Origin of the sequence: Klebsiella sp. K-3 (assembly GCF_051207495.1) — a bacterium.
GTDB lineage: Bacteria > Pseudomonadota > Gammaproteobacteria > Enterobacterales > Enterobacteriaceae > Klebsiella > Klebsiella aerogenes.
Genome location: NZ_JBPNXF010000007.1, coordinates 285,740 through 341,700, shown reverse-complemented (window position 1 = coordinate 341,700; position 55,961 = coordinate 285,740). Strand labels below are relative to the sequence as shown.

At 54.1% G+C, this 55,961-nt stretch carries 55 protein-coding genes, 3 tRNA genes and 1 pseudogene (2 of these 59 running past the window's edge); 39 read left to right on the top strand and 20 right to left on the bottom strand.

Translation table 11 applies throughout. The features are described 5' to 3' along the window. A protein-coding gene (locus ACSEMK_RS13950) for a CoA transferase (RefSeq protein WP_430914587.1) crosses the window boundary here: on the bottom strand, positions 1–1,226 show its 5' portion. 133 nt of this gene lie to the left of the window's left edge; only the first 1,226 of its 1,359 coding nucleotides appear in the window; the start codon lies at positions 1,224–1,226; the stop codon falls past the left edge of the window. Between the two features lie 145 nt (positions 1,227–1,371). On the opposite strand from ACSEMK_RS13950, the gene sdiA reads away from it, so the two are divergent. Then, positions 1,372–2,094 (top strand): transcriptional regulator SdiA, encoded by a 723-nt coding sequence (sdiA, locus tag ACSEMK_RS13945; protein ID WP_087860520.1) that lies wholly within the window; start codon positions 1,372–1,374, stop codon positions 2,092–2,094. A 68-nt stretch (positions 2,095–2,162) separates the two neighbouring features. Here sdiA and ACSEMK_RS13940 read toward each other — a convergent pair whose 3' ends face one another. After that, entirely contained in the window at positions 2,163–2,387 is a 225-nt protein-coding gene (locus ACSEMK_RS13940; RefSeq protein WP_015365908.1) for a DUF2594 family protein, read from the bottom strand. A 465-nt stretch (positions 2,388–2,852) separates the two neighbouring features. Between ACSEMK_RS13940 and uvrY the strand changes: the two genes are divergently transcribed. The 8 genes from uvrY to ACSEMK_RS13900 all read left to right on the top strand — a co-directional run bounded on the left by uvrY (position 2,853) and on the right by ACSEMK_RS13900 (position 8,038). Beyond that, positions 2,853–3,509 carry a UvrY/SirA/GacA family response regulator transcription factor gene (uvrY, locus tag ACSEMK_RS13935; RefSeq protein WP_087860521.1) on the top strand — a complete coding sequence of 219 codons (657 nt, stop codon included), beginning with the start codon at positions 2,853–2,855 and terminating at the stop codon, positions 3,507–3,509. Next, on the top strand, positions 3,506–5,338 hold the full coding sequence (uvrC, locus tag ACSEMK_RS13930; protein WP_087860522.1) for an excinuclease ABC subunit UvrC: 1,833 nt from the start codon (positions 3,506–3,508) through the stop codon (positions 5,336–5,338). The genes uvrY and uvrC overlap by 4 nt, the downstream gene beginning before the upstream one ends. A gap of 57 nt (positions 5,339–5,395) precedes the next feature. Continuing rightward, positions 5,396–5,944 (top strand): CDP-diacylglycerol--glycerol-3-phosphate 3-phosphatidyltransferase, encoded by a 549-nt coding sequence (gene pgsA / locus ACSEMK_RS13925; protein ID WP_045390257.1) that lies wholly within the window; start codon positions 5,396–5,398, stop codon positions 5,942–5,944. A gap of 151 nt (positions 5,945–6,095) precedes the next feature. Then, positions 6,096–6,171 (top strand) — tRNA-Gly (locus ACSEMK_RS13920). A 40-nt stretch (positions 6,172–6,211) separates the two neighbouring features. Then, positions 6,212–6,285 (top strand) — tRNA-Cys (locus tag ACSEMK_RS13915). A 13-nt stretch (positions 6,286–6,298) separates the two neighbouring features. Then, positions 6,299–6,385: transfer RNA gene (locus tag ACSEMK_RS13910), tRNA-Leu, on the top strand. Between the two features lie 298 nt (positions 6,386–6,683). Then, the gene (locus ACSEMK_RS13905) at positions 6,684–7,250 is read left to right on the top strand and encodes a DUF805 domain-containing protein (protein WP_087860523.1); all 567 of its coding nucleotides are present in this window, start codon (positions 6,684–6,686) and stop codon (positions 7,248–7,250) included. Between the two features lie 119 nt (positions 7,251–7,369). After that, positions 7,370–8,038, top strand: coding sequence for a YecA family protein (locus ACSEMK_RS13900; RefSeq protein WP_015705973.1), 669 nt, complete (start codon positions 7,370–7,372; stop codon positions 8,036–8,038). A gap of 25 nt (positions 8,039–8,063) precedes the next feature. Here the strand turns inward: ACSEMK_RS13900 and tyrP are convergent, their stop codons facing one another. Beyond that, positions 8,064–9,275 (bottom strand): tyrosine transporter TyrP, encoded by a 1,212-nt coding sequence (tyrP, locus tag ACSEMK_RS13895; RefSeq protein WP_113373557.1) that lies wholly within the window; start codon positions 9,273–9,275, stop codon positions 8,064–8,066. Positions 9,276–9,468: 193 nt separating this feature from the next. Between tyrP and ACSEMK_RS13890 the strand changes: the two genes are divergently transcribed. After that, a complete protein-coding gene (locus tag ACSEMK_RS13890; RefSeq protein WP_047037243.1) occupies positions 9,469–9,708 on the top strand; it encodes a YecH family metal-binding protein in 240 nt (79 codons plus the stop codon). A 35-nt stretch (positions 9,709–9,743) separates the two neighbouring features. Here the strand turns inward: ACSEMK_RS13890 and ftnA are convergent, their stop codons facing one another. Continuing rightward, complete coding sequence (gene ftnA, locus ACSEMK_RS13885) at positions 9,744–10,241, bottom strand: non-heme ferritin (protein WP_015365960.1); 498 nt, start codon at positions 10,239–10,241, stop codon at positions 9,744–9,746. Positions 10,242–10,625: 384 nt separating this feature from the next. On the opposite strand from ftnA, the gene ACSEMK_RS13880 reads away from it, so the two are divergent. Beyond that, positions 10,626–11,264, top strand: a complete 639-nt coding sequence (locus ACSEMK_RS13880) for an RpiB/LacA/LacB family sugar-phosphate isomerase (protein WP_113373558.1) — start codon at positions 10,626–10,628, stop codon at positions 11,262–11,264. A 44-nt stretch (positions 11,265–11,308) separates the two neighbouring features. Here ACSEMK_RS13880 and ACSEMK_RS13875 read toward each other — a convergent pair whose 3' ends face one another. Next, positions 11,309–12,733 (bottom strand): MFS transporter, encoded by a 1,425-nt coding sequence (locus ACSEMK_RS13875; protein WP_430914555.1) that lies wholly within the window; start codon positions 12,731–12,733, stop codon positions 11,309–11,311. A 127-nt stretch (positions 12,734–12,860) separates the two neighbouring features. Between ACSEMK_RS13875 and ACSEMK_RS13870 the strand changes: the two genes are divergently transcribed. Continuing rightward, a complete protein-coding gene (locus ACSEMK_RS13870) occupies positions 12,861–13,112 on the top strand; it encodes a DUF2766 family protein (RefSeq protein WP_015365964.1) in 252 nt (83 codons plus the stop codon). Positions 13,113–13,168: 56 nt separating this feature from the next. Here ACSEMK_RS13870 and ACSEMK_RS13865 read toward each other — a convergent pair whose 3' ends face one another. Beyond that, positions 13,169–13,672: a non-heme ferritin-like protein gene (locus ACSEMK_RS13865; RefSeq protein ID WP_032711938.1), complete on the bottom strand. Its 504-nt coding sequence runs from the start codon at positions 13,670–13,672 to the stop codon at positions 13,169–13,171. A gap of 777 nt (positions 13,673–14,449) precedes the next feature. Between ACSEMK_RS13865 and ACSEMK_RS13860 the strand changes: the two genes are divergently transcribed. The 5 genes from ACSEMK_RS13860 (at position 14,450) to otsA (ending at position 20,356) form a co-directional block, all read left to right on the top strand. Beyond that, positions 14,450–15,430: an arabinose ABC transporter substrate-binding protein gene (locus ACSEMK_RS13860; RefSeq protein WP_087860664.1), complete on the top strand. Its 981-nt coding sequence runs from the start codon at positions 14,450–14,452 to the stop codon at positions 15,428–15,430. 61 nt (positions 15,431–15,491) lie between these two features. After that, positions 15,492–17,006, top strand: a complete 1,515-nt coding sequence (gene araG / locus ACSEMK_RS13855; RefSeq protein WP_087860526.1) for an L-arabinose ABC transporter ATP-binding protein AraG — start codon at positions 15,492–15,494, stop codon at positions 17,004–17,006. A 14-nt stretch (positions 17,007–17,020) separates the two neighbouring features. Further along, the gene (gene araH / locus ACSEMK_RS13850; RefSeq protein WP_045390289.1) at positions 17,021–18,001 is read left to right on the top strand and encodes an L-arabinose ABC transporter permease AraH; all 981 of its coding nucleotides are present in this window, start codon (positions 17,021–17,023) and stop codon (positions 17,999–18,001) included. A 161-nt stretch (positions 18,002–18,162) separates the two neighbouring features. Further along, positions 18,163–18,966, top strand: a complete 804-nt coding sequence (gene otsB / locus ACSEMK_RS13845; RefSeq protein WP_113373560.1) for a trehalose-phosphatase — start codon at positions 18,163–18,165, stop codon at positions 18,964–18,966. Next, entirely contained in the window at positions 18,941–20,356 is a 1,416-nt protein-coding gene (gene otsA / locus ACSEMK_RS13840) for an alpha,alpha-trehalose-phosphate synthase (protein WP_430914554.1), read from the top strand. The genes otsB and otsA overlap by 26 nt, the downstream gene beginning before the upstream one ends. 28 nt (positions 20,357–20,384) lie before the next feature. Here the strand turns inward: otsA and uspC are convergent, their stop codons facing one another. Continuing rightward, complete coding sequence (uspC, locus tag ACSEMK_RS13835) at positions 20,385–20,807, bottom strand: universal stress protein UspC (RefSeq protein ID WP_113373562.1); 423 nt, start codon at positions 20,805–20,807, stop codon at positions 20,385–20,387. Positions 20,808–21,165: 358 nt separating this feature from the next. Between uspC and ACSEMK_RS13830 the strand changes: the two genes are divergently transcribed. Continuing rightward, positions 21,166–22,749, top strand: coding sequence for an MFS transporter (locus tag ACSEMK_RS13830; RefSeq protein WP_032714837.1), 1,584 nt, complete (start codon positions 21,166–21,168; stop codon positions 22,747–22,749). A 4-nt stretch (positions 22,750–22,753) separates the two neighbouring features. Further along, positions 22,754–23,893 (top strand): glycoside hydrolase family 88/105 protein, encoded by a 1,140-nt coding sequence (locus tag ACSEMK_RS13825; protein WP_213316867.1) that lies wholly within the window; start codon positions 22,754–22,756, stop codon positions 23,891–23,893. Between the two features lie 79 nt (positions 23,894–23,972). On the opposite strand, the gene argS is transcribed toward ACSEMK_RS13825, so the two are convergent. After that, a complete protein-coding gene (gene argS, locus ACSEMK_RS13820; RefSeq protein WP_435336580.1) occupies positions 23,973–25,706 on the bottom strand; it encodes an arginine--tRNA ligase in 1,734 nt (577 codons plus the stop codon). Between the two features lie 229 nt (positions 25,707–25,935). Here argS and ACSEMK_RS13815 point away from each other — a divergent pair, with 229 nt between their 5' ends. Together ACSEMK_RS13815 and cutC are read left to right on the top strand one after the other, a co-directional pair. Next, positions 25,936–26,505: a VOC family protein gene (locus tag ACSEMK_RS13815; RefSeq protein ID WP_430914553.1), complete on the top strand. Its 570-nt coding sequence runs from the start codon at positions 25,936–25,938 to the stop codon at positions 26,503–26,505. A gap of 79 nt (positions 26,506–26,584) precedes the next feature. Then, the gene (gene cutC, locus ACSEMK_RS13810; RefSeq protein WP_430914552.1) at positions 26,585–27,325 is read left to right on the top strand and encodes a copper homeostasis protein CutC; all 741 of its coding nucleotides are present in this window, start codon (positions 26,585–26,587) and stop codon (positions 27,323–27,325) included. A gap of 131 nt (positions 27,326–27,456) precedes the next feature. On the opposite strand, the gene cmoB is transcribed toward cutC, so the two are convergent. From cmoB to ACSEMK_RS13785, 5 genes are read right to left on the bottom strand one after another with little or no spacing between them, the layout of a single operon-like run. Then, on the bottom strand, positions 27,457–28,473 hold the full coding sequence (gene cmoB / locus ACSEMK_RS13805) for a tRNA 5-methoxyuridine(34)/uridine 5-oxyacetic acid(34) synthase CmoB (RefSeq protein ID WP_316424170.1): 1,017 nt from the start codon (positions 28,471–28,473) through the stop codon (positions 27,457–27,459). After that, positions 28,470–29,213 (bottom strand): carboxy-S-adenosyl-L-methionine synthase CmoA, encoded by a 744-nt coding sequence (cmoA, locus tag ACSEMK_RS13800; protein ID WP_015365981.1) that lies wholly within the window; start codon positions 29,211–29,213, stop codon positions 28,470–28,472. Before cmoA ends, cmoB begins: the two co-directional genes overlap by 4 nt. 39 nt (positions 29,214–29,252) lie before the next feature. Next, a complete protein-coding gene (locus ACSEMK_RS13795; RefSeq protein ID WP_015365982.1) occupies positions 29,253–29,648 on the bottom strand; it encodes an MAPEG family protein in 396 nt (131 codons plus the stop codon). Between the two features lie 53 nt (positions 29,649–29,701). Continuing rightward, entirely contained in the window at positions 29,702–30,520 is an 819-nt protein-coding gene (locus tag ACSEMK_RS13790; RefSeq protein WP_126033858.1) for a DUF72 domain-containing protein, read from the bottom strand. Continuing rightward, complete coding sequence (locus ACSEMK_RS13785) at positions 30,517–31,083, bottom strand: hydrolase (RefSeq protein ID WP_430914551.1); 567 nt, start codon at positions 31,081–31,083, stop codon at positions 30,517–30,519. The genes ACSEMK_RS13790 and ACSEMK_RS13785 overlap by 4 nt, the downstream gene beginning before the upstream one ends. 266 nt (positions 31,084–31,349) lie before the next feature. On the opposite strand from ACSEMK_RS13785, the gene aspS reads away from it, so the two are divergent. The 6 genes from aspS to ruvB all read left to right on the top strand — a co-directional run bounded on the left by aspS (position 31,350) and on the right by ruvB (position 36,651). Further along, positions 31,350–33,137: an aspartate--tRNA ligase gene (aspS, locus tag ACSEMK_RS13780; RefSeq protein ID WP_020078458.1), complete on the top strand. Its 1,788-nt coding sequence runs from the start codon at positions 31,350–31,352 to the stop codon at positions 33,135–33,137. Between the two features lies 1 nt (position 33,138). Next, positions 33,139–33,582: a dihydroneopterin triphosphate diphosphatase gene (nudB, locus tag ACSEMK_RS13775; protein WP_015365986.1), complete on the top strand. Its 444-nt coding sequence runs from the start codon at positions 33,139–33,141 to the stop codon at positions 33,580–33,582. A 49-nt stretch (positions 33,583–33,631) separates the two neighbouring features. Next, entirely contained in the window at positions 33,632–34,372 is a 741-nt protein-coding gene (locus tag ACSEMK_RS13770; protein ID WP_015365987.1) for a YebC/PmpR family DNA-binding transcriptional regulator, read from the top strand. Positions 34,373–34,417: 45 nt separating this feature from the next. Continuing rightward, positions 34,418–34,939, top strand: a complete 522-nt coding sequence (gene ruvC, locus ACSEMK_RS13765; RefSeq protein WP_015365988.1) for a crossover junction endodeoxyribonuclease RuvC — start codon at positions 34,418–34,420, stop codon at positions 34,937–34,939. 81 nt (positions 34,940–35,020) lie between these two features. After that, positions 35,021–35,632 carry a Holliday junction branch migration protein RuvA gene (gene ruvA / locus ACSEMK_RS13760; RefSeq protein WP_015365989.1) on the top strand — a complete coding sequence of 204 codons (612 nt, stop codon included), beginning with the start codon at positions 35,021–35,023 and terminating at the stop codon, positions 35,630–35,632. Between the two features lie 8 nt (positions 35,633–35,640). Continuing rightward, the gene (gene ruvB, locus ACSEMK_RS13755; RefSeq protein ID WP_015365990.1) at positions 35,641–36,651 is read left to right on the top strand and encodes a Holliday junction branch migration DNA helicase RuvB; all 1,011 of its coding nucleotides are present in this window, start codon (positions 35,641–35,643) and stop codon (positions 36,649–36,651) included. A gap of 39 nt (positions 36,652–36,690) precedes the next feature. Here the strand turns inward: ruvB and znuB are convergent, their stop codons facing one another. Continuing rightward, positions 36,691–37,476 carry a zinc ABC transporter permease subunit ZnuB gene (gene znuB, locus ACSEMK_RS13750; protein WP_047077751.1) on the bottom strand — a complete coding sequence of 262 codons (786 nt, stop codon included), beginning with the start codon at positions 37,474–37,476 and terminating at the stop codon, positions 36,691–36,693. After that, positions 37,476–38,228: a zinc ABC transporter ATP-binding protein ZnuC gene (gene znuC, locus ACSEMK_RS13745; RefSeq protein WP_430914550.1), complete on the bottom strand. Its 753-nt coding sequence runs from the start codon at positions 38,226–38,228 to the stop codon at positions 37,476–37,478. The genes znuB and znuC overlap by 1 nt, the downstream gene beginning before the upstream one ends. A 78-nt stretch (positions 38,229–38,306) precedes the next feature. Here znuC and znuA point away from each other — a divergent pair, with 78 nt between their 5' ends. The 3 genes from znuA to lpxM all read left to right on the top strand — a co-directional run bounded on the left by znuA (position 38,307) and on the right by lpxM (position 41,684). After that, on the top strand, positions 38,307–39,251 hold the full coding sequence (gene znuA, locus ACSEMK_RS13740; protein WP_087860665.1) for a zinc ABC transporter substrate-binding protein ZnuA: 945 nt from the start codon (positions 38,307–38,309) through the stop codon (positions 39,249–39,251). Positions 39,252–39,266: 15 nt separating this feature from the next. Further along, the gene (gene mepM / locus ACSEMK_RS13735) at positions 39,267–40,586 is read left to right on the top strand and encodes a murein DD-endopeptidase MepM (protein ID WP_045376156.1); all 1,320 of its coding nucleotides are present in this window, start codon (positions 39,267–39,269) and stop codon (positions 40,584–40,586) included. A gap of 126 nt (positions 40,587–40,712) precedes the next feature. Continuing rightward, a complete protein-coding gene (gene lpxM / locus ACSEMK_RS13730) occupies positions 40,713–41,684 on the top strand; it encodes a lauroyl-Kdo(2)-lipid IV(A) myristoyltransferase (RefSeq protein ID WP_045376153.1) in 972 nt (323 codons plus the stop codon). Between the two features lie 101 nt (positions 41,685–41,785). Here the strand turns inward: lpxM and pyk are convergent, their stop codons facing one another. Together pyk and ACSEMK_RS13720 are read right to left on the bottom strand one after the other, a co-directional pair. After that, complete coding sequence (gene pyk, locus ACSEMK_RS13725) at positions 41,786–43,228, bottom strand: pyruvate kinase (RefSeq protein ID WP_015365996.1); 1,443 nt, start codon at positions 43,226–43,228, stop codon at positions 41,786–41,788. 125 nt (positions 43,229–43,353) lie between these two features. Continuing rightward, a pseudogene (locus tag ACSEMK_RS13720) lies at positions 43,354–44,258 on the bottom strand (MurR/RpiR family transcriptional regulator). Between the two features lie 319 nt (positions 44,259–44,577). Between ACSEMK_RS13720 and zwf the strand changes: the two are divergent. The 3 genes from zwf (at position 44,578) to ACSEMK_RS13705 (ending at position 48,767) form a co-directional block, all read left to right on the top strand. Continuing rightward, on the top strand, positions 44,578–46,053 hold the full coding sequence (gene zwf / locus ACSEMK_RS13715) for a glucose-6-phosphate dehydrogenase (protein WP_045390321.1): 1,476 nt from the start codon (positions 44,578–44,580) through the stop codon (positions 46,051–46,053). A gap of 222 nt (positions 46,054–46,275) precedes the next feature. Then, complete coding sequence (edd, locus tag ACSEMK_RS13710) at positions 46,276–48,087, top strand: phosphogluconate dehydratase (protein ID WP_087860541.1); 1,812 nt, start codon at positions 46,276–46,278, stop codon at positions 48,085–48,087. Between the two features lie 38 nt (positions 48,088–48,125). Beyond that, positions 48,126–48,767, top strand: coding sequence for a bifunctional 4-hydroxy-2-oxoglutarate aldolase/2-dehydro-3-deoxy-phosphogluconate aldolase (locus tag ACSEMK_RS13705; RefSeq protein WP_015366001.1), 642 nt, complete (start codon positions 48,126–48,128; stop codon positions 48,765–48,767). Between the two features lie 53 nt (positions 48,768–48,820). Here ACSEMK_RS13705 and purT read toward each other — a convergent pair whose 3' ends face one another. Next, the gene (gene purT, locus ACSEMK_RS13700; protein ID WP_430914549.1) at positions 48,821–49,999 is read right to left on the bottom strand and encodes a formate-dependent phosphoribosylglycinamide formyltransferase; all 1,179 of its coding nucleotides are present in this window, start codon (positions 49,997–49,999) and stop codon (positions 48,821–48,823) included. A gap of 136 nt (positions 50,000–50,135) precedes the next feature. Between purT and ACSEMK_RS13695 the strand changes: the two genes are divergently transcribed. From ACSEMK_RS13695 to ptrB, 3 genes are all read left to right on the top strand, one after another. Continuing rightward, positions 50,136–50,489: a YebG family protein gene (locus ACSEMK_RS13695; RefSeq protein ID WP_113373571.1), complete on the top strand. Its 354-nt coding sequence runs from the start codon at positions 50,136–50,138 to the stop codon at positions 50,487–50,489. 105 nt (positions 50,490–50,594) lie between these two features. Then, positions 50,595–51,266, top strand: a complete 672-nt coding sequence (locus ACSEMK_RS13690; RefSeq protein ID WP_113373572.1) for a tellurite resistance TerB family protein — start codon at positions 50,595–50,597, stop codon at positions 51,264–51,266. Between the two features lie 122 nt (positions 51,267–51,388). Next, entirely contained in the window at positions 51,389–53,449 is a 2,061-nt protein-coding gene (gene ptrB / locus ACSEMK_RS13685) for an oligopeptidase B (RefSeq protein ID WP_430914548.1), read from the top strand. 2 nt (positions 53,450–53,451) lie between these two features. On the opposite strand, the gene exoX is transcribed toward ptrB, so the two are convergent. Together exoX and ACSEMK_RS13675 are read right to left on the bottom strand one after the other, a co-directional pair. Beyond that, positions 53,452–54,111, bottom strand: coding sequence for an exodeoxyribonuclease X (gene exoX, locus ACSEMK_RS13680; protein WP_087860546.1), 660 nt, complete (start codon positions 54,109–54,111; stop codon positions 53,452–53,454). A gap of 79 nt (positions 54,112–54,190) precedes the next feature. Beyond that, positions 54,191–54,421 (bottom strand): DNA polymerase III subunit theta, encoded by a 231-nt coding sequence (locus ACSEMK_RS13675; RefSeq protein WP_015366007.1) that lies wholly within the window; start codon positions 54,419–54,421, stop codon positions 54,191–54,193. A 134-nt stretch (positions 54,422–54,555) separates the two neighbouring features. On the opposite strand from ACSEMK_RS13675, the gene yobA reads away from it, so the two are divergent. The 3 genes in view from yobA to ACSEMK_RS13660 are tightly spaced (at most 13 nt apart) and all read left to right on the top strand, a layout consistent with a single transcriptional unit that may run on beyond the window. After that, a complete protein-coding gene (gene yobA / locus ACSEMK_RS13670) occupies positions 54,556–54,930 on the top strand; it encodes a CopC domain-containing protein YobA (protein WP_087860547.1) in 375 nt (124 codons plus the stop codon). Between the two features lie 3 nt (positions 54,931–54,933). After that, positions 54,934–55,803 carry a copper homeostasis membrane protein CopD gene (gene copD, locus ACSEMK_RS13665; protein WP_113373574.1) on the top strand — a complete coding sequence of 290 codons (870 nt, stop codon included), beginning with the start codon at positions 54,934–54,936 and terminating at the stop codon, positions 55,801–55,803. 13 nt (positions 55,804–55,816) lie between these two features. Then, positions 55,817–55,961, top strand: the 5' end (the start) of a protein-coding gene (locus tag ACSEMK_RS13660; protein ID WP_430914547.1) for a YebY family protein. 197 nt of this gene lie beyond the right edge of the window; the window shows 145 of its 342 coding nt (coding positions 1–145); it begins with the start codon at positions 55,817–55,819; its stop codon lies off the right edge, out of view.

Below are 55,961 nucleotides of genomic sequence, written 5' to 3'. Positions count from 1 at the left end.
TCACGACGTTGCAGCGGCGCGAAAGGCATCTCATGTCGTGCGCCTGGCCACTCCATCAGGCTGGCGGCGACGCGAGCCAATGACAGCCGCGCATGATAACCTTTGCCGCTCTCTATGCGTTGCTCTATCCCTTTTAGTACTGCTGCAGCCATCAGATAGCCCGTCGCGTGGTCTAACGCTTGTACCGGAAGCGGGATGGGTTTATCCGCGTCGCGCCAGCGTTGACCGGCATGAGCGATACCACAGGCCATTTGTACCAGGCTGTCGAAACCGCGTCGGTTTCTCCATGGCCCCTCCCATCCCCAGGCATTTAGTGAAACATCAACAATTCCCGGCGATAGTGCGGCTCGGGTATGACAATCAAGACCTAGCGCATCCAACGCATCAGCGCGGTAACCGTGAACAATGACGTCGGCTTGCGAGATTAACGTGATTAAACGTTGCTTATCGGTTTGTGTTTTTATATTCAATCGGGCGCAGCGCTTACCCAGCGTAATCTCTTCTTCGAGCGTTGATTCTTGCCAGTCGACAGGATCAATACGTAATACATCAGCGCCTAACCCTGCGAGAAAACGAGTTGCGACAGGGCCGGCAATAATCCGGGTTAAATCCAGTACCTTGATACCGAGCAAAGGACGTGAGGGGGGGAGGGACCAGGCAACCGACGGCCCCGGCGGTGAATCGGCTTCTATCAGCAGCGGTTGCCGACTGACGGCGATGCCCTGCGGGTGTGTTCGCCACTCTTCCGCGCTGCGCATCGCCGCCGCGCAACCGCCATTTTCCACCACCGCTTGTTCCAGCGCATGCGAGCGCCATTGAAGAACTTGTTGAGCAAGTGTTTGTCGCGTCGCATGTTGTCCCAGAATCTGCGCCACGGCGAGTCTGTGATAGGGGGCATTCGTATGCAGTCGGATCCATCCATCTTCGGTTTGATAATCTCCCGCTAATGGATCCCAAAGCTGCTGTGCTGGACGATTATGCGGCTTGGCGCTGGCTGAAAACCAATATGACGCCAGCCGGCGATCCACTATGGGCGTGGCGGATGTTGAACATAAGCGGGCAAGGTAAGCGGCGGCGATCCCCATAGAGGCGGCAGCAAAATCACTGACTGCAAAGCAAGAAGATAAAGCCCCTGGGCGGCGGAAATCGATTGGCGGGACAGCGCTTGCGCTAAAGTCTTGCCACATCCGGGAAAAGAGCTGCATAGACGAGGACGGCGAGAGCATATTTTCCTCCTGAGTTCGATAAATAATCGTCATCGAAAATCGAATAATGCGATGGCTACGTTATTTTATACATATAAATAAGATTTATGTGTTAGTTTTATGTATTTATAATAATGATTATCAATCAGGGGTTATTTGGTAGGTTATGAGGGACATTGATTTTTTCAGCTGGCGGCGGGAAATGCTGCAACAATTCCAGTCAACTCATGATGGGGATTCGGTTTATAACCTGCTCCAGCAGCAAACAGAGGCTCTGGAATACGACTACTACGCACTCTGTGTGCGCCATCCGGTGCCTTTTACGCGCCCGAGACTCACGCTGCAATCAACTTATCCTCAGGCCTGGATGTCTCATTATCAGGCAGAGAATTATTTTGCTGTTGATCCCGTATTGCGCAGAGAAAATTTTCTTCGTGGGCATTTACCGTGGAATGACCAGCTCTTTTGTGATACGCCGGAATTATGGAACGGCGCGCGCGATCATGGTTTAAATAAAGGTGTGACGCAGTGTCTTACCTTACCAAATCATGCGCTGGGATTCTTATCGGTTTCTGCAAAAAATACGCAACCGGGTCCTTATCAGGAGGACGAATTAGAATTACGCCTGAGAACGCTCACCGAACTTAGCCTGCTGGCGTTGCTGCGCCTGGAGGATGAGATGGTAATGCCGCCGGAGATGAAGTTTAGCCGGCGCGAGCTGGAGATTCTCAAATGGACCGCGGAAGGGAAAACTTCGGCCGAGGTGGCGATGATATTGTCTATTTCAGAAAATACGGTCAATTTTCATCAGAAGAATATGCAGCGCAAATTTAACGCGCCCAACAAAACGCAAATCGCCTGTTATGCCGTCGCAACAGGATTAATTTGAGCGAATCATTCGTTCTGCGTGTCAGACGTGAAACCGGCTGTCAGTGATAACTTTCAGCCGGTCCTTTCTTACTGACGGTAAGCTTGTTTAATTTGCTTAACGGTGCTGGAGAATACGGCAGCCTGAGCCTCATCTTCCATCTGCGCGATTTGTTTTTCCATTTTAATAATCACGCGGCCTGCGTCCGCCTGGCCCATAGCCTGAAGCATTAGCGTCAGTAGCGCTTTCAGGCAGGAGACTTCCTGCGCCAGTTGCTGATTATTTTCTGCAGTGGAAAAATCTGGTGTGCTCATCGATATCCTCGTTTGCTATCGGCGCTGTTGCGCAATACTAAATGTTAAGGCGGCGCAGTATACCACAAGCAGTAGAAAAAAAAGGAGCGTGTGATTTATGTTCCTGGCGTCGGGCGCTGAGCGGTTAAATTTACTGAATAATATCTGTTCATCTTAACGGTCGTCGTTAATTTTTGCCGCGGTTTTTGGGATAAGTTAATTATTGTTACATCCTTCGAAACGTATTTATCTGCGGGCTGTTCTGTTGCTTTTTTTGCTCCTTCTGTAGGGCGAATGTTAAAAAAGAAACATAATCCAACTATATGTTCTGTATAGGTTTCCACCTGGTGTGGAGACAAATTGCCATAAATGGGAGAGAAATCTTCTCCAGGACACTTTTTGGGCTTTTAAAGTTACGATAAAACCCGGTAATATATGTGAGATAAACTATCAGTAGCGTTATCCCTAATTCTGGAGATTATTCCTTTGATCAACGTACTTCTTGTTGATGACCACGAACTAGTGCGCGCAGGGATACGACGCATTCTGGAAGATATAAAAGGGATTAAAGTTGTCGGTGAGGCCTGCTGCGGCGAGGATGCCGTGAAGTGGTGCCGTGCGAATCCTGTGGACGTGGTCCTGATGGATATGAACATGCCGGGTATCGGGGGGCTTGAAGCAACGCGTAAAATTGCGCGCGCTATTGTCGATACCAAAGTGATCATGTTGACCGTACATACTGAGAATCCGCTGCCTGCTAAGGTCATGCAAGCTGGCGCCGCCGGTTACTTAAGTAAAGGCGCAGCCCCGCAGGAAGTGGTCAATGCGATTCGTTGCGTTGCTTCGGGTCAGCGTTACATCGCTTCCGACATCGCCCAACAGATGGCGCTCAGTCAAATTGAACCGGAAAAAACGGAATCGCCGTTTGCCAGTTTGTCTGAACGCGAATTGCAGATTATGCTGATGATCACCAAGGGCCAAAAGGTCAATGAGATCTCAGAACAGTTAAACCTGAGTCCCAAGACGGTGAATAGCTATCGTTACCGAATGTTCAGTAAACTAAACATTCATGGTGACGTGGAGCTAACTCACCTGGCAATTCGCCATGGCCTGTGCAATGCGGAGTCGTTAGCAAGTCAGTGAGTGATGTTTTTGACGCAAAAGCTTTCCTCAAGACGGTTACCAGCCAACCGGGCGTTTATCGTATGTATGATGCCGGCGGTACCGTCATTTATGTTGGTAAAGCTAAAGACCTGAAAAAGCGGCTTAGCAGCTATTTTCGCAGCAACCTGGCTTCGCGTAAAACCGAGGCTCTGGTGGCGCTGATCGCGCAAATTGACGTAACCGTTACCCATACCGAAACGGAAGCGTTATTGCTTGAGCATAACTACATCAAGCTATATCAACCACGTTACAACGTGCTGCTGCGCGACGATAAATCTTATCCTTTTATTTTTCTCAGCGGCGACACCCATCCGCGACTGGCGATGCACCGCGGTGCTAAACACGCCAAAGGCGAATATTTTGGTCCGTTCCCTAACGGTTACGCAGTTCGCGAAACGCTCGCGCTGTTGCAAAAAATCTTCCCCATTCGCCAGTGTGAAAACAGCGTCTATCGCAACCGTTCGCGTCCTTGTCTGCAATATCAAATCGGTCGTTGTTTAGGGCCGTGCGTCGCCGGGCTGGTGAGTGAAGAAGAGTATGAGCAGCAGGTAGAATACGTAAGGCTGTTTCTCGCGGGCAAAGACGACCAGGTATTGACGCAACTGATTTCCCGGATGGAAAAGGCCAGCCAGGCGCTGGAATTTGAAGAAGCCGCCCGTATTCGCGATCAGATCCAGGCGGTACGCCGGGTGACTGAGAAACAGTTCGTTTCCAATACCGGCGACGATCTGGATGTTATCGGCGTGGCTTTTGATGCCGGAATGGCCTGCGTGCATGTGCTGTTTATTCGCCAGGGCAAGGTGCTTGGTAGCCGCAGTTATTTCCCGAAAGTTCCGGGTGGTACCGAGTTGGGTGAGGTCGTGGAAACCTTCGTGGGGCAGTTCTACCTGCAGGGCAGCCAGATGCGAACCTTACCGGGGGAAATTTTACTCGATTTCAACCTGGGCGATAAAACCCTTCTTGCCGATTCGCTTTCCGAACTGGCCGGTCGTCGGGTGAATGTGCAGACCAAACCCCGCGGCGATCGCGCGCGCTATTTGAAACTGGCGCGCACCAACGCCGCCGTCGCGCTGACCACCAGGCTTTCACAGCAATCAACGGTCAGCCAGCGTTTGCAGGCCCTGGCGACGTTGCTGAAACTGCCAGCTGTAAAGCGGATGGAGTGTTTTGATATCAGCCACACCATGGGGGAGCAAACCGTCGCTTCCTGTGTGGTGTTCGATAGCAATGGTCCGCTGCGGGCAGAATACCGCCGCTATAACATTACTGGTATTACCCCTGGTGATGATTACGCGGCAATGAATCAGGTGTTACGCCGCCGCTACGGTAAAGCTATAGAAGAGAACAAAATCCCTGACGTTATCCTGATCGACGGTGGTAAAGGCCAGCTTGGCCAGGCCAAAGCCGTTTTTGCCGAACTGGACGTACCGTGGGATAAAAATCATCCTCTGCTACTGGGGGTGGCGAAGGGGAGCGATCGTAAAGCCGGGTTGGAGACCTTATTCTTTGAACCAGAAGGCGAGGGCTTTAGTCTGCCGCCGGATTCTCCTGCTTTACATGTTATCCAGCACATTCGCGATGAATCGCACGATCATGCTATCTCAGGGCACCGTAAAAAACGGGCGAAAGTGAAAAGTACCAGTACTCTTGAGACGATTGAAGGCGTTGGCCCGAAACGCCGACAGATGTTGTTGAAGTATATGGGCGGTCTGCAGGGTTTGCAGAAGGCCAGTGTAGAAGAAATTGCGCAAGTACCGGGTATATCTCACGGACTGGCAGAAAAGATCTTCTACTCGTTGAAACATTAGGGGCTCTGTAGCACCATAGGGCTAATTTACACTTACAACATATAGTTACCTGTTACCATGCAATTTAATATTCCGACGTTGCTCACTCTGTTTCGCGTTATTCTGATACCGTTTTTCGTGCTGGCGTTTTATCTGCCTTTCAGCTGGGCACCTTTCGTTTGCGCGTTAATTTTCTTTGTGGCTGCCGTTACCGACTGGTTCGATGGCTATCTGGCGCGTCGCTGGAACCAAAGCACGCGTTTTGGCGCTTTCCTTGATCCAGTGGCGGATAAAGTAATGGTGGCGATTGCCATGGTGCTGGTTGCCGAACACTACCACACCTGGTGGGTGACATTGCCGGCAGCGACGATGATCGCGCGTGAAATTATTATTTCTGCTCTGCGCGAGTGGATGGCAGAGCTGGGTAAACGCAGCAGCGTAGCCGTATCATGGATTGGTAAAGTGAAAACGACAGCTCAGATGGCGGCGCTGGTCTGGATGCTGTGGCGGCCGAATATGTGGGTGGAGTGGGCAGGTATCGTTCTGTTCATGGTTGCTGCGGTGTTGACGCTGTGGTCAATGCTGCAATATTTGAACGCTGCACGCGGCGATTTGCTTGAACAGTGATCGTTTCGACGCAAATTTCAGCAAACGAGACGAAGTTGCGAAAAATACCGTTGACTCACCGCGTGAGATAAGTAGAATGCAACGCATCGAACGGCGGCACAGTCTTCCAGACGATAACAAAATCAAGTGATTACCTAATCTACTTGATGATGCGGGAATAGCTCAGTTGGTAGAGCACGACCTTGCCAAGGTCGGGGTCGCGAGTTCGAGTCTCGTTTCCCGCTCCAAATTGAAAGCATCGGCAGTAGCGGGTGTTTAGGTATTAAAGGCGCGTTAGCAAAGCGGTTATGTAGCGGATTGCAAATCCGTCTAGTCCGGTTCGACTCCGGAACGCGCCTCCACTTTATATCCCGAGCCCGGATGGTGGAATCGGTAGACACAAGGGATTTAAAATCCCTCGGCGTTCGCGCTGTGTGGGTTCAAGTCCCACTCCGGGTACCATTGGGATAAAGTAGAATAATCAAAGCAATAAGCAGTGTCGTGAAACCACCTCCGGGTGGTTTTTTCATTTCTGAATTGTCCTTTTTTGACATCCTTCCCACCAGCCGAGTTAGGCTTTGAGCGCTATAAATCGGTCATGAATACGCTGAAATCTACCGCGTTTCCCTTACCTATTTTTATCAGGAAATTTGCAAACCATTTAAGGTAATATATCACTGACGTTAATGTTAACGCTGTATTGATATCCTTTGGGTATGTGACGCCTTAATGGCAATGATAATTATATATGAGGGATCTTATGGCCACGTTGCTTGAAAGCTACGGGAACTGTTTTCGAAAATACGCCACTTTCCGCGGCCGCTCCGCGCGCCAGGAATATGTGGTTTTTACCATTGCTAACTTTATATTGTCCGCGATCCTGGGATTGATCCCCGTCGTTGGCGGTATCTTCGGGTTAATTATTATCATTCCGGGGATCGCGGTTGCGGTGCGTCGTTTGCACGATCTCAACAAATCCGGCTGGTGGTTGCTGGCGCCCTACGGCATTATGCTGATCGGTCTGATTGGTATTGCCGCTACCGTCGAAGAGGGCAGAGCCGCAGTATGGGTATGGGTGATCGCGCTGGGCGGCCTGGCCGCGTTGATAATGTCGATTTGGATGATTTTCACCCGTGGCACCATTGGCAGTAATCGCTTTGGTGATGAACAGAACGATGACAACAGCGGCGGTAATACGATGGGCAAGAGTTCTGCCGCGGATGATGTCAGAGAGCGCCTGGCACAGGCTAAGAAAATGCTCGATGAGGGCGTTATAAGCGCAAGTGAATACGAAGTGATGCGTGCTAATATCATTAAAGATATGTAATTGATGCGCCGCCGGGTCTGCCGGCGTTAATAAATTCACCTGTGTGAGCGAGAGCGGGTGGTTTTCTCCTCCCATTTTCGCTACTGTAAGCGCCATTTTTCTACCATCATGAGCCTGTAATGAAAACCGGACCCCTGAACGAAAGTGAACTTGAGTGGCTGGATGAGATCCTGTCGAAATATGCCACCGAGGGCGCCATCCTTGATGTCTCCGAACTTGATGGTCTGTTAACGGCTATCTTATCCGGGCCGAGTGAAATCGAACCCGCGCAGTGGCTGCTGGCTATCTGGGGTGGAGCGGATAACGTACCGCGCTGGGCTAACGATCGTGAACGCGATCGTTTCGTCAACCTGACGCTGCAGCATATGAGCGACATCGCCGAACGTCTGGCCGACTATCCGGAGCAATTTGACCCCCTGTTCGGCACCCGCGAGTTTGAAGGCCAGGAGCTGACCATCGTTGAAGAGTGGTGCTTTGGCTATATGCGAGGCGTTGCGCTGTGCGACTGGTCGACGTTACCTGCAGAACTGCAGCCACAGCTCGATGCCATTGCGCTGCACGGAACGGAAGAACGTTTCGAAGCGCTCGATACGCTGACCGCGGATGAATTTGTCGAAAGCGTTGATAGCATCAAGCCCGCTGCGCTGGCTTTATATAATTACTGGATGGAAAATGCTCAGCCGACGGCCGTGCAGCAACCGGTAAGAAATGAGACCAAGGTGGGGCGTAACGATCCTTGCCCCTGCGGCAGCGGCAAAAAGTATAAGCAGTGTTGCTTAGCTAAATAAAAAAGGGGCCAAATGGCCCCTTTTGTTATCCCACCGCGGGGAGTAATCCCGCCACAATGCCGAATTGAATGGCCACAATCGCCACTCCACAGCCCAATACCAGCCATAGCGCAATCGAGCCGCCCGGTACACGCCATGTCGCCTGCGGGTGCAGTTTTCGGCTCTTCATTACCAACAATGATGGCAGCATCAGCGCCAGTACGGCGAGCGCCACGCCGGCGTACCCCAGCGCCATCACGAAACCTTGCGGATAAAACAGGGCGAACGCCAGCGGCGGCAGGAAAGTGATGACGCCGCTCTGAACACGCCCGGCAGGCGTATTTTTACGTTGGAACAAATCAGCAAGGTAATCAAACAAACCCAGTGCGACGCCGAGGAAAGACGTCGCCAGGGCGAAATCGGCAAACAGATGTACCGCCACCTCTACATGCGGCGAGGCGACAACATCGCGGATCGCTGCCAGTAGGCCGTTCAGGCCGGAGTTCTTCGCCAGCACGGCGGTAAAGGCCGGAGAGTCAATGCTGCCAAGCGTGGCGAGTTGCCAGAAAATATAGGCGACCAGCGGAATAAAGCTACCGATGATAAACACGCGGCGCAGTTTGCGAATATCGCCATTCAGGTAGCTAACGATGCTGGGAATACTACCGTGAAAACCAAACGAGGTGAAAATCACTGGAATAGCGGATAGCGCCAGGCCCTGCTGTAGCGGCAGCGTCAGAAGATTTATCTGGTGAATATGGGGCAGCAGCAGCACCAGCATCACCGCGAGGAAGATAATTTTGGCGCTAAATAAAAAGCGGTTAAACAGATCGACCAGAGAAGTACCGATGCACACCACCGCGCCGCCAATGCCGGTAAAGAGCAATACGCCAGCAGAAGGCGGTAGGCTCCAGTTCAGCCACTGATTAAGACTGGAGGCCAGCAGCTCTCCAGCGCCGCTGATGTAGGCCGCCGTTAGCGCATACATCAGAAACAGCATACAGAAACCGGTAATCCATTGACCGTAACGGCCGAGATAGCGTGCCGCCAGTGAGCCTAATCCCATATCCGCAGGGACATGTTGATAAACTTCCAGCAGCAGCAGGGCGGTGTAGCACATCAGCGCCCACAGCGAGATCAGTAATACCAGGGTGACGCCAAAACCGACTCCCGCTGAAGCGAGCGGCATCGCCAACATACCGGCGCCAATGGTGGTACCGGCAACGATTAAAATACTACCCAGAGTGCGGTTCTTCACGCTTTTCTCTATCTATGAAGGAATGAACGAATAATTATGTCGCGCAGAGTATGTGAAATGAGTGATTTCGTCAAATGATGGTTACAAGTGGTGTAATTATATCTTTACATTTATGGGAGAGCAGAAAAGGCTGCGTTGGCGCAAAGCCGCCAGGCGCATGCTGATATATGCTGCACGCTTTACAGGAGGAGTTATGTCATCTATTCATGGTCATGAAGTACTGCAGATGATGATCGCATCGGGCGAGTCGTACAGCGTTGCCAGTCTCGAAGCGGCCATTAAGAGACAATTTGGCGAAGATGCCCGCTTTCACACCTGTTCGGCGCAGGATTTGGACGCGGCGCAACTGGTGACGTTTTTGCAGCGGAAAGGAAAATTCATCGCAGTTGAAGAGGGTTTCAATACCAGCGAGAGTAAAATTTGCCGTCATTGAGCGCGCGGCGGCCGGGGAGGCCGCCGCTGTGGGAATTAGTTTTGCGTATCGAGGGTTGCCAGTTCTTTATCGATAAAGTACAAGCCTTCACCGCTTTTACCGGCAAGGGTCAGTTTATCAATAACAGATTTGAATAATTTCTCTTCTTCATGCTGTTCTGCTACGTACCATTGCAGGAAATTAAAGGTCGGGTAATCCTGGTTGGTCATTGCCGCATGCGCCAGTTCATTAATTTTTTGCGTAATTAACTGTTCATGTTCATAGGTCTGGCGGAACAGTTCATCCAGCGAAGCATATTCGGCAAACGGCGAACTAATGGCATTAATGCGCGGCAGGCTGCCGGTATCGGTCAAATAGTCGAACAGGCGCTGCATGTGCGTCATTTCTTCCTGCGCGTGGCGGCGGAGAAAGGCGGCTGCACCTTCAAAGCTATGGTAGCTGCACCATGCGCTCATCTGCTGATAAAGCAAAGAAGAATAAAGCTCAAGATTCATTTGCTCATTAAGTTTTTCGATCATTTCTGCTTTCAGCATGGCGTCCACTCCGGAAATAAAGATTAAATCATATTGTGCCATCACTATAATTTGTTAGTAATTTATTTGCAAAAAGTAAATTAAAAAAATCAATTAGTAAAAATGCAAATGGGAATAAAACGCATTGGCAATATAATAATAAATGAGAATGGTTTTAATTTGATATTTATTTCGTAAATTATCGCGCAAAGAGAAACTACAAATATTAAGTGGTGTGAACATGGAACGGTAGGGTCGGGCCGAGCGAGGCTGGAAGTGTGAAGCGTCATGCTTTTTATAAAACACCTTTTCATAAAGTTTGAAAAAGCATTTATGAAGTAGTAGAGTCCTGATAACGCTAACACATATCGGGCAGCGCCCGGACAGTATTCAGGAGAGTTCAGCATGAAAATCGCACTGATGATGGAAAACAGCCAGGCCAGCAAAAATGCTATCATTCTCAACGAGCTTAATGCCGTTGCCGATGAAAAAGGCTTCCCGGTTTACAACGTAGGAATGAGCGATGAACAGGATCATCATCTCACCTATATCCATCTGGGTATCATGGCCAGCATCCTGCTGAATTCCAAAGCGGTCGATTTTGTGGTGACCGGTTGTGGAACCGGGCAGGGGGCGCTGATGTCGTTGAACATCCATCCCGGAGTAGTCTGTGGTTATTGTATTGACCCGGCGGATGCCTTCCTGTTTGCCCAAATCAACAACGGTAACGCGTTGTCGCTGCCTTTTGCTAAAGGCTTTGGCTGGGGGGCGGAGCTTAACGTGCGCTTTATCTTCGAGAAGGCCTTCACCGGCCGTAATGGCGAGGGCTATCCGCCGGAACGTAAAGAGCCGCAGGTTCGCAATGCTGGGATTCTGAATAAAGTGAAAGCGGCGGTGGTGAAAGAAAATTATCTTGATACCTTACGAGCTATCGATCCGGAACTGGTAAAAACCGCCGTTTCCGGGCCGCGGTTCCAGCAATGCTTCTTCGAAAACTGCCAGGATAAAGAAATCGAAGCTTTCGTACGCCAGATTATAGGCTAATAGGGCTTTTCAAACAGGCCTGCACCCATCTGCGGGCCTGTTTGTTATGGTCGTGCTTTACTGGATACCGTGCTACCGGCATCTCGCGTAAGTCGCAGCGTATCAATCATCCCTATCAAACAAATCAGCGCGATAAAGACAAACGCCAAACGGAAATCAATTCCCGGTAGCGTCGTCAGGTTAAACCACTCGCTCAACTGTTCACCGATGCGAATGCCGATAGCGCCGAGAGTGATTCCGAGCCCAACCGCCAGCTGTGAAGCGGTGCTGAACAGCGTATTGGCATAACTCATCTGGGCGGAAGGAACGTCGGCAAAAGCGAGCGTACTGACGCCGGTAAATTGGATGGAACGGAACACCCCGCCAAGATAGAGGATCAACATTATCAGCCATACCGGCGTTTGCGGCGTTAATAGCGCGCAGGCAAGTAGCGAGGCGACATTCAGCGCACCGTTAATCAGCAATAAGCGGCGAAACCCCAACCAGCGGATGAGCGGCGTAGTTGCGGGCTTGATAGTGAGATTGCCGACAAAAACGGCCAGCACCAGTAGCCCTGAATGAAAAGCATCCATACCGAACCCTACCTGGAATAGTAGCGGAAGCAGAAACGGGACGGCGCTTATCGAGGCGCGAAATAGTGAACCGCCGTACATGGTTACCCGGAAAGTAGGAACCCGCAGAGCGTCCAACCGTACCATTGGCCAGGCGGCGCGGCGGAAATGACGTAGCGCAAAAGCCATACATCCAATACCCGTCGCCAATAGCGCCAGCGTTTGCCAGCTTTGCGGCTGTTGGTCGCCGAGTCGTTCCATCGCCGCCACCAGGCTTATCATTGCCAATGATGTCGCCACAAAACCGGGTAGATCGAAAGGGCGACGTTCTTCTTCACGGATATTGGGAATGATGCGTAGCGAAAGCGCCATCGCCAGTAGCCCGAGCGGAACGTTAATAAAAAAGATCCAGTGCCAGCTGGCGTAACTGGTAATGAAGCCCCCGAGCGGCGGGCCGATTATCGGTGCGACCAACGCCGGCCAGGTTAGCGTGGCGATTGCTTTGATGAGCTGATCTTTGGGCGTGGTGCGCAACACCGCCAGTCGCCCGACGGGGACCATTAGCGCGCCGCCGACGCCCTGTAGAATGCGCATTGTCACAAAGCTTTCGATGTTGCGCGATAAACCGCAGAAAACGGAGGCGAGGGTAAAAATGGCGAGTGCCAGCGTAAACACTTTCCGCGCGCCGAAGCGGTCGGCAATCCAGCCGCTGGCCGGGATCAGCACCGCGAGGGTGATCAGGTAGGCGCTGATGCCAATATTGAGCGCGACCGCCGCTACGCCAAACTCCTTCGCCATATCAGGCAGGGCGGTAGCGATGACCGTGCCATCGAGAAACTCCATAAAGAAAGCGCCAGCCACCAATAATGCCGGGGCGGAAAAAGCGCCTTTTTTCGGCGTAATTGTTGTTGTACCCATTGATTCGTTGCCATAGCAAAGTGAATAAGTATCTTTGCGGTACGTTTTCTTTTCGCCGCTCCCGCACATGTTTTTTTATCTGGTGCGATTTAGGTTACTATTACGCTCCTGAAAATAGGAGTAAAAAATGTCTCAACCTTTCACTGAACAAGATGAGTTGGTATCCGATGTCGTCGCATGCCAGCTGGTCATCAAACAGATCCTCGATGTGATTGACGTTATCGCCCCGGTCGAGGTGCGCGAAAAAATGGCGACGCAGTTAAAAGCGATTGATTTTGCGAGTAACCCTGCTTCGGCGGATCCGGTGACGCTGCGCGCAGTGCAAAAAGCAATTGCGCTGATTGAGCTGAAGTTTACCCCGCAGGGTGAAGCGCACTAGATTATCTCTGAGAAGTTGATTGCCTGGCCGTTGCAGTCTGAAACGGCCAGATTCAATTAGTGCTGTTGAGGCGAGATGAGATTGAGAAGTCGGCGGTCCGTTTGCTCCATACCGAGCCCGGCTTTATCAGCAGTCCGTATTTCTTCAAGAACGGTTTGTAGTAACAGCCCATCTTGCTGCTGCTCTTTCTCCAGCAGCGTCAAAAAACGCCACGTCGTGTCATCGCGCTGCGCTTTGGCTTCCTGCGCCAGACCGGACAGCATGCTGCTACGTTGCTGATACTCTTCAAGGGTTTTGGCAAACACTTCTTCAAGCGTTGTGCATTGCGGGGGATAGCTTTCATCGGCTTTGACAATTGGCCAGGCGCCGGCCTTTTTCATATAGTCAAAAACCTGCATCATTAACGTCACGCTTGATTGAGCTCGGGTACGCAAGAAGGTGGCGGTGCCGTTGAGACGCTGCTGCGCGCACCATTCGCCTAAATGTAGATAAACATTTGATGCGTGAAACTCGAGATTAATCTGGGTATTTAATTTCTGAACCATTCCTGGAACTGCCATAACAATATCCTTATTTATCCGCATGGGAAGTATGACGCGCTACCATCGCCTCACAGGCGAGTTTTGCAAGCGCAACGCAATAGGCAGGAAATAAAAACGGTGCATTCCATTTGCACGTGACTATTTATTTATATCTGCCGATACATCAAGAATACCCTTAGATGTCGAATAAGAAAACTCTCAACATGCGTTATTTACGATTTGTTACAACATCAGTTTTACTGCTTGTTTTTATTGTCTTTTTTGTGGTTTTTAAATCATAATGAATTGAATTTAAACGGTTATATTTAATAGTTCGTAGAGCTAGTTAATTTGTATTAATGAAGGTGATTTAACGGTAAATTCATATATCGATCATAGCTTATTCATTATTCGGAAATAGCGAGATGATAATGAACTTGTGATAGATCATTTTTTGTTAGAAGTGGAAGAATAACGTATAAGCTGACGGAGAATAGAAGGGTAGAGTAGCCCGGGATGGCGTTAGCGAACCCACAAGGATAAGTCTGCTGGTGATATGGACTATTGTGCCACACATAACGCTAATTGTCTGACAATTAGCGTTTTTTTTATGTCATTTTTTGCTGAATTTATGTACGCAATTACTGTAATTCTGCGGTGTGATGACGCTCTCGTATGGATAAATAATTTCCAGTTAAAACTATTTTAACAACGGCAATGTTGATTGCGTTTTTTCTAATGCCTTGTTTTAAGACTGATAAAAAATTTAAGTCCGATTTTTCCCTACAGAAAAGCGAATTAAAGCTGGAGTTTACCATGCACAAATTTACTAAAGCGCTGGCGGCCATTGGTCTCGCGGCGGTTATGTCACAATCAGCTATGGCTGAAACCCTCAAGCTCGGTTTCCTGGTGAAGCAGCCAGAGGAGCCCTGGTTCCAGACCGAGTGGAAATTTGCTGATAAAGCCGGCAAGGATTTGGGCTTTGAGGTGATTAAAATCGCGGTGCCAGATGGTGAAAAAACGCTTAATGCAATCGACAGCCTCGCCGCCAGCGGCGCGAAGGGATTTGTCATCTGCACCCCGGACCCAAAACTGGGGGCGGCGATTGTTGCCAAGGCTCGCGGCTATGACATGAAAGTTATCACCGTCGACGATCAGTTTGTTAATGCCAAAGGTAAGCCGATGGAGAGCGTGCCGCTGGTTATGATGGCCGCCAGCGAAATCGGCGCTCGTCAGGGGCAGGAATTGTATAAAGAGATGCAAAAACGCGGCTGGGACGTGAAAGATACCGGCGTGATGGCGATTACCGCCGATGAACTGGATACTGCCCGCCGCCGCACCACCGGCTCGATTGACGCACTGAAAGCAGCGGGGTTCCCGGAAAAACAGATCTATCGCGTGCCAACCAAATCCAATGATATCCCAGGGGCCTTCGATGCTGGCAACTCCATGCTGGTTCAGCATCCGCAGGTGAAACACTGGTTAATTGTTGGTATGAACGATAACACCGTGCTGGGCGGCGTACGGGCAACTGAAGGCCAGGGCTTTAAAGCGCCGGACGTTATCGGCATCGGTATTAACGGCGTCGACGCGGTGAACGAGCTTTCGAAAGCCCAGCCGACAGGGTTCTATGGATCTCTGCTGCCAAGCCCGGATATCCATGGCTATAAAACTAGTGAGATGCTCTACAACTGGGTGACCAAAGGTACCGAGCCGCCGAAATTTACCGCCGTGACGGACGTGGTGCTGATTACCCGCGACAACTTCAAGCAAGAGTTGGCTAAGAAAGGGCTGTAAGGCCGGGTTCATTCTGCCTCCCGCGCTGGCGGGAGGTTATGCGTAGTTGAGCGGAGTCGTTATGCAACAATCTACCCCTTATCTCTCATTTCGCGGTATCACCATGACGTTCCCGGGCGTTAAAGCACTGTCTGACATTAGCTTTGACTGCTATCGCGGGCAGATCCATGCGCTGATGGGTGAAAACGGCGCCGGGAAGTCCACTCTCTTAAAAATTCTCAGCGGTAATTACATTCCAACCGCCGGGCATTTGCAAATTGATAGCCAGCAAATGGCATTCACGAATACTACCGCTGCGCTGAATGCTGGCGTAGCGATTATTTATCAGGAACTTCATCTGATCCCGGAAATGACCGTGGCGGAGAATATCTATCTGGGCCAGTTGCCGCATAAAGGCGGCATTGTGAACCGGTCATTGCTGAACTATGAAGCGCGGCTGCAGCTGGAGCATCTGGGGCTGGATATCGACCCGGAAACGCCGCTGAAGTATTTGTCGATCGGCCAGTGGCAGATGGTAGAGATCGCCAAGGCGCTGGCGCGTAACGCGAAGATCATCGCTTTCGATGAACCTACCAGCTCACTCTCTGCACGCGAAATCGACAATTTGTTTCGCGTCATCCGCGAACTGCGTGAAGAAGGGCGGGTGATTATTTACGTCTCGCACCGTATGGAGGAAATTTTCGCCCTCAGCGATGCCATTACCGTGTTTAAAGATGGCCGCTACGTGCGCACCTTCGATGACATGCGGCTGGTGGATCACGATGCCCTCGTGCAAGCGATGGTAGGGCGTAATCTTGGCGATATCTACGGCTGGAAAGCGCGTGAATATGGCAGCGAGCGGTTACGACTGGATCAGGTTAAAGCGCCAGGCGTCAGAATGCCGATCAGTTTATCGGTACGCAGCGGCGAAATCGTCGGCTTGTTCGGTCTGGTCGGGGCCGGACGCAGTGAATTAATGAAAGGGCTGTTTGGCGGCAGCAGAATTACCGGCGGTCAGGTCTATATCGACGGTCAGGCGATAAACATTCGCAAACCCGCGCAGGCGATTCAGGCGGGAATGATGCTGTGTCCGGAGGATCGCAAAGCTGAGGGCATCATTCCGGTACATTCGGTGCGCGACAACATCAATATCAGCGCGCGACGTAAGCATATTCATGCCGGCTGCCTGATTAACAACGCCTGGGAAGCGAGTAATGCCGAACAGCATATCAAATCGCTCAATATCAAAACCCCAGGAGCTGAACAGTTAATTATGAATCTCTCCGGTGGTAATCAGCAGAAGGCTATTCTTGGTCGCTGGTTGTCGGAAGAGATGAAGGTCATCCTGCTTGATGAACCGACCCGCGGCATCGATGTTGGCGCAAAGCATGAAATCTACAACGTTATCTATGCGCTGGCGGCTTCTGGCGTGGCGGTCGTTTTTGCCTCCAGCGACCTGCCAGAGGTGCTCGGCGTCGCTGACCGAATCGTCGTCATGCGCGAAGGTGAAGTGGCCGGTGAATTGCTGCATGAAGACGCGAATGAACAGCAGGCGCTGAGCCTTGCGATGCCTAAAGTCAGCCAGGCCGTAGCCTGATTAAGGAGTGAATGATGTCATCTGTAACTACGCCCAGCGCCGCACGATCCTCTTTCAGCTTCGGCCGAATCTGGGATCAGTTTGGTATGCTGGTGGTCTTCGCCGTGTTGTTCATCGGCTGCGTGATCTTTGTTCCTAACTTTGCCTCTTTCGTCAATATGAAAGGGCTGGGGCTGGCGATTTCCATGTCGGGAATGGTTGCCTGCGGTATGTTGTTCTGCCTGGCCTCCGGGGATTTCGATCTGTCAGTCGCTTCGGTCATTGCCTGTGCCGGTGTGACGACGGCAGTCGTTATTAATCTCACCGAAAGTCTGTGGATTGGTATTGCCGCCGGATTACTATTGGGGGCGGTCAGCGGGCTGGTGAATGGTTTTGTTATTGCGCGTTTGAAAATCAACGCGCTAATCACAACTCTGGCTACCATGCAAATCGTCCGCGGGCTGGCCTATATTATTTCCGATGGTAAAGCGGTTGGCATTGAGGATGAACGTTTCTTCACCCTGGGTTATGCCAACTGGCTTGGTCTGCCGGCGCCTATCTGGCTGACGGTTGCCTGCCTGATCGTCTTTGGGCTGCTACTGAATAAAACCACCTTTGGCCGCAACACGCTGGCCATAGGGGGCAATGAAGAGGCGGCGCGCCTGGCAGGGGTGCCGGTTGTTCGTACCAAGATCATCATCTTCGTTCTTTCAGGTCTGGTATCGGCGGCGGCGGGGATTATCCTGGCTTCGCGCATGACCAGCGGGCAGCCTATGACCTCAATTGGTTATGAACTGATTGTGATCTCGGCCTGTGTCCTGGGCGGCGTCTCGCTAAAAGGCGGGATCGGTAAGATCTCTTATGTGGTGGCCGGGATCCTGATCCTGGGTACCGTGGAGAATGCGATGAACCTGCTGAACATCTCGCCATTCTCGCAATATGTGGTCCGCGGGGTAATATTGCTGGCAGCGGTTATCTTCGACCGTTACAAGCAAAAAGCGAAACGTTCGCATTAATTGCGCGCAACTTTTAAGTCTACTCCTAATGTCCCGCCGGCGCCCGCTGCGCTGGCGGTGACTATCAAAAATGGCGAGGCTGGTCACACTGTCTATACTTACATGGCTAACAATTAGTTAACAACCAGCATAACGCTGGCCATGATAAGGAGGAACACAGGGTGGCTGACCAGATATCTGTACCGCCTGAGCTAACCGGAAACCACGCTTTTTTTCTGGATCTTGACGGCACGCTTGCCGATATCAAACCTCATCCCGATCAGGTTGTTATCCCCGAAGACGTCCTTCAGATGTTGCGATTACTGGCACAGCAGCAACATGACGCTGTGGCATTGATTTCAGGGCGCTCACTCGCAGAGCTCGATGCACTTACCCGTCACTGGCGATTACCGCTTGCCGGCGTCCACGGGGCTGAACGCCGCGATATCAATGGAAAAAGACATGACGTATCACTACCGCCGGCGCTCAGCCGTGAAGTCGGCGAAGCATTAACGTCGGCGCTCCAGACGTTGCCTGGCAGTGAACTGGAAGATAAAGGCATCGCTTTTGCGCTGCACTATCGCCAGGCGCCACAACACCAGAGCGCCATCCTGGCATTGGCGCAGGAAATCGTACAGCGTTATCCGATTCTGGCCATTCAGCAAGGGAAGTGTGTCGTAGAGATCAAGCCACGTGGCATTAACAAAGGTGAAGCGATTGCCGCGTTTATGCGGGAAGCGCCTTTTGCGGGACGAACGCCGGTATTTATCGGCGATGACCTGACTGATGAGGCGGGTTTTACTATGGTTAATCAATTAGGCGGAATATCGATAAAAGTTGGACAAGGCGACACACAGGCGCGCTGGCGGCTGGCAAATGTTGCCGCCGTACATCAGTGGTTACGTCATGTCGTCGACAATACGCAATGCCTGGATGTATTCACTAACGGGAGGGATGACCATGGGTCGTTTAGTCGTAGTATCTAACCGTATTGCAACGCCGAATGATAAAAAGGCCAGCGCAGGCGGCCTGGCGGTGGGCATTTTAGGTGCGCTGAAGGCGAGCGGCGGCACGTGGTTTGGTTGGAGTGGGGAAATCGGCGATGATAACCAGCCGTTGAAGAAGGTGAGTAAGGGGGATATTTCCTGGGCCTCATTCAACCTGAGCGAAGAAGACCACGAACTCTACTACAATCAATTTTCCAATGCGGTGCTATGGCCCGCTTTTCACTATCGTCTCGACTTAGTCAATTTTCAGCGTCCGGCCTGGGATGGCTATTTACGCGTTAACGCTGCCGTGGCGCAAAAGCTGCTGCCGCTGCTAGCCGACGACGATATGATTTGGGTTCATGATTATCATCTGTTGCCATTTGCCAGCGAATTACGCAAAAACGGTGTGAAGAACCGCATCGGCTTTTTCCTGCATATTCCGTTCCCGACGCCAGAAATATTCAACGCTTTACCTCCACATGCGGAGCTTCTTGAACAGCTTTGTGATTATGATTTGCTCGGCTTTCAGACCGAAAATGACCGACAGGCATTTGTTGATTGCGTCGCCCAGCAAACCACCTTATGTGAAGTGGGGCATCAGCAATACCGCGCCTGGGGCAAGACGTTCCGTACTGCCGTCTATCCGATAAGCATTGAGCCTCAGGAGGTCGCGCACAGCGCCAGCGGGCCGTTGCCGCCGAAGTTGGCTCAATTGAAAGCTGAACTAAAAGGCGTTAAGAATATTTTTTCCGTTGAGCGGCTGGATTACTCCAAGGGGTTGCCGGAGCGTTTTCAGGCTTACGAGGCGCTATTGGAAAACTACCCGCAGCATCGTGGGAAAATTCGCTATACCCAGATAGCGCCCACTTCGCGGGGTGATGTTCAGGCGTATCAGGATATCCGCCATCAGCTGGAAACGGCCGCCGGACGAATCAACGGCCACTATGGTCAACTGGGGTGGACGCCGCTGTATTATCTGAATCAGCATTTCGATCGCAAACTGCTCATGAAGGTATTTCGTTATTCCGACGTGGGGCTTGTCACGCCGCTGCGCGACGGCATGAACCTCGTAGCCAAGGAGTTTGTCGCCGCACAGGATCCCGCAAACCCAGGGGTGCTGGTGTTATCGCAGTTCGCTGGCGCGGCTAATGAACTGACTTCCGCGCTCATCGTCAACCCCTACGATCGCGATGAAGTGGCGGCGGCGCTGGATCGCGCACTTACGATGCCGCTTGCCGAGCGAATTATTCGCCATGGCAAAATGCTCAAGGCGATCGAGAGTAATGATATTGATAACTGGCAGGCGCAGTTTGTTGCCGATCTAAAGCGGGTAAAGTCGCATGAAGATAGCTGCCAGCAGCCAACCGTAGTTACTCCCTCCGCGTAGTCAAAACGGCTGATGCTTCGGCATCAGCTTATTCCAGGGAAACCAACAGCACATCAACGCCGCTGCTGCCGACGATATTCTTCGCTGAACAGGTCGCGCGGGAAAACAGGCTCTGGTTATGGTTGCCGCAGATCACCAGGTCGACGTGATGCTGACGACAAAAATCCTTCACGTGATGACAAAGCTCGCCGCTGGCGATAGTCATTTTGCTGATGGGATACTCCGCCTGGGCGGCGAGTTCATTAAGAAAGCTACGTGTCTCCTCCTGCATAATCTCACGCAAATTCTCCATCATCGGCGCGGCGAACTGATTATACATCTCCGGATCTGTCGCCAGCGTGATCAGGCTGACCTGCGCATTGAACGGACGTGCTATAGACACCGCTTTATTGACCAACATGCGGCTTTCCGGCGTTGGGGCGACGGCGACTAACAGATGAGAGTAGGGCATCTAGCCTCCTTGAGATACGCAACGGGACCTTTCTACTTTCTTTACTCCTAATTCCATTTTTCCACAAGGGGTATTCGCGCGGTTGAAAACGCCTTTCTGCGAACGTGTGGTATCAGATTCTGGCAGCTGACTCGCAAAAATGATTCCCTCTTTTGCTTTAAAAGAAACGCTGTTTTATAAATCGGTGACGCATGTTGCCCGGCCCTTTGTTTTTTTGCCACTGAATGATTGGTACTGGCAAAAATGCAAAGGTAAGCCGGTTTTCATGATCTTACTGTAGCCATGTATCCGCAAAACTTCGGTATAGCCCGTGGTAAGACCGAAGTTATCTAATAAAAAAGAGACAGGATTTACGGCGATGAAAACACGAAAAATCGGTTTGGCTAATTATCTCGCCTATGGTTCCGGCGATTTTCTCGGCGCGGGAACCACCGCGCTAACCGCAGCATGGCTACTCTATTTTTACACCACCTTCTGCGGGCTATCGCCCATTGAGGCGACGCTCATTTTCGCCACCGCGCGCGTGCTCGACGCGGTCGTCAGCCCGCTGATGGGCTTCTTAACCGATAACTTTGGCTCTACCTGGCTGGGTAAGCGGTTCGGCAGACGCAAATTTTTTATTTTGCTCGGGATTCCCTGCGTTTTTAGCTACTCAATGATGTGGGTAGGCGATATGGGATTCTGGTACTACCTCGCAACTTATCTGCTGTTTGATATTGTCTATACCATGATTCTGGTGCCTTACGAGACGCTGGTGCCGGAGATGACCGATGATTTCAAACAGAAAACCAAATTTTCCGGCGCGCGTATTTCCATGGCGCAAATGTCGGCGATTTTAGCCTCGTTTTTACCGGGGATCCTGCTCACCCAACTAGGTAAAGATAACGCCAGCTCATTTTTTTACGCAAGCCTGGTCTTTTCGGTGCTGTGCGCGCTAATGCTGACCTTCGTCTGGTTTTTCACCTGGGAACGCCCGCGGGAAGCGTGGTCTGAAGCGGCGCTACGCGCGGAAGAAGAAAAGCGCAACTTAACCCTCGCGCAGAGTCTTAATCGCCTGTTTATTGAACTCAGCTCTACGCTGCGCATTAAAATCTTCCGCCAGCATCTTGGTATGTATCTGGGCGGCTATATCGCGCAGGACGTGTTCAACGCCGTGTTTACCTATTACGTGGTCTTTGTGCTGATGCAGGACGCCTCTGTCGCCTCTAACCTGCTCGGCACGATGGCTATCTTCCAGTTCATCGCGGTTATCGCCATGATCCCGCTCTGCATCCGCTTTGGCCCGGCGCCTTCATACCGCATGGTAGTGGTGTTGTTTGGTTTGAGCTCTCTCTCTTATGCCGTGCTCTATTACGCGGGGCTGAGCGACGTCTATTCATTATTACTGCTCATTTCCGCGATCGCGGGCCTGGGGCGCGGCGGCATTAATTACGTGCCGTGGAATACCTACACCTATATTGCCGACGTCGACGAAGTCATTACCGGCCAGCGTCGGGAGGGCATTTTCGCCGGTATTATGACGCTGACCCGCAAAGCATCGCAGGCGGGGGCGGTGATGCTGGTTGGTATCATCATGCAACTATCGGGCTTTGTTTCCGGGCAAAAAATTCAGCCGGAAGGCGTTAGTCACACCATTCTGTTGATCCTTAGCGTCGGTACTTTAGTGGTGCTGGCCTGCGGCTTCCTGGTCTCCCTGCGCTTTAAACTCAATTTACATACGCACAGTGTGCTCCGCGCCGAGACGCTGGTGATGCGTGATATCGGTTACGCACAGCCCGAGCAGGCGACGGCGGAAAACCGCGCGGTAGTTGAGATGCTGGCGGGAATGCCTTACGACTGCCTGTGGGGTAATAACAACATTGGCTACCTGAATCGCAATAAACCTGCCGCCCCGGCGCTGAATCAGGGCGGCACTTTGAATTCGACATATACCAGAGGTTAAGAACATGAAAGTTTGGCCGGTCAAACATAGCCCATTATTGCGTCAGCCTGAGCGCTTTATCGCTCGCAGTGAGCTTCAGGCATTGATCCGTAATGTGACGCAAAACCTGGTGAATATTAAGGATGAAAGCGGGCAGTTTTTACTTCGGCTGGACGACGGGCGGGTCATCGATACCAAAGGCTGGGCCGGTTGGGAATGGACCCACGGCGTTGGGCTGTACGGCATCTACCAGTATTATCAACAAACCGGCGATATCGCGATGCGCGATATCATTGACGGCTGGTTCGCCGACCGCTTCGCCGAAGGGGCTACCACCAAAAACGTCAATACCATGGCGCCGTTTCTGACGCTGGCTTATCGCTATGAAGAGACCGGGCGTCAGGAGTATCTACCATGGCTCGATAGCTGGGCCGAGTGGGCGATGCATGAGATGCCGCGCACCGAGCAGGGGGGCATGCAGCACATTACCCTGGCGGAAGAGAACCATCAGCAGATGTGGGATGACACGCTGATGATGACGGTGCTGCCGCTAGCCAAAATCGGTAAATTACTAAATCGTCCGCAGTACATTGAAGAAGCAACCTATCAGTTTTTGCTGCACGTACAGAACCTGATGGATAAAGAGACTGGCCTGTGGTTCCACGGCTGGAATTACGACGGTCGGCACAACTTTGCGCGTGCGCGCTGGGCGCGAGGTAACAGCTGGCTCACCATCGTGATCCCGGACTTCCTTGAGCTGGTGGATTTGCCAGAGGGCAGTGCGTTACGCCGCTATCTGCTACAGGTGCTGAATGCGCAAATTGCCGCGTTAGCGAAATGTCAGGATGAGAGCGGGCTTTGGCATACCCTGCTCGACGATCCGCATTCCTATCTTGAAGCGTCAGCGACGGCGGGCTTCGCTTACGGCATCCTGAAAGCGATACGCAAGCGTTATGTCGGGGCGGAGTACACCGAGGTTGCCGAAAAGGCGATACGCGGGATTGTGCGAAATATTTCACCAGAGGGGGAACTGCTGCAAACCTCGTTTGGTACCGGAATGGGCTCCGATCTCGATTTTTACCGGCAAATTCCGCTCACCTCGATGCCGTACGGCCAGGCGATGGCGATTCTTTGTCTGACGGAGTATCTGCGCAAATATTTCTGATAGCGGCATTGATTCCCCGGCCGCGCTGTGCGGACCGGGGCGACGAATAAAACAAACCCGGCTTTCACCGGGTTTGTTTTTACATCCGCTCTACGGTCTCAATACCCAGAGTATCAAGACCCAGCTTCAGCGTCTTCGCCGTCAGCAGCGCCAGTTTCAGGCGGCTATTACGGGCCTCTTCGCTTTCGGCGCTGAGGATCGGGCAGTGTTCGTAGAAACCAGAGAACAGACCGGCCAGATCGTACAGGTAGGCGCACATTACGTGCGGAGTACCTTCACGGGCGACGACGGCCAGCGTTTCTTCGAACTGCAGCAGGCGGGCAGCCAACTGCGCTTCACGATCTTCACTAATAACTACCGGCGCGGCAGCCAGCGCGCTTTCGTCGATACCGGCTTTACGGAACACCGACAGCACACGGGTATAGGCATACTGCATGTAAGGCGCGGTATTACCTTCGAACGCCAGCATGTTGTCCCAGTCAAAAATGTAATCGGTAGTGCGGTTTTTCGACAGATCGGCATATTTCACCGCGCCGATACCCACCGCATTGGCCAGTTTTTCCAGCTCATCGGCCGGCATATCCGGATTCTTCTCGGCGACCAGACGGCGTGCGCGCTCCAGCGCTTCGTCCAGCAGATCGGCCAGTTTAACGGTACCGCCGGCGCGGGTTTTAAACGGTTTACCATCTTTACCGAGCATCATGCCGAACATGTGGTGTTCCAGCGGTACGGACTCCGGTACATAGCCGGCTTTACGGACAATAGTCCATGCCTGCATCAGGTGCTGATGCTGACGAGAGTCGATGTAGTAGAGCACGCGGTCGGCATGCAGCGTTTCATAACGGTATTTTGCGCAGGCGATATCGGTAGTGGTGTAGAGGTAGCCGCCATCCTTTTTCTGGATGATGACGCCCATCGGTTCGCCTTCTTTGTTTTTGTATTCATCAAGGAAGACCACGGTCGCGCCTTCGCTCTCGACGGCCATGCCTTTTGCTTTCAGATCGGCAACGATCCCCGGCAGCATCGGGTTGTACAGGCTTTCACCCATCACATTATCGCGGGTCAGAGTGACATTCAGGCGATCGTAGGTGATCTGGTTTTGCGACATGGTGATGTCGACCAGTTTGCGCCACATCTGCAGGAAGTACTCGTCGCCGCCCTGCAGCTTAACCACATAGCTACGCGCGCGCTCGGCGAAGGCTTCGTCTTCGTCATAGTGCTTTTTCGCTTCGCGGTAGAAACCTTCGAGGTCGGCCAGCGCCATTTCGCCGGCGTTTTCCTGCTGCTGCTTTTCCAGATAAGCGATGAGCATCCCGAACTGGGTACCCCAGTCACCGACGTGGTTGGCGCGGATAACGCGATGGCCGAGGAATTCCAGAGTACGTACCGAGGCATCGCCGATGATGGTTGAACGCAGATGGCCGACGTGCATCTCTTTCGCCACGTTCGGCGCGGAGTAGTCAACAACGATAGTCTGCGGCTGTGGTTTCGCCACGCCCAGGCGCTCGGACTGCAGCGCGAGATTGACGTTGTCCGCCAGGAAGGCTGGATCGAGGAAAATATTGATAAAGCCCGGTCCGGCGATTTCGACTTTATTGGCAATGCCGTTCAGATCGAGATGAGACAGTACCTGCTCTGCAAGTTGTCGCGGCGCCATGCCCAGTTTTTTGGCCACCGCCATCACGCCATTGGCCTGATAGTCGCCGAACTGAACTTTTGCTGACTGGCGGACCTGAGGTTCGCAATCGGCAGGCGCGCCTGCCGCGATCAGGGCCTGGCTGACTTTTTCTGAGAGAAGAGCCTGAATATTCACCGGAATACCTTACTTTTAAGGCGCGAGAACCCCTGTGGGGCGGCGCCGGAACATGGACAAATTAAGGCGGGAGTATACTGCATTTGCGCCCAGCCGTCAGCACCGCGCGCAAGTTGAAAATCAGCACGCTTAATGAATAACCATCCGTCATCCCGGCGCGCGGATTGGCGGTTGGTCGGGGCGGCGAAACAGGATAAATTAGCCTTTTTAGCGATCACCGAGGCGCAAGATGGCAAACTGGCAGCAAATTGATGAACTGAATGATATTTCGGCGGATTTACCGCGTTTTAGCGATGCCATACTGGCGCTGGCGGTTCGTCTGGGGCTGGATATGACACCGCTGGACGCCGATCATATTTCGCTGCGTTGTCATCAAAATACGACGGCGGAGCGCTGGCGGCAGGGGCTGGAGCGTTGCGGCACGTTGCTATCGGAAAATATCATTAATGGCCGCCCCATTTGCTTATTTAAGCTTGCCGAACCCATTTGTGTCGCCCACTGGCGCTTTACGGTTGTGGAGTTGCCCTGGCCGGGTGAAAAACGTTACCCGCACGAAGGCTGGGAGCATATCGAAATCGTTCTGCCGGGTGACCCGGAAACCCTCAATGCCCGCGCCCTGGCGCTACTTTCTGATGATGGACTCAGCCAGCCGGGGATTTTTGTGAAAACCAGTGCGCCGAAAGGGGAGCGTGAACGTTTGCCGAACCCGACGCTGGCGGTCACGGATGGCAAAGTGACCATTAAATTCCATCCCTGGTCGATCGAGCAAATCGTTGCCAGCGAGCGATCCGATACTTAACAGTGTGAAGCGGCGCGGCGTCTGTGAGGATAAATCGTGACATGCTGTGTTGCCCGTAATGAAAATGGAGAAGGGAACGATGTTGCTGGAAGTCTGCTGCTATAGCATGGAGTGCGCGCTGGAGGCGCAGCGTTGCGGCGCCGATCGCATTGAACTGTGCGCCGCGCCGCAGGAGGGCGGATTAACGCCGTCGCTGGGCGTGCTGCGTTCGGTGCGAAACAAGATCTCGATTCCGGTTCATCCGATTATTCGCCCGCGCGGCGGCGATTTTTGTTACACCGACGGCGAGTTTGCCGCCATGCTGGATGATGTGGCGACGGTCAGAGATCTGGGTTTTGCGGGTCTGGTGATTGGTGTGCTCGATGCTGACGGCCAGGTGGATATCGCCCGCATGCAAAAAATTATGGCGGCGGCGGGTTCGCTGGCGGTGACCTTCCATCGTGCCTTTGATATGTGCGCCGACCCGCGTCAGGCCTGGCATTCGCTTGCTGAACTGGGCGTTGCGCGCATCCTCACTTCCGGTCAACGGCCAACGGCGGAACAAGGTCTTGCAAAAATTATGGAACTAATTGCCCTGGGTGATACTCCAATCATTATGGCCGGAGCGGGAGTGCGGGCTGCCAATCTCCAACAATTTCTGCAGGCAGGCCTCAAAGAGGTACATAGTTCCGCGGGGCAGTGGTTGCCATCGCCGATGCGCTTTCGTAATCCGGGGTTATCGATGTCCACCGACGCAGATGCCGACGAATATTGCCGCTATGCCGTTAACGGCGAGGCGGTGGCGGAAATGAAACAGATTATTTCTGCCGCGCGGGGTTAACCCGCGAAGATGACCGTTTTTTGCTGCACATCATGTCGCCCAATATGATGATTGCCCGTACCAGGCCCCTGCAATTTCAACAGGGGCCTTTTTTTATCCCGCGAGCGCCACCAGTGGTCGGCTGAGGTGAATTACGCCCTGGCCGCGGCCGCTTTTTTGGCCAGCGACTGCTGCGTTTCTGGTTTAGTGGCGACGATCACCGCACGCAGCGGCGCGGGGTAACCTTCCAGCGTTTTGCTGCTGTCACGCGGATCGAGGAAATCGGCGAGTGATTCCGTCGTCATCCATTCGGTGCGGCGCTGCTCTTCGCTGGTGGTCACACAGGTGTCAACAATGCGCACATCGATGAATCCGCACTTCTCCAGCCACTGTTTCAGCGCGGCTGCGGAAGGAATGAAATAAACGTTACGCATTTGCGCGTAGCGGTCACCGGGCACCAGCACCGTATTTTCATCGCCTTCAACGACCAGCGTCTCCAGTACCAGCTCGCCGCCGGGGGCTAGCTGATCTTTGAGCTGCCACAGATGATCCAGCGGGGAACGGCGGTGATACAGCACGCCCATCGAAAAGACGGTATCAAAAGCTTCCAGCGCCGGCAGTTGTTCGATGCCGAGCGGCAGCAGGTGCGCGCGCTGATCGTTGCCGATGAGTTTACGCACTGCTTCAAACTGGCATAAGAACAGCTGGGTTGGGTCGATACCGACCGCCAGATGCGCGCCGGCGCCGATCATTCGCCACATGTGATAACCACTGCCGCAGCCGACATCAAGGATAGTACGACCGGTGAGATCGGAAAGATGAGGCAGCACGCGTTCCCATTTCAGGTCGGAACGCCATTCGGTATCGATATTAATGCCATACAGCGAATAAGGGCCTTTACGCCACGGCATCAGGTTTCGCAGCAGATTTTCAATTCGCAGCTGGTGGCCTTCGCTGAGTGGCGTTTCGCTTTCCGCCGTGACGCTATGCAATAGATCGAGACGCCAGGGCGACAGTTCGGGCAGAAACTCAACGGCGCGTTCCCATTCACGAAACTTGCCGTGCAGCGCTTCGCGTTGCCAGGCCGCGACCTGAGCGGGCAAGGTTTCCAGCCAGTGGGAGAGCGGCCCTTTCGCGATCAACTGATAAAAATTACTGAAGTCGATCATGCCCGTTCCTCGGATTTAACCGCCACCAACGAACCAAAGTTAAAACATTGGAACCACAGTTCGGCATGTTCAAACCCGGCCTGGCGCAGACGCGCTTTGTGGGTTTCCACCGAATCCGTCAGCATCACGTTTTCCAGCATGCTGCGTTTCTGGCTGATTTCCAGTTCGCTATAGCCATTGGCGCGCTTGAAGTCATGGTGCATGTTGAACAGCAGTTCGCCGACGTTGGCGTCTTCGAAGCTAAATTTTTCGGAAAGCACCAGCGCGCCGCCAGGATTTAGCCCCTGATAGACTTTATCAAGGATCGCCTGACGTTCGCTTGGTTCGAGGAACTGAATAGTGAAGTTCAAGACGACCATCGAAGCATTTTCAATGGCGATATGGCGAATATCGCCCTCAATAACCTCAACCGGCGTTGGCGCTTTATAGGCATCAATATGACGACGGCAGCGTTCTACCATCGCCGGGGAGTTATCAATGGCGATAATTTTGCATCCCGGATGCGCGATATTGCGACGCACGGAAAGCGTCGCGGCGCCGAGCGAGCAGCCGAGATCGTAAACCTGTGTATTTGGCTGAACAAAACGCTCAGCCAGCATGCCGATCATTGAAATAATATTGGAGTAACCAGGAACGGAGCGCTGGATCATATCCGGGAAGACTTCGGCTACCCGTTCATCAAAGGTCCAGTCGCCGAGACTGGCAATCGGCGCGGAAAAAAGCGTATCGCGGTGAGACATAACGTTAAACCCGAAAAAACGAAAACGGCGTATTGTGCGCTAACGCAGGGAGAAAACCAACTCCCAGGGCATATACCACAGGTTAGCCAGCACCATCAGCAACAGCGAGCACCAGGTAGCGCTCATTCCGGAACGCCGCCAGCGGAACAGGCGATGATGGAAACCATAGGAGTGCATCAGGCGTCCGGCAATCAGCAAAATACCGCAAACGTGCACCATCCAGGTTAGCGCGCCGTTCATTTCCATGAACAGCAGCAAGATAAGCCCAATGGGGACGTATTCCACCGCATTGCCATGAACGCGAATAGCGACCTGTAGTTCGCTAAAACCACCGTCGCCATAGCCGACGCGATACTGCATGCGCAGACGTACCACGTCGAAGGAAAACTTGATTAACAATAACGCACCCAAAACCGCATACAGCGCGCTGACCATACCCAAAACTCCCTTTAATTATGTCAGGTGGCTCCGACTATCATAGCAGGATATCAGAAAAGCGAGGATTGCTGCGGAATTGACGGCGCGGCGCCGACGCCCGGCAGCACCGCACGTAAATCTTCCCATAGCGTATCCACCAGTTCAGGCGCCTGGGCGATATCCGGGGTATGTAGAAACAGCCATGGCGTGGCTGACTGATGCCACTTTGGCAGCGTCTGTAGCCAGACGCGAAATAATTCGCGATTCTGCGCCATATCATCGCTGCCGATAAAACGCACCATCGGTTGCTCCGCGGTCATGACCGCGTGAACCGGAACTTTGGGTTTCTTTTTTTGCGCGTCAATCATCGCCGGATTACGCGCGACGGCGCTATGCACCGGGCGGCTATCGAGGATAACTCGATTGGCGTTGCGCTGGTGTAGCCCGCGATTAAGCTGCTGTTCGGCATCGCCTTTGGCGAAAAACTCGGGATGGCGAACTTCAACGCCGTAAGTGAAGTTTTTCGGTAGCGTATCGAGAAAATGCCACAGGGCAGGGAGGTCTCGTGGCCCGAAGGTGGCGGGCAACTGCAACCAGTACTGGCCGATGCGCGATTCCAGCGGCGCCAGACGGGTAAAAAATTCGTGGCTTAAATCGTCGCAGTCGCGCAGCGCCGCCTGATGCGAAATCGTGGCCGGGAATTTGAAACAGAACCGAAAATCATCGTGAGTTTGTTGATACCAGCGATCGACTATCTCGGCCTTTGGTAAGGCATACAGGGTGGTATTACCCTCCACGCAGTTGAAATGGCGGGCATACTCTTCAAGGCCGGTGATGCCAAGGCGCACCCATTTAGGGTGCGACCATTGCGGGAGCCCGATATAAATCATAAGGCGGCGAGAATGTCCTTAGTGCTGCGCACGCGGGCGATGCGCGGGAAGATATGCGTCATACTGCCCTGGTGCTGCTCGGCGGAAGCGGCGCTGCACGCATCCTCGGCAATGACCAGATTAAAACCGAGTTCCCAGCCATTGCGGGCGGTGGATTCCACGCCGATATTGGTGGAGATACCGCAAAGAATAATGGTGTCGATACCGCGGCGGCGAAGCTGTAGTTCAAGATCGGTACCGTAGAACGCGCCCCATTGGCGTTTCGTCACTTCAATATCGCTATCTTGTTTGCCAAGCGTTGGCGGATAGAGCCACCAGTTTTCAGGCAACTTCGCGGCGCCAGCCTGGGCATCCACCGGCTGTTTTAACGCTTCAGCGAAATCGGCGGACCAGCCGACGCGAACCATGATGACGGGCGAATCCTGTTGACGACATTTTTCAGCCAGCTTTGCCGCGCGCGCCACCACCTCGTCGGCGCGGTGCGGGCCGCCGGCAAAGGGTAAAATGCCTTCTTGCAGGTCAATAACGACCAGCGCGGTTTTTTTCGCATTGAGTTCTAACATGGTATCCCCGTATCTTGTTCTGTTGTCAGGCCGCTACAATACCGTTGCTAATTCAGCTCAAGGGTAACAAATTTTGTTAATTTATGTGAGCACAAGCAATAAGCGCGCAGCAAAGCAGCGTACAAACTGCGTCGGGCTTATCGTCAGACAGAATTTCCAGTATAATAGCCGCCTTTTTTCATTCAGTAGTGACATTCAGCAAAGCTGCGACCTCGTCGCCTGCATGGCAGGCAACATCCGCCTGCGGCTAAGTTAAGGGATATCTCATGCGTACAGAATATTGCGGACAGCTACGTCAGTCCCACGTGGGGCAGCAAGTGACCCTGTGTGGTTGGGTCAACCGTCGTCGTGATCTCGGTAGCCTTATCTTCATCGATATGCGCGACCGTGAAGGCATCGTGCAGGTGTTTTTCGATCCGGATCGTGCGGATGCATTAAAACTGGCTTCCGAACTGCGTAATGAGTTCTGCATCCAAATCACCGGTACCGTGCGTGCGCGTGAAGAGCGCAACGTTAACCGCGAGATGGCCACCGGCGAAATCGAAGTGCTGGCGTCTGACCTGACCATCATCAACCGCGCGGAAGCGCTGCCGCTGGACTCCAACCACGTCAACACCGAAGAAGCGCGCCTGAAATACCGCTACCTGGACCTGCGTCGTCCGGAAATGGCTCAGCGCCTGAAAACCCGCGCAAAAATCACCAGCTTCGTGCGCCGCTTCATGGACGATCACGGGTTCCTCGATATCGAAACCCCGATGCTGACCAAAGCCACGCCGGAAGGCGCGCGTGACTATCTGGTGCCGTCGCGCGTACACAAAGGTAAATTCTACGCGCTACCGCAGTCTCCGCAGCTGTTCAAACAGCTCCTGATGATGTCCGGCTTCGATCGTTACTATCAGATAGTCAAATGCTTCCGCGACGAAGACCTGCGTGCCGACCGTCAGCCTGAATTTACCCAGATTGATGTTGAAACCTCGTTCATGACCGCGCCGCAGGTGCGTGAAGTGATGGAAGATCTGGTACGCAAGCTGTGGCAGGACGTGAAGGGCGTAGACCTCGGTCAATTCCCGGTGATGACCTTTGCTGAAGCAGAGCGTCGTTACGGTTCCGATAAGCCGGACCTGCGTAACCCGATGGAGCTGGTAGACGTAGCCGATCTGGTGAAAGCGGTAGAATTCGCCGTCTTCTCCGGCCCGGCTAACGACGCCAAAGGCCGCGTTGCTGCCTTACGCGTGCCGGGCGGCGCGGCGCTGACCCGTAAACAGATTGATGAATACGGCAAATTCGTGCAGATCTACGGTGCGAAAGGGTTGGCCTATATTAAAGTGACCGAGCGTGCGAAGGGCCTTGAAGGCATCAATAGCCCGGTGGCGAAATTCCTCAACGCCGAAATCGTTGAAGCTATCCTTGAGCGCACCGGTGCGCAGGACGGCGACATGATCTTCTTCGGCGCTGACAACAAGAAAGTGGTTGCCGATGCCCTCGGCGCGCTGCGTCTGAAGCTGGGCAAAGACCTGAATCTCACCGACGAGACCAAATGGGCGCCGCTGTGGGTTATCGACTTCCCGATGTTCGAAGACGACGGCGAAGGCGGCCTGACTGCGATGCACCACCCGTTCACCTCGCCGAAAGATATGACCGCCGCTGAGCTGAAAGCCGCGCCGGAAGACGCTGTGGCTAACGCCTACGACATGGTCATCAATGGCTACGAAGTCGGTGGTGGTTCGGTGCGTATCCACAGCGGTGAAATGCAGCAAACCGTGTTTGGTATTCTGGGCATTAACGAACAAGAACAGCGTGAAAAATTCGGCTTCCTGCTGGATGCGCTGAAATACGGTACGCCGCCGCACGCCGGCCTGGCGTTTGGCCTCGATCGCCTGACCATGCTGCTGACCGGTACCGATAACATCCGTGACGTTATCGCCTTCCCGAAAACCACGGCTGCCGCGTGCCTGATGACCGAAGCGCCGAGCTTCGCGAATCCTGCCGCGTTAGGCGAACTGGGGATTCAGGTTGTGGCGAAAGAGGCAAAAGAGTCTCCGGAGAACAACTAAGATGTCATTCAAGCTGCCCGTCTCCGTTCTGGTGGTGATTTACGCCGAAGATACGAAGCGGGTGCTGATGTTGCAGCGACGCGACGATCCCGCTTTCTGGCAGTCGGTTACCGGCAGCCTGGAAGAGGGGGAAACCGCGTTGCAGGCCGCCGCGCGCGAAGTAAAGGAAGAGGTCGCCATTGACGTTGCTCGCGAGCAACTGGCCTTAATTGACTGTCAGCGTACGGTGGAGTTCGAGATATTTTCTCACTTACGTCATCGCTATGCGCCGGGCGTCGAGCGCAATACGGAATTCTGGTTCCGTCTTGCGCTGCCCCATGAGCGCCAGATTGTTTTCACTGAACATCTGGATTACCGCTGGGTTAGCGCGTCGGATGCCGCCGCGCTAACTAAATCGTGGAGCAACCGGCAGGCGATTGAAGAATTTGTAATTAACGCCGGGTAACTTCCCGCGGCGTTTGTCGCGGAAAGACGGCTTTTTTGGAGAGTTTTTTATGGCAGGTCATAGTAAATGGGCCAACACCAAACACCGCAAAGCGGCGCAAGATGCCAAGCGCGGTAAGATCTTTACTAAAATCATCCGCGAGCTGGTCACCGCTGCGCGTCTGGGCGGCGGCGATCCGGCATCCAACCCGCGTCTGCGCGCGGCGGTAGATAAAGCGCTGTCCAACAACATGACTCGCGACACCCTGAACCGCGCTATCGCGCGCGGCGTCGGCGGTGATGAAGACGCGAACATGGAAACCATCATTTATGAAGGTTACGGCCCGGGCGGCACTGCGGTAATGGTTGAATGTCTGAGTGACAACCGTAACCGTACCGTCGCCGAAGTGCGCCACGCCTTTACCAAAACTGGTGGTAACCTCGGAACCGACGGCTCCGTGGCCTATCTGTTCAGCAAAAAAGGCGTGATCTCCTTCGAGAAAGGCGACGAAGACACCATCATGGAAGCTGCGCTGGAAGCGGGTGCTGAAGACGTAGTTACCTATGACGACGGCGCCATTGACGTTTACACCGCCTGGGAAGAGATGGGCGCGGTACGTGATGCGCTGGAAGCTGCAGGCCTGAAAGCTGACGCTGCTGAAGTCTCAATGATCCCGTCGACTAAAGCGGATATGGATGCGGAAACCGCGCCGAAGCTGCTGCGTCTTATTGATATGCTGGAAGACTGCGACGACGTGCAGGAAGTGTATCATAACGGCGAAATCTCCGATGAGGTTGCCGCAACGCTGTGATGCCGGTAGCCGGTATCGCGGGTGAGTTAATACTGGAGGCGCGTGATGGCCATTATTCTCGGCATTGACCCGGGGTCACGCGTGACCGGTTATGGCGTGATTCGCCAGGTCGGGCGGCAGTTGAGCTATCTTGGCAGCGGATGCATCCGCACCAAAGTAGACGATCTGCCGTCGCGGCTGAAGCTGATTTACGCCGGCGTCACCGAAATTATTACCCAGTTCCAGCCTGACTATTTCGCTATCGAGCAGGTCTTTATGGCGAAAAATGCCGATTCGGCGTTGAAACTTGGGCAGGCACGCGGGGTGGCGATTGTCGCGGCGACGAACCAGGACCTGCCGGTCTTTGAGTACGCTGCCCGCCAGGTTAAGCAAACCGTCGTCGGCATCGGTAGCGCGGAAAAGAGCCAGGTACAGCATATGGTGCGTACTTTGCTGAAACTTCCGGCAAATCCGCAGGCGGATGCGGCGGATGCATTGGCCATCGCCATCACCCATTGCCACCTCAGTCAGAACCTGGCTCAGATTAGCGAGACCCGGCTCAATCTGGCGCGAGGGCGGTTACGATAATCACAAATCAGGCTGGATATTCATCCAGCCTTTTTTTATGATAACGCATTAAACTTTCGGCCCTTTATTCAGGAGCGCTACGTGATAGGCAGACTCAGAGGCATCATTCTCGAAAAGCAACCCCCGCTGGTATTACTGGAAACCGGGGGCGTAGGTTATGAAGTCCATATGCCGATGACCTGCTTCTACGAGCTACCGGAAGCCGGGCAGGAAGCCATCGTCTTCACCCATTTTGTGGTACGCGAAGACGCGCAGCTGCTCTACGGCTTTAACAACAAGCAGGAACGCACCCTGTTTAAAGAGCTTATCAAAACCAACGGCGTCGGGCCGAAGCTGGCGCTGGCTATCCTTTCCGGCATGTCGGCGCAGCAGTTCGTGAATGCCGTTGAGCGTGAAGAAGTCGCCTCGCTGGTGAAACTGCCGGGTATTGGCAAGAAAACCGCTGAGCGTTTAATTGTCGAAATGAAAGACCGCTTTAAAGGCCTGCATGGCGACCTGTTTACTCCGGCCGCCGATCTGGTGCTGACGACGCCTGCCGGCCCAACTGCCGACGACGCGGAGCAAGAAGCGGTTGCCGCGCTGGTGGCGCTGGGCTATAAACCACAAGAGGCCAGCCGGATGGTGAGCAAAATCGCCCGTCCGGACGCTAATAGTGAAACGCTAATCCGCGAAGCGCTGCGCGCGGCGTTGTGAGGTAAGGGATGATTGAAGCAGATCGGCTGGTATCAGGCGACAGCATTGGTTTCGAAGAGGCCGCTGACCGCGCTATCCGCCCCAAATTGCTCGCAGAGTACGTCGGCCAGCCGCAGGTGCGTTCGCAGATGGAGATCTTTATCCAGGCGGCGAAACTGCGCGGCGATGCGCTCGATCACCTGCTGATTTTTGGCCCGCCGGGTTTGGGGAAAACCACGCTTGCCAATATCGTCGCCAACGAAATGGGCGTGAATCTGCGCACCACCTCCGGCCCGGTGTTGGAAAAGGCCGGAGACCTGGCGGCAATGCTGACCAACCTTGAGCCGCATGATGTCCTGTTTATTGATGAGATCCACCGCCTTTCGCCAGTAGTGGAAGAGGTACTGTATCCGGCGATGGAAGATTACCAGCTGGATATCATGATTGGCGAAGGCCCGGCCGCACGCTCGATTAAAATCGATCTGCCGCCGTTTACCCTGATTGGCGCGACCACCCGCGCTGGTTCATTGACTTCGCCGCTGCGCGACCGCTTTGGTATCGTACAGCGCCTCGAGTTTTATCAGGTGCCGGACCTGCAGCACATTGTTGGCCGCAGCGCCCGTCATATGGGGCTGGAGATGAGCGAAGAAGGGGCGCTGGAAGTCGCCCGTCGCGCGCGCGGTACGCCGCGTATCGCCAACCGCCTGCTGCGCCGGGTGCGCGACTTCGCCGAAGTCCGTCACGATGGCACTATCTCCGCTGAGATCGCCGCTCAGGCGCTGGATATGCTCAACGTGGATGCCGAAGGGTTTGATTATATGGATCGCAAGCTGCTATTGGCGGTAATCGACAAATTCTTCGGTGGGCCGGTCGGCCTCGATAATCTCGCGGCGGCTATCGGCGAGGAGCGCGAAACCATTGAAGACGTGCTGGAGCCGTACTTAATTCAGCAGGGGTTCCTGCAGCGCACGCCGCGTGGCCGAATGGCGACGGTGCGCGCCTGGAATCACTTCGGTATTACCCCGCCGGAAATGCCCTGATGAAACCCGGTAGCTTTCCGCTACCGGGTAGCCTCTCAATCAACTCGCCGCTTTCTTCGTCATACTCAGAACAAACAGCGCCGCTGCGCACAGCACAACCGAAGGGCCTGCAGGGGTATCGTAGAACGCCGAGAAGGTTAATCCCCCGGTTACCGCCAGCATACCCACGCCAACGGCTACTGCGGCCATCTGTTCCGGCGTGCGGGCAAAGCGGCGGGCGGTAGCGGCCGGGATTATCAACAGCGAAGTGATGATCAGCGCGCCGACGAATTTCATTGCCACGCCGATAGTCAATGCCGTCACCAGCATCAGCAACAGTTTAACCCGCTGCAACTTCACGCCGTCAACAAACGCTAAATCAGGGCTGATGGTCATCGCCAGCAGGTTGCGCCACTGCCAGAGCAGAATCGCAATGACGATCACCACGCCGATGGCGATGGAAATTAAATCCTCCGGCGTGACGGCTAACAGATCGCCAAACAGGTAGGCCATCAGGTCAACGCGAACGTTTGACATCAGGCTCACCACCACCAGACCGAGCGATAGCGCGCTGTGCGCCATAATACCGAGTAGGGTATCGACCGCCAGGTGCGGGCGTTTCTCCAGCCATACCAGCCCGCCTGCCAGCAGCAGCGTGACCACGATAACCGCATAAAACGGATTAACGTTGAGCAATAGACCAAACGCCACGCCAAGCAGCGAAGCATGCGCCAGCGTATCGCCAAAGTAGGACATTCTCCGCCAGACCACGAACGAACCCAGGGGGCCTGCCGCGCAGGCGAGCATCATGCCGGCTAACCAGCCGGGTAACAGTAATTCAATCATCAGCGGCCATTTCCTCGACGCAGTACAATCCGCCCCTGCAGGTCGTGGCGGTGATTATGTTGGTGACGATAAATGCCCAGCTGTTCCGCGCCGCGCGGGCCGAACATGGAGATAAATTCCGGATGCATCGAGACCACTTCCGGAGTTCCGGAGCAGCAAATATGCTGATTCAGGCACAGCACTTCATCGGTTTTGGCCATCACCAGGTGGAGATCGTGGGAAACCATTAAGACCGCGCAGTTCAGCTCCTGACGCAGTTGATTAATTAAATCATACAATGCCACCTGACCATTGACGTCGACGCCCTGGGTCGGTTCATCCAGCACCAGAAGTTGTGGTTGATTCAGCAGGGCGCGCGCCAGCAAAACGCGCTGGGTTTCGCCACCGGAGAGCTTTTGCATTGGCGCATCGATTAGATGCCCGGCCTGCACACGCTGCAGCGCCGGCATAATATCCTGCTTGCGGGTATCGGGACGCAGGCGCATAAAGCGGCTGACCGTCAGCGGCATGGTAGCATCAAGATGCAGTTTTTGCGGCACATAGCCGATACGCAGATTTTTCTCGCGCTGGATAGCACCTTCTGTCGGCGTCACCAGGCCGAGCACCACGCGCACCAGCGTCGATTTCCCGGCGCCATTTGGGCCAAGAAGCGTTAAAATTTTGCCTGGTTTTAGCGTTAGCGAAATGTCAGACAACACGCGCCGCTGGCCGTAGACGACCGCGACTTTTTCCAGCGTTACAAGATTCGTCATGTCAAATTAGGGGTTGCACTAGCGATTGAATGTTATAATATCACATCACTTTCGCTCATTACGATGATTAGTCGCATTATGTTACATAAAAATACGCTTCTTTGCGCTGGACTTAGCGCCGCTTTTTTGTTCGCTCATGCCCCGGTGGCTCATGCTGCCGTCGTCGCTTCCATGAAACCCCTTGGCTTTATCGCTTCCGCTATCGCCGATGGCGTAACGGATACCCAGGTTTTGCTACCTGACGGTGCTTCCGAGCATGATTATTCCCTGCGCCCATCTGATGTAAAACGCTTACAGAACGCAGACTTAGTGGTGTGGATTGGTCCAGAAATGGAAGCATTCATGGACAAGTCAACGCAAAGCATTGCGGAGCAGAAAAAGGTCACTATCGCGCAGTTGGATGGGGTGAAACCGTTGCTCATCAAAGGGACGGATGATGACGATGACGAACATGGTCACGAACATGCTAATGGCGAAAAAAGTGACGGCGATCACCATCACGGCATTTACAATATGCATCTGTGGCTCTCCCCAGAGATAGCGCGGCTCTCAGCGGTTGCAATCCACGATAAATTATTGGAACTTATGCCGCAGAGTCGAGCCAAACTTGACGCCAACCTGAAGGAATTTGAGGCAAAATTAGCCGCAACCGACAAACAGGTGAGTAACGAGCTGGCGCCGGTGAAAGGTAAGGGATATTTCGTTTTTCATGACGCCTATGGCTACTACGAAAAACATTACGGTTTGACCTCATTGGGGCATTTTACCGTCAACCCTGAAATCCAGCCTGGTGCGCAGCGTTTACACGAAATAAGAACACAGTTGGTTGAGCAAAAAGCGACTTGCGTTTTTGCTGAGCCACAATTCAGGCCAGCGGTTATCGAAGCTGTTGCCAGGGGGACCTCCGTGCGCATGGGAACCCTGGATCCACTTGGAATCGGAATTAAACTGGGTAAAGACAGTTACCCACAATTCCTGAGCCAGTTGGGGCATCAGTATTCAAGCTGCCTGAAAGGAGATTAACGAGGAAGTGAATACGTGCAACAGATAGCCCGCGCTGTCACTCAGGCATTCAACAACTTGCCGCGACCTCATCGCGTTATGCTGGGGTCGTTGAGCGTTCTAACATTAGCGGTCGCCGTCTGGCGGCCCTACATCTACCACCCGGAATCAGCCCCGATAGTCAGAACGATTGAGCTGGAAAAAAGCGAAATCCGCTCTTTGTTGCCGGAAGCTTCCGAACCCATCGATCAGGCGCCGCAGGAAGAAGAAGCTATCCCGCAGGACGAGCTCGACGATAAATCCGATAGCGACTCCGGCGGCCATGAATATGTGGTTTCCACGGGCGATACGCTGAGCAGTATTCTTAATCAGTACGGTATTGATATGGGCGACATCGCTCAACTCTCCTCTGCTGATAAAGAGCTGCGTAATCTTAAAATCGGACAACAGCTCTCCTGGACGCTAACCGCCGATGGCGATCTACAAAGCCTGACGTGGGAGATGTCGCGCCGCGAGACGCGTACCTATAATCGCGTCGCCAATGGCTTTAAAATGAGCAGCGAGCTGCAGAAAGGGGATTGGGTCAATAACGTCCTGAAAGGCACCGTTGGCGCCAGCTTCGTCTCCAGTGCTCGTGATGCTGGCCTCACCAGTACGGAAATCAGCGCGGTCATCAAAGCGATGCAGTGGCAGATGGACTTCCGTAAGCTGAAAAAAGGCGATGAATTCTCGGTTCTGATGTCGCGTGAAATGCTGGATGGCAAGCGCGAGCAGAGCCAGCTGTTAGGCGTGCGTTTACGTTCCGATGGCAAAGACTATTACGCGATCCGTGCCGAAGATGGCAAATTCTACGATCGCAACGGTACGGGTCTGGCGAAGGGCTTCCTGCGCTTCCCGACCTCGCGTCAGTTCCGCGTGTCGTCCAACTTCAACCCGCGTCGCCTGAATCCGGTGACCGGTCGCGTCGCGCCGCATCGCGGCGTTGACTTCGCTATGCCGCAGGGCACGCCGGTGCTTTCCGTCGGCGATGGTGAAGTGGTGGTGGCGAAACGCAGCGGCGCGGCAGGCTACTATGTTGCCGTGCGTCATGGCCGCACCTATACCACCCGTTATATGCACCTGCGTAAGCTGCTGGTGAAACCGGGGCAGAAAGTGAAACGCGGCGACCGTATCGCGCTGTCGGGCAATACCGGGCGTTCTACTGGCCCGCACCTGCACTATGAAGTCTGGATCAACCAGCAGGCGGTTAACCCGCTGACGGCAAAACTGCCGCGTACCGAAGGTTTAACCGGTTCCGACCGTACCGATTACCTGGCGCAGGCCAAAGAGGTTATCCCGCAGCTGCGCTTTGATTAGTCTGAATTATCTTCACTGAAAGCCGGTGCCCGCTATGCGCCGGCTTTTTCTTTTGTGCGATGAGTGACGTATCGCTAAACTAAGCCATTATCTTTATTGATTGAGCAGACCTTCTGCGGACCGGGCATGGAAACGAAAAAAAATAACATTGAATTTATCCCCAAATTTGAGAAATCTTTTTTACTGCCGCGCTACTGGGGCGCGTGGCTGGGCGTTTTCGCCTTCGCCGGAATCGCGCTGACGCCTCCCTCTTTCCGCGACCCCATTCTCGGCAAACTGGGGCGTTTTGTAGGCCGTCTGGCAAAAAGCTCCCGTCGTCGGGCGCAGATTAACCTGCTGTACTGCTTCCCGGAAAAAAGCGAACAAGAGCGTGAAGCTATCATCGATGCGATGTATATGTCGGCTCCGCAGGCAATGGTGATGATGGCCGAACTCGGCATGCGCGATCCGCAGCGCGTGATGTCCCGCGTTGACTGGCAGGGGAAAGAGATCATTGACGAGATGCGCCGTAATAATGAAAAGGTCATCTTTTTAGTGCCGCACGCCTGGGGCGTGGATATTCCGGCGATGCTGATGGCTTCAGGCGGGCAAAAAATGGCGGCGATGTTCCATAACCAGGGAAATCCGGTCTTTGATTACGTCTGGAACACCGTACGCCGTCGTTTTGGCGGGCGCATGCACGCGCGTAACGATGGTATCAAGCCGTTTATTCAATCGGTGCGCCAGGGCTACTGGGGCTATTATCTGCCCGACCAGGATCACGGCGCCGAGCATAGCGAATTTGTCGATTTCTTTGCGACTTACAAAGCGACGCTCCCGGCGATTGGCCGTCTGATGAAAGTCTGCCGTGCGCGCGTAGTGCCGCTGTTCCCGGTGTATGACGGTAAAACGCATCGTCTGACGGTACTGGTACGCCCGCCGATGGACGATCTGCTGGAAGCCGATGACACGACGATTGCGCGTCGTATGAACGAAGAGGTTGAGATTTTCGTCAGGCCGCACACCGAACAGTATACTTGGATCCTGAAACTGCTGAAGACGCGTAAGCCGGGCGAAACTGAGCCTTATAAGCGCAAAGAACTGTTTCCGAAGAAGTAAGCTGTATGTGCTGCGCTGAGCAGGGCTATGGCGCCTGCATTTACCAGAATAACAAGCATAAAAAAGCCTCCGTAAGGAGGCTTTCCCATCACTGAAGGCGATTACTCGACGGTCAGAATACGGGTGGTGTTGGTGCTGCCAATGGTGCTCATCACGTCGCCCTGGGTGACGACCACCAGGTCGCCGGAGACCAGATAGCCTTTATCACGTAGCAGGTTAACCGCATCGTGCGCGGCGGCAACGCCGTCGTTATGGCTATCGAAATGCACCGGCGTCACGCCACGATAGAGCGCCGTCAGGTTCAGGGTGCGCTCGTGACGGGAGAGGGCGAAAATCGGCAGGCCGGAACTGATACGCGAAGTCATCAGCGCGGTGCGGCCGGACTCGGTCATGGTGATAATCGCGGTAATGCCTTTCAGGTGGTTGGCCGCATACATCGCCGACATGGCAATCGCTTCTTCGACATTGTCGAACTGGACGTCAAGACGGTGTTTGGAAACGTTGAGACTTGGGATCTTCTCTGCGCCCAGGCACACGCGCGCCATCGCGGCGACGGTTTCTGACGGATACTGGCCGGCAGCGGTTTCTGCGGACAGCATTACGGCATCGGTACCGTCCAGCACGGCGTTCGCCACGTCCATGACTTCCGCACGGGTCGGCATTGGATTGGTGATCATCGATTCCATCATCTGCGTGGCGGTGATGACCGAGCGGTTAAGCTGGCGAGCGCGGCGGATCAGCGCCTTCTGGATACCCACCAGTTCCGGATCGCCGATTTCCACACCGAGATCGCCGCGAGCCACCATCACCACGTCGGAGGCGAGAATAACGTCGTCCATGGCATCCTGATCGCAGACCGCTTCCGCACGTTCGACTTTGGCGACGATTTTCGCATCGCAGCCAGCGTCACGGGCCAGACGGCGCGCGTAGTTCAGGTCTTCGCCGCAACGCGGGAAGGAGACCGCCAGGTAATCAACGCCAATTTTTGCGGCGGTAACGATGTCGGCTTTGTCTTTATCGGTTAATGCTTCTGCAGACAGCCCGCCGCCGAGTTTGTTGATACCTTTATTGTTAGATAGCGGGCCACCAACGGTAACTTCGGTGAAAACTTTCATCCCCTGTACTTCCAGGACCTTCAGCTGCACGCGACCATCATCGAGCAGCAGGATATCGCCTGGCACGACGTCCGCCGGCAGGCCTTTATAGTCGATGCCGACTTTTTCTTTATCGCCTTCACCTTTACCCAGGTTGGCGTCGAGCAGGAATTTGTCGCCAATGTTAAGGAAAATTTTGCCTTCTTTGAAGGTAGAGACACGGATTTTCGGCCCCTGCAGGTCGCCGAGAATCGCTACGTGACGGCCCAGTTTTGCTGCAATTTCACGGACTTTGTCTGCGCGGAGCTGGTGATCTTCCGGGGTACCGTGAGAGAAGTTCATGCGTACGACGTTAGCGCCCGCGGCGATAACCTTTTCGAGGTTGTTATCGCGGTCAGTTGCCGGACCTAAGGTCGTTACGATTTTGGTTCTGCGAAGCCTTCTGGACATGTAATACTCCGTTGACTAAAACAACTTTGGTGTTGCGTGAACATGGATTCGGTAGCGCCAAATCCGCTAACGGGCGGAACTGCTACGCTGCCGAGACATAATTGGTCTCTGACTTATAATGACTATTATTGTTTATCACTACTCATGAGTAGTTCTTTATCAAAGCGCGATTCCTTCAGCGCTTCCTTGACCCTCTTCAAGTTATCTCTGAATTTTGCTCCGCGGCGCAGGGTGAAGCCGGTCGCCAGCACATCAATTACCGTGAGCTGGGCCAGACGCGACACCATTGGCATATAAATATCGGTGTCTTCCGGGACGTCCAGAGTAATGGCCAGCGTCGACTCCCGCGCCAGCGGGGTGCCGGCTGAAGTAATGGCAATGACCATGGCATCGTTTTCACGCGCCAGCTGCGCCAGTTCAACCAGGCTTTTGGTGCGCCCGGTGTGTGAAATGATGACCACCACGTCATCATCGTTACAATTCATACAGCTCATGCGCTGCAGGACAATATCGTCGGAGTAGATGACCGGGACGTTAAAACGGAAAAATTTATTCATCGCGTCATGCGCGACGGCGGCTGAAGACCCCAGGCCGAAGAAGGAAATTTTCTTCGCCTGGGTAAGCAGATCCACTGCCCGGTTGACCGCCGACATATCCAGCGCGTGATGCACCTGATCGAGGCTGGCCATTGCTGATTCGAAAATTTTCGCCGTATAGGATTCGACGCTGTCGTCTTCATCGACATTACGGTTAACATAGAGGGTACCGTGTGCCAGACTTTGTGCCAGATGCAGTTTAAAATCGGGGAAGCCCCGGGTTTCCAGGCTGCGACAAAATCGGTTTACGGTCGGCTCGCTGACGCCGGCTTCCAGCGCCAGGGCCGCAATGCTTGAGTGAATGGCCTGCGCCGGGGTGGCAAGAATGACTTCCGCCACTTTGCGTTCAGATTTGCTAAGGTTTTCCAGTCGGGACTGGATTTTTTCCAGCATGTTCATTGTTTACAGGCGCTCATCAATGGAAACGATTTCATTAATGGGTGAAATCATCAGGCGTTTTAGCAAGAATATACCCCTCCGCAATCAGAAGCGGTGAGGAATGACGAGAAAAAATGTCGTTTTTTTTCATTACATGATCAGAGTCGTATTTTACTAACTGAAAACCAGACGAAACAACGAACATTCTTAGCCTGATGCCCAATTTGTCGGCGAACGCTTTTCCTCTATGTGCGGTAACGTCGGGAAAGCACCGCCAAGGGTTTCAGGAAATTCGTAAACACAGTACAGTGCAGCGTAAGAAAATTACAAATTTAGCCTGGCATAAGCACCAGACTATCAACTGAGGAGAATGACATGGCGGTAACGCAAACGGCCCAGGCATGCGATCTGGTCATTTTCGGCGCGAAAGGTGACCTCGCGCGCCGTAAACTGTTGCCTTCCCTGTATCAGCTTGAAAAGGCTGGCCAGATTAACCCTGAAACCCGCATCATCGGCGTAGGTCGCGCCGATTGGGATAAAGACGCTTACACTAAAGTCGTACGTGAAGCGTTAGAAACCTTCATGAAAGAGAAAATCGACGAAGGTCTATGGGATACCCTGAGCGGTCGTCTGGACTTCTGTAACCTTGATGTCAACGATACCAGCGGTTTTACGCGTCTGGGCGAAATGCTGGATCAGGAAAACCGCGTCACCATTAACTACTTCGCGATGCCGCCCAGCACATTCGGCGCTATCTGCAAAGGTCTGGGCGAAGCGAAGCTGAATGCCAAACCCGCGCGGGTGGTGATGGAAAAACCGCTCGGAACCTCACTGGAAACCTCGCGTGAAATCAATGACCAGGTGGGTGAGTATTTCGAAGAGTGCCAGGTTTACCGTATCGACCATTACCTGGGCAAAGAGACGGTACTGAACCTGTTGGCGCTGCGCTTTGCTAACTCCTTGTTCGTCAATAACTGGGACTGCCGCACCATTGACCACGTTGAAATCACCGTGGCGGAAGAAGTGGGTATTGAAGGCCGCTGGGGTTATTTCGATCAAGCCGGGCAGATGCGCGACATGATCCAGAACCATCTGCTGCAGATCCTGTGCATGATCGCCATGTCGCCGCCGTCCGATCTGACTGCCGACAGCATCCGCGATGAAAAAGTGAAAGTGCTGAAATCGCTGCGCCGTATCGATCGCTCGAACGTGCGTGAGAAAACCGTCCGCGGTCAGTACACCGCCGGGTTTGCGCAAGGCAAAAAAGTACCGGGCTATCTGGAAGAAGAGGGCGCTAACAAATCCAGTAATACGGAGACCTTTGTGGCCATCCGCGTGGATATCGATAACTGGCGCTGGGCTGGGGTTCCGTTCTACCTGCGTACCGGTAAACGCCTGCCGACGAAATGCTCCGAAGTGGTAGTTTACTTCAAAACTCCGGAACTGAACCTGTTCAAAGAGACCTGGCAGGAGCTGCCGCAGAACAAATTGACCATTCGTCTGCAGCCGGATGAAGGTGTGGATATTCAGGTGCTTAACAAAGTTCCAGGCCTCGATCACAAGCATAATCTGCAGATCACCAAGCTGGATCTGAGCTACTCCGAAACCTTCAATCAAACTCACCTGGCGGATGCCTACGAACGCCTGCTGTTGGAAACCATGCGCGGTATCCAGGCTCTGTTCGTGCGTCGCGATGAAGTAGAAGAAGCGTGGAAGTGGGTAGACTCCATTACCGGCGCATGGGCGGCCGACGGCGACGCGCCGAAGCCTTACCAGGCAGGGACCTGGGGACCGGTGGCGTCGGTGGCGATGATCACCCGCGATGGCCGTTCCTGGAACGAATTCGAGTAAGTGTATCGTTAATCCGGGAGAGTTATTTTACCGGTAACATGATCTGGCGCAGTCTGGCGCATAATTTTTAATCTTTTAAGCCCCGGGAGGATTCACCCCCGGGGCTTTTTTTATTACACTGCCCGTAGACATTTTGCCCCTGAGCCCCAGTGGTGGTGCCATGTACACCATTCTTCGACGTCATCGCGCGGTGGCCGGACAGATAAATTTTGAGGAGCCTCTATGAATTCGACAATGTTACGGGTAACAAATCGCATTATCGAACGGTCGCGCGAAACCCGCTCAGCCTACCTCGCACGGATTAATCAAGCCAAAAGCGATACCGTCCATCGTTCACAGTTGGCCTGCGGCAACCTGGCGCACGGTTTTGCCGCCTGTCAGTCAGAAGATAAAGCGTCACTGAAGAGCATGTTGCGCAACAACATCGCCATTATCACCTCCTATAACGATATGTTGTCCGCCCACCAGCCTTATGAACATTATCCGGATATCATTCGCAAAGCCTTGCACTCCGCCAATGCGGTAGGGCAAGTGGCCGGCGGCGTGCCGGCAATGTGTGACGGCGTGACGCAGGGCCAGGATGGTATGGAACTGTCGCTGTTGAGCCGCGAAGTGATTGCCATGTCTGCCGCCATCGGTCTGTCGCACAATATGTTCGACGGCGCGTTGTATCTGGGCGTATGCGATAAAATTGTTCCCGGACTGACCATGGCGGCGCTCTCCTTCGGCCATCTGCCGTCGGTATTTATTCCGTCTGGCCCGATGGCCAGCGGCCTGCCGAATAAAGAAAAAGTGCGCATTCGTCAGCTGTACGCCGAAGGTAAGGTTGACCGTATGGCGCTGCTTGAATCCGAAGCCGCCTCTTATCATGCGCCGGGCACCTGTACCTTCTACGGTACCGCCAACACCAACCAGATGGTGGTTGAGTTTATGGGAATGCAGTTGCCTGGTTCCTCGTTTGTTCATCCGGACGCTCCGCTGCGCGAAGCGCTGACCAGCGCCGCCGCGCGTCAGGTGACGCGCATGACCGGTAACGGCAATGAGTGGATGCCGCTGGGCAAAATGATTGACGAAAAAGTGGTGGTCAACGGTATCGTTGCGCTGCTGGCGACCGGCGGTTCCACCAACCACACGATGCATCTGGTGGCGATGGCGCGCGCGGCGGGCATTATCATTAACTGGGATGATTTCTCCGATCTTTCCGATGTGGTGCCGCTGCTGGCGCGTCTGTATCCAAACGGTCCGGCGGACATTAACCACTTCCAGGCGGCAGGCGGCGTGCCGGTACTGGTTCGCGAGCTGCTGAAAGGCGGATTGCTGCACGAAGATGTCAACACGGTTGCCGGCTTCGGGCTGTCGCGTTACACCATGGAACCATGGCTGAATAACGGCGAACTGGACTGGCGTGAAGGGGCGACCGCGCCGCTTGACGATCAGGTCATCGCTACCTTCGAGAAACCGTTCTCCCGCCATGGCGGTACCAAAGTGCTGAGCGGTAACCTCGGTCGTGCGGTAATGAAAACCTCCGCAGTGCCGGTTGAGAACCAGATTATCGAAGCGCCAGCGGTCGTCTTTGAGAGCCAGCACGACGTGCTACCCGCGTTTGAAGCGGGGCTGCTGGATAAAGATTGCGTAGTCGTCGTACGCCATCAGGGGCCGAAAGCGAACGGTATGCCAGAATTACATAAACTTATGCCGCCACTTGGTGTATTATTGGACCGCCGTTTCAAAATTGCGCTGGTCACCGATGGCCGACTTTCCGGCGCATCAGGCAAGGTACCGTCAGCCATCCATGTAACTCCTGAAGCCTACGATGGCGGGCTGCTGGCGAAAGTGCGCGATGGCGACATCATTCGCGTTAACGGGCAGACCGGCGAGTTGACCCTGCTGGTCGATGAAGCCGAATTGGCCGCCCGCCAGCCGCATATTCCTGACCTGAGCAGCTCGCGGGTCGGTACCGGCCGCGAGATGTTCGGCGCGCTGCGCGAGAAGCTCTCCGGAGCCGAGCAGGGCGCAACCTGCATTACTTTTTAAGACGATTCGATTTGTAGATCTGGCGAGAGAAAACTCTGATGAAAAACTGGAAAACAACTGCAGAAGCAATCCTGACTAACGGCCCGGTCGTACCGGTTATCGTGGTGAAAAAGCTGGAACACGCGGTGCCGATGGCGAAAGCGCTGGTTGCAGGCGGTGTACGCGTTCTGGAAGTCACGCTGCGCACCGAGTGCGCGCTGGAAGCTATCCGCGCTATCGCCAAAGAAGTGCCGGAGGCGATTGTCGGCGCCGGCACCGTGACCAACGTTGAGCAACTGAAAGCCGTTACTGAAGCAGGCGCGCAGTTCGCTATTAGCCCGGGCCTGACCGAATCCCTGCTGAAAGCGGCGACCGGCGAAGGCACTATCCCGCTGATCCCGGGTATTAGCACCGTATCCGAGCTGATGCTGGGCATGCAGTATGGCCTGAAAGAGTTCAAATTCTTCCCGGCGGAAGCGAACGGCGGCGTGAAAGCGCTGCAGGCGATTGCGGGTCCATTCGGCCACATTCGTTTTTGCCCGACCGGCGGCATCTCTCCGGCGAATTACCGCGACTATCTGGCGCTTAACAGCGTGCTGTGCATCGGCGGCTCCTGGCTGGTTCCAGCCGACGCGCTGGAAAACGGCGACTACGATCGCATCACCAAACTGGCCCGCGAAGCGGTAGAAGGCGCGAAATAATTTCTGCGCCTTAAATGACAGAAGCCCGGCGCGCGTGAGCGACCGGGCTTTTTTTATCCCTTCACGACAACCGCGGCGGCGGCGGTTTTGGCGCGGCTGATGGCTTCATCGACGTTATCAGCAACCGCCAGCGTAACGCCCAGGCGACGCGCGCCGGCGATTTCCGGTTTACCGAACAGACGCAACTGCAGACCCGCGCCGACGGCGGCCTGCAGATTGCTAAAGGTCACGTTCTCACTGGTTAGCTGCGGTAAAATCACCGCCGATGCCGCCGGGCCATACTGGCGGATGGCGCCGATCGGCAGGCCAAGGAAGGCGCGAACGTGCAGGGCGAATTCCGATAGATCCTGCGAGATCAGAGTGACCATACCGGTATCGTGCGGGCGAGGGGAGACTTCGCTGAAGATCACCTCATCGCCGCAAACGAACAATTCAACGCCGAAGAGCCCATATCCACCCAGCGCCAGCACCACTTTGCGGGCGATCTCCTGCGCGCGTTGCAGCGCGAGATCGCTCATCTGTTGGGGCTGCCAGGATTCACGGTAGTCGCCATCTTCCTGACGATGGCCTACCGGGGCGCAAAAGTGGACGCCGTCGACGGCGCTGACGGTGAGCAGCGTAATTTCAAAATCAAAATTTACCACTCCTTCGACGATGACGCGTCCGGCGCCTGCGCGCCCGCCCTGTTGAGCGTATTGCCAGGCGGCGCTGAGCTGCTCAGCCGAGCGGATAAAACTTTGGCCTTTACCCGAGGAGCTCATCACCGGCTTAACGATACAAGGCAGACCAATTTCGGCGACGGCAGCGCGGAAGCCTTCTTCACTGTCGGCAAAACGATAGGCAGAGGTGGGGATCAGCAGTTCTTCTGCCGCCAGCCGGCGAATGCCTTCACGATTCATGGTGAGTTTCGCGGCTCTCGCCGTCGGCACCACTGTTTGCCCGGCTTGTTCCAGTTCAACCAGAGTGTCGGTAGCAATGGCTTCGATCTCCGGCACGATATAATCCGGTTTTTCTAAGGCGATCAGTTCACGCAGCGCGTCGCCGTGCAGCATGTTGATGACGTGAGAACGATGGGCCACCTGCATCGCCGGCGCATCGGGATAGCGGTCGACGGCGATGGTTTCAATACCCAACCGCTGGCATTCAATGGCGACTTCTTTTCCGAGCTCGCCGGAACCTAACAACATTACCTTCGTGGCCGCGGGGCGCAGCGCGGTACCTAATAAAGTCATAATCTACTCTCAGCGTAAACAGAACATGCCGCGCATTATAAACGAAAACGTTTGCGTCTGTCTTTATACGCGTAAGTTGAGAACGGCGGCGAAATTTGATATACTGTATATAAATACAGTATAAAGAGGCTGCACAATGGCGGTTGAAATCAAATACGTCGTGATCCGTGAAGGTGAGGAAAAAATGTCTTTTGCCAGCAAAAAAGAGGCCGATGCTTACGACAAAATGCTCGATTTGGCAGAGGTGCTCAATGACTGGCTGGTCGCGTGCCCGCTGGAATTAGATGAAGCTCAGCGTGACAATATGTCGATGTGGCTGGCCGAGCGCAAAGACGCCTTACACCACATTCTGAAGTCAGGGAAATTGCCGGAAGCAGAAGATCATGCTGATGCGGCGGCAGAAATGCCGGAGTCGGCAATTGCCGAGGCTGAGTCCTCTTCCGCCGAAGAAGGCGCCGCAAAAAAACCGCGGAAAGTGAAAGCTGCCTGATAACCGGGCGCAACGGAAATTTTCGCATCTTTAGCCAGCCATAACATTTCCTGACGTCTCGTCGTTTAGGCTGATGGCATCGCATCTCGCGCTATGAGGAATGTTATGGCTAACTGGCTTAATCAACTTCAGTCCCTGCTGGGCCAGCAGGGTAACCCCGTCTCCGCTGAAAAGTCGTCATCCGCTAAAAACCTGCTGCCCGGCGCATTGGGCGGTCTTGCGGGCTTATTGGTCGCCAGCAAATCATCGCGCAAGCTGCTGGCGAAATATGGCACCGGCGCGCTGCTGGTTGGCGGCGGCGCGGTGGCAGGCAGCGTGCTGTGGAATAAATATCAGCAAAAAATGCGCGGTCAGCAGGCGGATATCGTGACACAGACATCAACAGCGCCTGCCCAGGAACCGGTTGTGCTCGATGCGCGCAGCGAGCGGCTGATTACCGCGCTAGTCTTTGCCGCCAAAAGCGACGGTCATATTGACGAACGTGAACGTCAGCATATAGAAGAGCAGTTGCGCGCGGCGAACATCGACGTGCAAGGCCGGGTGTTGATCGACAGGGTTTTAACCCAGCCGCTCGACCCGCAGCGGCTGGCGCAAAGCGTGCGCGATGGGCAAGAAGCGCTGGAAATTTACTACCTCAGCTGTGCGGTAATTGATATCGACCATTTTATGGAGCGCAGCTACCTGGATGCGCTCGGTGACGCGCTCAAACTGCCTGAAGATGTCCGCGAAGAGATAGAACGCGATGTTCAGGCGCAAAAGCAGGCGCTTGATTCTTAAAAGAGAGCGTTCCGCTTGCATCGCTGGCCACTTTTGCCACCCTTATAGACACGACATCGTTCAGGGCGCACGATGCCCTGAGTGATTTTGTGATTCCATAATAAGACGCAGAAGAATAACGCATGCTACCGAAAGCCAAACGGATCCCCCACGCCATGACGCTACATGGCGACACTCGCATCGATAATTACTACTGGCTGCGCGATGACGAACGCGCGCACCCGGAAGTGCTGGATTATCTCCATCAGGAAAATGACTACGGTAAAAAGGTGATGGACTCGCAAAGCAGCCTGCAGGAGCGGGTGCTGAAAGAAATCATCGATCGCATTCCGCAGCGGGAGGTCTCCGCACCTTATAGCAAAAATGGCTACCGCTATCGTCAGGTCTATGAACCCGGCTGTGAATACGCGATTTACCAACGTCAGTCAGTGCTCAAAGAAGAGTGGGATGAATGGGAGATTTTGCTCGACGCCAACCAGCGGGCGGCGAAAAGCGAATTCTACACTCTCGGCGGATTAGGCGTCGCGCCGAACAACCAGCTGATGGCGGTGGCGGAAGATTACCTTTCACGGCGTCAGTATGGCTTACGTTTTAAGGATCTGAACAGCGGCGAATGGTCGGCTGAAATCCTGGAAAACGTCACGCCAGGATTCGCCTGGAGCAACGACTCGCGCTTCTTGTGGTATGTGCGCAAACATCCGACGACGCTGCTGCCTTATCAGGTCTGGCGGCATGCCATTGGCACCACCGCAGATAACGATGTCCTGGTCTACGAAGAGAAAGACGACACGTTTTACGTCAGCGTGCATAAGACTACCTCCCAGCAGTTTGTGGTGATTTATCTTGCCAGCGCCACCACCAGCGAAGTGTTATTACTTAACCCGGAGCTTCCCGATGCGACACCGGTGTGTTTTTTGCCACGACGTAAGGATCATGAATATAGCCTCGACCATTATCAGCACGCGTTTTATCTGCGTTCTAATCGCGAGGGCAAAAACTTCGGGCTTTACCGCACCGTGCTCCGCGATGAAGACCAGTGGCAGACGCTGATCCCAGCGCGTCCTGACGTGATGCTCGAAGGCTTTACTCTATTCACCGACTGGCTGGTGGTTGAGGAGCGTCAGCGTGGCTTGACCAGCCTGCGGCAAATCAACCGTAAAACGCGAGAAGTGGTAGGTATCGCCTTTGACGATCCCGCCTACGTCACCTGGCTTGCCTATAATCCGGAACCGGAGACCTCGCGGCTACGCTATGGTTATTCATCGATGACTACTCCGGATACGCTGTTTGAGCTGGATATGGATACCGGCGAGCGGCGGGTTATCAAACAACAGGAAGTGCAGGGCTTTGACGCTGCCTGTTATCGCAGCGAACATCTGTGGGTGACAGCGCGTGACGGCGTGGAGGTGCCGGTATCGCTGGTCTATCACCGCGAACACTTTCGTAAAGGGGCCAACCCGCTACTGGTGTACGGCTATGGCTCTTACGGCGCCAGCATGGACGCCGATTTTAGCGCCAGCCGTCTGAGCCTGCTGGATCGCGGTTTTGTCTTTGCAATAGCCCATATTCGCGGCGGCGGCGAACTTGGCCAGCAGTGGTATGAAGACGGCAAATTCCTCAACAAAAAGAATACCTTTAACGATTATCTGGACGTCTGCGATGCGCTGCTGGCGCAGGGATATGGCGACCCTAAATTATGTTATGGCATGGGCGGCAGCGCCGGCGGCATGCTGATGGGCGTGGCGATTAACCAACGACCGGAGTTGTTCCATGGCGTAGTGGCGCAGGTGCCGTTTGTTGACGTACTGACCACCATGCTCGACGAATCTATTCCGCTCACTACCGGTGAGTTTGAGGAGTGGGGAAACCCGCAGGACGAAACCTATTATCACTATATGAAGAGCTATAGCCCCTATGATGGCGTATCTGCCCAGGCTTATCCGCATATGCTAGTGACCACCGGGCTGCATGATTCGCAGGTGCAATATTGGGAGCCCGCGAAGTGGGTGGCGAAGCTACGCGAGCTGAAAACCGACGACAATCTGCTGCTGCTATGTACCGATATGGATTCCGGGCATGGCGGCAAGTCGGGACGGTTTAAAAGCTACGAGGGCGTGGCATTGGAATACGCCTTTTTAATCGCCCTCGCGCAGGGGACTTTGCCCGGCAAGGTGGAAGTGTAGCGTTACTCGCCGAGATAGTGTTTAAGGGTCAGACGCAGTTCCGGGCTCATCCGGTCCAGGTTATTGAACAGCCAACGTAAATAGCCTGGATCGTTTTCCGCCACTTCCGACACCGCTTTGCCGCGATATTTGCCGAAGGTAAAGGTAGTCAGCAGCGCCGGGCGGCCGGTAATGTTGGCCATTTCATCCGGCGACCAGCCGGAGACCTGCATAATATCCAGCAGTAAGGCTGCGGTGATATAGCAGTCATACAGCGCGCGGTGGTGATGCAAACCCGGCGGGGTAGCTACGCTCAGCTTGCGCGACTTATACAACCCCATATTGCTGTACTTAATCCCCGGCCACAGGCGGCGCGCCAGCTTCATAGTACAAATCCACTCGCCGTTCATTTCCGGTAATACCCGGCGATCGAAACTGGCGTTATGGGCGACATACCATGGGCTGCCCTGGTAGTGCGGCACGATTTCTTCAATCCAGGGCTTATCGGCCACCATCTCTTCAGTAATGCGATGGATTGCCATTGCCTGCGGGCTGATTGGGCGGTCAGGGCGCACCAGATGACTCATGGGATTCGTTATCTGGCCGTCGATGATATCGACGGAGGCAATTTCAACTATGCCGCCCTGTAAACCGCAGGTTTCGGTATCGATTACGCGCAGCATGGCTTACTCCTCGCCAAAAACACCAGCGTAATAGAATGCGCGGCGGTTGCCAATGGGCAGAATCTCAAGGAATGAGCAATCATTTCGCTTTCGGTTCATACGGCAGGCGGGAAAGTGACACGGATGCCAGACGGTGCGCGATCAGTCGTTCACGAAACCAGTCGCGCAGGTGAGCGGGTTGCTCTCGTTCGACGAGATCGGCAACGACGGGCATATTGTAGCGTTCTTTAAAAGCGACGCCGGCCGCTGCGAGGTCAACGTTGACCTTGTCCATTTCATCTTGCGAAATTTTTGCCAGATTATTTGCCATCAGTACCTCCTTCATTACGGCGCAAAAGTTACTAAGCGTGACGCTGAAAGGCAAGTCCCGGATGCTTAGCTCGACTCTGCTATTATACAGGGTTATTCTCTGTCCAACATACATAACAAAAAGGAATGACGTTAATGCGAAACATCGCCGGACGCGCGCTATACGCCGCCGTATTTCTCAGCGCTATGTTGACCACCGCCAGCGCTTTTGCCCATGCCCATCTCCAGCAACAAATCCCGGCGGCCGATTCGACGGTCTCAACGTCGCCGCAGGCGCTCACCTTAACCTTCAGCGAAGGGGTGGAAACCACTTTCAGCGGCGTGACCCTCAGCGGCCCGCAGAATAAACCAGTGGCTACCGGCAAACTGGCCCGCAGCGACGGTAATAAAGCGCAATTAACGCTGCCGCTGAATGAACCGCTGGCGGCGGGCGAGTACACCGTAGAGTGGCATGTGGTCTCCGTTGACGGCCATAAGACCAAAGGGCAATACCACTTCAGCGTGAAATAAACCATGCTGTCGGGAATATATGTCGGCCTGCGGTTTGTCCACTTCATCTCATTGATGACGGCCTTCGGTTGCGCGCTGTACGGCGCATGGTGGGCGCCAGTCTCGCTGCGTCGCCTGTTGATGCAGCGTTTTTATCCACTGCTGCGCTACCTGCTAATGATTAGCGCTATTTCAGCCACTTTGATGCTGATGGCGCAGGGCGGGTTGATGGGGGATGGCTGGAACGATGTCTGGCAACCTGCAATCTGGCGCGCTGTTATCGGGACGCAGTTTGGCGGCGTCTGGCTGTGGCAGATGGTACTGGCGTGGATTGCGCTGACTGTTGCGTGGATCAAACCGCGTCGCCCGGCGCGTCTGTTGTTGCTGCTATTTTGCGCGCAGTTGTTGTTAATGGCAGGCGTGGGGCATGCGGCGATGAACGATGGTTGGACTGGCGCATTACAGCGTACTAATCACGCGCTACATCTGTTCTGCGTCGCTGCCTGGGCCGGTGGGCTGCTGCCATTTGTCTACTGCCTGCGGCTGGCGCGCGGGCGCTGGCGTCAGGTAGCCATAACCGCCATGATGCGCTTTTCACGCTACGGGCATTTGGCCGTGGCTGGCGCGATTGCCAGCGGGATTGGCAATACGCTGTTGATACAGGGGCGGCTGATTGGCGATTCACCGTGGGGAGTGATGTTGTTGTTCAAATGTGCGCTGGTCGCCGGGATGGTAGCAATTGCGCTGGTGAACAGGTATGTTCTGGTACCGCGAATGTCAGGTAACGGCTCGTGGGCGGAACGAACTATTTTACGCACTACACAGCTGGAAATGGCGCTTGCCGCGCTGGCAATACTAGCCGTCAGCCTGTTCGCGACCTGGCAACCTAATTGAATTAACTGGCTAAATGATGAAAAAAATCGTTCTGACAATGTTGTTACTGGCAAGCTCAGGCGCCGCGTTGGCGGCGCCACAGGTGATTACCGTGAGCCGTTTTGAAGTGGGTAAGGACAACTGGGCGTTCACCCGTGAAGAAGTCATGTTAACCTGCC

Bases quoted from the DNA above. Each gene is read 5' to 3' on its own strand.
- ftnA (WP_015365960.1), bottom strand. From the start codon at position 10,241: ATGCTGAAAGCAGAAATGATCGAAAAACTTAATGAGCAAATGAATCTT.
- ACSEMK_RS13785 (WP_430914551.1), bottom strand. From the start codon at position 31,083: ATGTTAGAACTCAATGCGAAAAAAACCGCGCTGGTCGTTATTGACCTG.
- ACSEMK_RS13790 (WP_126033858.1), bottom strand. From the start codon at position 30,520: ATGATTTATATCGGGCTCCCGCAATGGTCGCACCCTAAATGGGTGCGC.
- cmoB (WP_316424170.1), bottom strand. From the start codon at position 28,473: ATGATCGACTTCAGTAATTTTTATCAGTTGATCGCGAAAGGGCCGCTC.
- nudB (WP_015365986.1), top strand. From the start codon at position 33,139: ATGTCATTCAAGCTGCCCGTCTCCGTTCTGGTGGTGATTTACGCCGAA.
- pyk (WP_015365996.1), bottom strand. From the start codon at position 43,228: ATGTCCAGAAGGCTTCGCAGAACCAAAATCGTAACGACCTTAGGTCCG.
- cmoA (WP_015365981.1), bottom strand. From the start codon at position 29,213: ATGTCTCACCGCGATACGCTTTTTTCCGCGCCGATTGCCAGTCTCGGC.
- ACSEMK_RS13695 (WP_113373571.1), top strand. From the start codon at position 50,136: ATGGCGGTTGAAATCAAATACGTCGTGATCCGTGAAGGTGAGGAAAAA.
- copD (WP_113373574.1), top strand. From the start codon at position 54,934: ATGCTGTCGGGAATATATGTCGGCCTGCGGTTTGTCCACTTCATCTCA.
- zwf (WP_045390321.1), top strand. From the start codon at position 44,578: ATGGCGGTAACGCAAACGGCCCAGGCATGCGATCTGGTCATTTTCGGC.
- znuC (WP_430914550.1), bottom strand. From the start codon at position 38,228: ATGACGAATCTTGTAACGCTGGAAAAAGTCGCGGTCGTCTACGGCCAG.
- znuB (WP_047077751.1), bottom strand. From the start codon at position 37,476: ATGATTGAATTACTGTTACCCGGCTGGTTAGCCGGCATGATGCTCGCC.
- ACSEMK_RS13795 (WP_015365982.1), bottom strand. From the start codon at position 29,648: ATGGTCAGCGCGCTGTATGCGGTTTTGGGTGCGTTATTGTTAATCAAG.
- cutC (WP_430914552.1), top strand. From the start codon at position 26,585: ATGTTGCTGGAAGTCTGCTGCTATAGCATGGAGTGCGCGCTGGAGGCG.
- ACSEMK_RS13675 (WP_015366007.1), bottom strand. From the start codon at position 54,421: ATGGCAAATAATCTGGCAAAAATTTCGCAAGATGAAATGGACAAGGTC.
- ACSEMK_RS13825 (WP_213316867.1), top strand. From the start codon at position 22,754: ATGAAAGTTTGGCCGGTCAAACATAGCCCATTATTGCGTCAGCCTGAG.
- ruvC (WP_015365988.1), top strand. From the start codon at position 34,418: ATGGCCATTATTCTCGGCATTGACCCGGGGTCACGCGTGACCGGTTAT.
- araH (WP_045390289.1), top strand. From the start codon at position 17,021: ATGTCATCTGTAACTACGCCCAGCGCCGCACGATCCTCTTTCAGCTTC.
- uspC (WP_113373562.1), bottom strand. From the start codon at position 20,807: ATGCCCTACTCTCATCTGTTAGTCGCCGTCGCCCCAACGCCGGAAAGC.
- ACSEMK_RS13860 (WP_087860664.1), top strand. From the start codon at position 14,450: ATGCACAAATTTACTAAAGCGCTGGCGGCCATTGGTCTCGCGGCGGTT.
- lpxM (WP_045376153.1), top strand. From the start codon at position 40,713: ATGGAAACGAAAAAAAATAACATTGAATTTATCCCCAAATTTGAGAAA.
- ACSEMK_RS13830 (WP_032714837.1), top strand. From the start codon at position 21,166: ATGAAAACACGAAAAATCGGTTTGGCTAATTATCTCGCCTATGGTTCC.
- ACSEMK_RS13870 (WP_015365964.1), top strand. From the start codon at position 12,861: ATGTCTCAACCTTTCACTGAACAAGATGAGTTGGTATCCGATGTCGTC.
- exoX (WP_087860546.1), bottom strand. From the start codon at position 54,111: ATGCTGCGCGTAATCGATACCGAAACCTGCGGTTTACAGGGCGGCATA.
- ACSEMK_RS13865 (WP_032711938.1), bottom strand. From the start codon at position 13,672: ATGGCAGTTCCAGGAATGGTTCAGAAATTAAATACCCAGATTAATCTC.
- znuA (WP_087860665.1), top strand. From the start codon at position 38,307: ATGTTACATAAAAATACGCTTCTTTGCGCTGGACTTAGCGCCGCTTTT.
- aspS (WP_020078458.1), top strand. From the start codon at position 31,350: ATGCGTACAGAATATTGCGGACAGCTACGTCAGTCCCACGTGGGGCAG.
- ruvB (WP_015365990.1), top strand. From the start codon at position 35,641: ATGATTGAAGCAGATCGGCTGGTATCAGGCGACAGCATTGGTTTCGAA.
- ACSEMK_RS13815 (WP_430914553.1), top strand. From the start codon at position 25,936: ATGGCAAACTGGCAGCAAATTGATGAACTGAATGATATTTCGGCGGAT.
- yobA (WP_087860547.1), top strand. From the start codon at position 54,556: ATGCGAAACATCGCCGGACGCGCGCTATACGCCGCCGTATTTCTCAGC.
- ACSEMK_RS13890 (WP_047037243.1), top strand. From the start codon at position 9,469: ATGTCATCTATTCATGGTCATGAAGTACTGCAGATGATGATCGCATCG.
- ACSEMK_RS13875 (WP_430914555.1), bottom strand. From the start codon at position 12,733: ATGGGTACAACAACAATTACGCCGAAAAAAGGCGCTTTTTCCGCCCCG.
- pgsA (WP_045390257.1), top strand. From the start codon at position 5,396: ATGCAATTTAATATTCCGACGTTGCTCACTCTGTTTCGCGTTATTCTG.
- ACSEMK_RS13940 (WP_015365908.1), bottom strand. From the start codon at position 2,387: ATGAGCACACCAGATTTTTCCACTGCAGAAAATAATCAGCAACTGGCG.
- sdiA (WP_087860520.1), top strand. From the start codon at position 1,372: ATGAGGGACATTGATTTTTTCAGCTGGCGGCGGGAAATGCTGCAACAA.
- purT (WP_430914549.1), bottom strand. From the start codon at position 49,999: ATGACTTTATTAGGTACCGCGCTGCGCCCCGCGGCCACGAAGGTAATG.
- ACSEMK_RS13690 (WP_113373572.1), top strand. From the start codon at position 50,595: ATGGCTAACTGGCTTAATCAACTTCAGTCCCTGCTGGGCCAGCAGGGT.
- edd (WP_087860541.1), top strand. From the start codon at position 46,276: ATGAATTCGACAATGTTACGGGTAACAAATCGCATTATCGAACGGTCG.
- ACSEMK_RS13880 (WP_113373558.1), top strand. From the start codon at position 10,626: ATGAAAATCGCACTGATGATGGAAAACAGCCAGGCCAGCAAAAATGCT.
- araG (WP_087860526.1), top strand. From the start codon at position 15,492: ATGCAACAATCTACCCCTTATCTCTCATTTCGCGGTATCACCATGACG.
- ACSEMK_RS13770 (WP_015365987.1), top strand. From the start codon at position 33,632: ATGGCAGGTCATAGTAAATGGGCCAACACCAAACACCGCAAAGCGGCG.
- ptrB (WP_430914548.1), top strand. From the start codon at position 51,389: ATGCTACCGAAAGCCAAACGGATCCCCCACGCCATGACGCTACATGGC.
- ACSEMK_RS13905 (WP_087860523.1), top strand. From the start codon at position 6,684: ATGGCCACGTTGCTTGAAAGCTACGGGAACTGTTTTCGAAAATACGCC.
- ACSEMK_RS13705 (WP_015366001.1), top strand. From the start codon at position 48,126: ATGAAAAACTGGAAAACAACTGCAGAAGCAATCCTGACTAACGGCCCG.
- otsA (WP_430914554.1), top strand. From the start codon at position 18,941: ATGGGTCGTTTAGTCGTAGTATCTAACCGTATTGCAACGCCGAATGAT.
- ACSEMK_RS13900 (WP_015705973.1), top strand. From the start codon at position 7,370: ATGAAAACCGGACCCCTGAACGAAAGTGAACTTGAGTGGCTGGATGAG.